Origin of the sequence: Bacillus sp. Cr_A10, from assembly GCF_029222665.1 — a bacterium.
Taxonomy (GTDB): Bacteria; Bacillota; Bacilli; order Bacillales_A; family Planococcaceae; genus Psychrobacillus.
The window spans coordinates 1-57,671 of the sequence record NZ_JARHXR010000011.1; the positions used below are offsets into that span (position 1 = coordinate 1).

Genomic DNA, 57,671 nt, shown 5'->3' on the forward strand with positions numbered 1-57,671 from the left:
ATACTAATTTAAAAAATTTAAGTGATAAAAACTTGCTCTATTAATGGCATGATGGTTTTCTGATTGAAAAGCGGATAATAGTTGATTGGAGTGGAAGGCGGCGACTTCAGCCGGAATAGCAAATGTTTTCTGCACCGAAAGCGAAGCGGCAGGTGCATGAGCGAAAAGACCCTGGACTGAGCGTAGTGAGGGAAGCTGCTGAAGCCATGCAGGCGGAAAGCGTCCGCCTGGAACCGAAATTAACGGGTCCAAAATAAAAATCGACTATATATAAATAAATTCGAATTTGTCTACAGACTGATTGGAGAGAAGTAACTAAGTTACTTCTCTCCAATTTTTTCATAATCCTGTTCTTACCTTTACTATAGTTATAGTGCTAATCACGATCTCACTAGTTATTGAAGGTGCTTCAACGCTTCCCGTTTACTTAACGGAGCAAGATGGGTATTTCCAACAAATTCCTGTACAATTTCTGGATTTGTTTTTGCATACTCTCTTAAGACCCAACCTATTGCTTTTTGAATAAAAAATTCTTTAGAATTACTATGCCGCTCAATCGTTGCAAACAAGAGTGCTTCGTTCGTTTCTTTTTTATATTTTAACTGATGCAAAATAGAAGCTCGGTTTGTCCATATATTGGGAGACTTAGCCCACTCCATCATCACGGTCTCACCCTCACTCCTATTGGATTTTACAATCCTTCCAACAATGTTAGGGCCAATGGAATCCACACTATCCCACCATGATTTATTTTCGATTAGTTTTTGACAAAAAGATAAATCTTTTGTAGTTAGCTTCTTTTGAAAATTGCTTAATAACTCAATAGCCACATAGTGATATTCACGCTCATCTTGCTGATAAAGTGACCATACTTCGTCCTGTAATGATTCTTCTGGTGGAAGCTCTAATTCATTTAGTAGGCTGCGGAAAATCACTCGACGTTCCGGTGTTTTTATACCCAAAAAAGGAAAATGATTTTTCATATATTTCGCCATCGGTAAAGCATTTTCTTCATTGCGATGAGGCTCCATATAACTCTTCACTAGCTCTGTTGTCCATTTATTTTTCATTTAAAATGAAATCCTTTAGTAGCTAGAAATTCTGCCATATGGGAGCGTCTAGGCTTTTCAAGAAATTCTGCCATAGAATTTGTCCAATTCGCTATCTTTTGATTGGATCCCCTACTAGCATAATATTCCTCCATCGTTTGATCGTATTCCTTTAGCAGTATTTCATATTTTGCACTATCATACACATTCTCATGGAGTATAGCTTCAACCGGAAGACGAGGTTTGACCTCATTTTGCTGATCTGGTAATCCTAGAGTAATTGCAAATAGTGGGAATACCCCTTCCGGTAAGTCAAATAATTGACTGATTTTTGTCGGTTCGTTTCGTACTCCACCAATATAACAGATCCCATATCCTTTTGACTCTGCTGCAATGACAAGGTTTTGTGCAAATAATGCTACATCCACTGTTCCGACAAGTACATTTTCTGTTGTATCTACTACAATCTCCGTATTATGTAATTTACCCGCTGCTTGAAGTCTATTAAAATCAGCACACAATAAAAACGCCGCTCCTGCAGTTTCAAATTGCTGTGGATTGCGAGATAATCTACCCAATTCTTCTTTCTTAACTTCATCTGTTATCCATATAACACTATACGCTTGAACAAAATGAGAACTAGCTGCATGCTGAGCAGTTTCGATAAGCTCATAAACCTCTTCTTTCGAAAGTGTATAGTCTTTATATTTTCTTACTGATGCATGACTGCGTAACAGTTTTTCTACCATTAGAATAAACCCCTTTCACTTAAACCTTTATGTATAGTATAGCTGAATCTAACATAAAAAAAACGAATTGGAAAGACTATCAAAGTCTTTCCAATTCGTTTATATTCAATTCTGTAACTGTTTATTTTCTTCTATGGTGAATGCTCTAGATCTTGTTAAAAAGCGCTTACCTTCTACTCCCTCTAATGAAAACATTCCGCCTCGGCCATCCACTACATCAATGATTAATTGTGTATGCTTCCAGTAATCGAATTGGTTTTTATGCATATAGAATGGCGTATCTCCAATATGTCCTAGTAATACATCTTGGTCTCCTACTATAAGATCCCCGTTTGGATAACACATCGGTGAAGAACCATCACAGCATCCTCCCGATTGGTGGAACATTAAAGGACCATGTTTGGCTTTCAATAAATTAATGAGTTCTAGTGCAGCGTCTGTAGCGATTACGCGTTCAACCATCTACACTCACCCTTTCTTATCAAAAGAATCCTAATTTGTTTTCATTGTAGCTTACAAGTAGATTCTTTGTTTGTTGGTAATGACTTAGCATCGTCAAATGATTTTCACGACCAATACCTGACATTTTATATCCACCAAATGCAGCATGCGCTGGATATTGGTGATAGCAGTTTGTCCAAACACGTCCTGCTTGAATTCCACGTCCGAATCGGTAAGCCGTGTTCATATCACGTGTCCAAATACCAGAACCTAATCCATATAATGTATCATTTGCGATTTCCAAAGCTTCCTCTTTTGTTTTAAATGTTGTTACGGATACAACAGGCCCAAAGATTTCCTCTTGGAATATGCGCATATTGTTCGTACCTTTAAATACAGTTGGTTTAATATAATATCCTTCTGCTAGTTCTCCATCTAGCGTATTACGTTCTCCACCAATTAAACATTCTGCTCCTTCTTGCTTTCCAATATCAAGATAGGACAAGATTTTTTCCATCTGCTCTGTTGAAGCTTGCGCTCCCATCATGACGGATGGATCTAGTGGATTCCCTGTTTTAATTGCTTCCACACGTGCAAGTACCCTTTCCATAAATTTATCATAAATAGATTCTTGGATAAGTGCTCGAGAAGGACATGTACATACTTCCCCTTGGTTTAAAGCAAATAGAACGAATCCTTCTACCGCTTTATCTAAAAACGCATCGTCCTGATCCATGATGTCTTCGAAGAATATGTTTGGTGATTTTCCCCCAAGCTCTAAAGTTACAGGGATTAAATTTTGAGAAGCATATTGCATAATTAAACGTCCAGTTGTTGTTTCTCCAGTAAACGCTATTTTACTTATACGCGGACTAGATGCCAGAGGTTTTCCAGCTTCTAAACCAAATCCATTCACAATATTTACAACACCAGGTGGTAATAAATCTCCAATTAGTTCGATAAGTACTAAAATAGATGCAGGTGTTTGTTCAGCAGGTTTTAAGACCACACAGTTGCCTGCCGCAAGTGCTGGTGCAAGCTTCCAAACAGCCATCAATAGCGGAAAGTTCCAAGGGATAATTTGTCCTACCACACCTAGAGGTTCATGGAAGTGATAAGCTACCGTATCGTTGTCAATTTGGCTTAACCCACCTTCTTGAGCACGGATTGCTCCTGCAAAATAACGAAAATGATCTATAGCTAGTGGTAAATCTGCGTTCAGTGTCTCACGAACAGCTTTTCCGTTATCCCATGTTTCTGCAACTGCAAGCATTTCTAAATTTTCTTCTATACGATTTGCAATTTTATTTAAAATATTAGATCGTTCAGCAACGGACGTTTTTCCCCATGCATCTTTTGCTGCATGAGCTGCATCCAAGGCAAACTCAATATCTTCTGAGGTTGAACGAGCAACTTGTGTAAATACTTTACCTGTTATTGGTGTAACATTTTCAAAATATTGACCTTTTACCGGGGGTGTCCACTCGCCATTAATATAGTTTTCATACTTGTCCTTAAATGAAACCTTCGAGCCTTCTGTATTCGGAAATGCATAAACCATTCTGTAATTCCTCCCCTTCTTGATTGTCCTCGCACTACACATATTATGCATAAATATTTTTTGTATGCGTTTTCAAAACTATTTAATAACTAATAGCTTCATATTTATTTTGACAGATAATATTAAATATTTCAATTATTTTAACTATTTACAATAAAATAGACTTGAGGTTTAAATAAGCCCTCAAGTCTATTTGACATCTATTTATTAGTCTCTCTTCTTACTATTGGTGCCACTTCTGTTGCGAGAAGTTCCAAACCTTTTGCTATCGTACTAAATGATTGACCCCCAATATCCATCTGGGCAATGAAACGTTTATGTCCAAATAGTTCATGTTGGATAAGAATTTTTTCAATCACTTGTTGTGAACTTCCTACAAACAATGCAGTTTCAGGACTCGCCATTTGCTCAAAGTCAGCTCGAGACATTCTCGTTCCTATACCTCTCTGCTTATTTACATAAGACCAATAATTAGAGTAATATGGATAAAATTCCTCCTTGGCCTGTTGTGTTTCTTTAGCAATATACGTATGGCCTGTTACTCCAACAGCTAAACTTTCACGCGCATGACCCGCATCTAATCCTGCTTGTAGATACAAGTCTACAAGTGGTTTAAAGTTGCGAGGATTTCCCCCGAGTATAGCAAGAGCCATACCTGTCCCAAGTCTCCCTGCTCTAACTGCACTTTCTGGGGTCCCGCCTACTCCTATCCAAATTGGAAGTTCCTCTTGTATTGGCCTAGGAGAAATCATGGCATTTGTTAGATTTGGACGGAATTTCCCTTGCCAGGTTACTATTTCTTCTCTAGTTAATTGCTGAAGTAATTTAATGTTTTCCTCAAATAAAGCATCATAGTCATTCAAATCATATCCAAAAAGCGGAAAAGACTCTACGAATGCTCCTCTTCCGGCTATAATCTCCGCTCTCCCATTTGAGATTTGATCTAAAGTTGCAAAGTCTTCAAATAAACGAACAGGATCCAATGTACTTAGCACAGAAGTTGCACTTGTTAACTTAATATTTTGTGTTGCTTGGGCAATCGCTGAAAGAATAACAGCTGGAGAGGATATTGCATAATCTAGTCGATGATGTTCTCCTACCCCAAATATATCAAGCCCTGCCTCATCAGCCATTTTTCCAAGTTCTAATATTTCTTTTAGTCGTTGTGATGTGCTTGTAGTTTCTCCAGTGAGCGGATTTGGACCAAGATCACCAAAGGTATAAATACCAATCTCCATCGTTTTACTCTGCTTCTGATACAACTGTAAAACGTTCGTTTACATGTTGAGGATTTTCTATTTCATCTACTACGGCTACAGCATAGTCTGCATAGCTAACATAACTTTCCCCTTTTGCATTTACAATGAAATTGTCTTTCCCTTTTTGGTAAGCACCTGTTCTTTTTCCTTCTGGATTAAAGAATGCAGCAGGGCTAACAAATGTCCATTGAATACCTTCTGATGCTTTTAGGTCTTCTAAGTTTTTTCCTTGGTTTGATGCCGTTGGAAGATATTCTTTAGGGAACTCAGGTGTATCCATCAATTTGAATGATTTAGCTTCATCTACAAACAAGCTTCCAGCTCCACCAACAACTACTAGTTTTGTTTCGGGTGCATTTTTTAATGCACTTATTAATGATTTTCCGGCCTCTACATGTACATGTTCTTGACCCGGAGGAGCACTAATTGCATTGACTACTACATCAAATTGATTCATGTCTTCTCCTGTTAATTCAAAAACATCTTTTTCTAATACGTTTGTATTTTTATCTTCTACTTTAGAAGCATTTCTTACAATTGCAGTTACTTCATGCCCTCTGTCAGCTGCTTCTTTATAAATTAAATTTCCTGCTTTTCCTGTTGCTCCAATTACGCCTATTTTCATTTATATTCCCTCCGAAGATATTATTTTTGTTGTAACCATAAAAGTTACAACTATATCAAAAAAATTGAATGATTATCCAATTTTTTGATTTAACACATTTACAAGCTCTTCCATTGTGACTTCTTTTAACACAGCTTCCATAGCATCTTGTGCACGAAAAAGAATTAATTCGAGTACACCTTGAATATTTGCTCCCACGGGACAATTCGGATTCGGGTTTTCATGCATTTGAAATAATTCTCCCTCATCTACCACGTCTACCGCTCGATACACATCTAATAACGTTATTTCCTGTAACGGTTTTTGAAGGGTTGCTCCACCTAGCCCACGGCGAATATCTATGAGTCCTGCATTTTTTAGCTTACCCATAACTCTTCGAATTACTACTGGATTTGTATTTACACTTTCTGCAATCCACTCTGAAGTACAAATAACATTACGATCATAATTTATGAGAGATAGTATATGAACGGCCACTGTAAATCGACTGCTTATTTTCATGTCTTTTCACCTTCCGATGTAACCATCATAATTACATCACTTTGTATTGTCAAGAAATATAATTATTATACCGTTTTCCTCTTTCACTATGTATAAATATTCTATAAAATAAAATATATATGCTATTTTCAGAAAAGAGGAGATTGAAATTGAGTGACATAGCTAAAAGTGCGAATACCGCCGTCAAGCCTGGCAAATTCCCACATAAAAGTACCCCTAAAAAGGTTTTGTTTGCACGGATGTTGACGATTGCTTTAGGAGCAATATTAATGTCCATTGGTTTGGAACTATTCTTAGTCCCTAACCAGATTTTAGACGGAGGCGTAGTAGGAGTATCCATCATCTTATCTCATCTTACAGGTGTTCGTTTAGGTATCTTTATATTTATTTTGAACATCCCTTTCTTTTTCCTAGGTTATAAACAAATTGGAAAAACCTTCGCATTGTCAACCTTGTTTGGTATTACGGTCTTATCCATTTGTACTTCTTATTTACATAATATTGATGCTATTACTTCTGATTTATTACTTTCTACTGTGTTTGGTGGAATTGTTTTAGGCATGGGTGTTGGTCTTGTCATTCGTAATGGAGGTTCTTTAGATGGCTCGGAAATACTAGCAATTTTATTTAATAAGGCGACCCCATTTTCTGTTGGTGAAATCATCATGATTATTAACTTAGTCATTTTCGCGATCGCTGGTTTTATTTTTACATGGGAACAGGCAATGTACTCATTTTTAGCTTACTTTATCGCATTTAAAACGATTGATATTGTGATTGAAGGATTAGATGAGTCTAAATCTGTCTATATCATCAGTGACCATATAGAGGATATCGGAGACGCAATAATGGATCGCTTAGGGCGTGGTGTAACCTATTTACATGGAGAAGGCGCATATACAGGAGACAATAAAAAGGTAATTTTCACTGTTGTTACGCGACTGGAAGAAGCCAAGCTAAAATCTATTGTAGAAGAATTTGATGAACATGCTTTTCTTGCATTAGGCAATGTTGCTGAAGTTCGCGGTGGAAGATTTAAGAAAAAAGATATTCACTAATAAAAGCACAAGCACCTATGAAGAGGAATACAGTCTAAGTTCGCGACATCGTGTCGCAACGACTGTATGACCCACTTCGTGTGGGCCTCCAAGCAAATGTTCTTCCCTCAATGAAGTCGCTCTTTGACTTCGTTAAGGGAAGGTTATTTGACCTCGAGGGGCTAGGTGCTGGAGCTAGACAGCATAAGAAAAGCACAAGCGCCTATGAAGAGGAATACAGTCTAAGTTCGCGACATCGTGGTGCTCCTGCGCAAAGCTCGTCGCAAAATAAAAGAACATTTCGCAACGACTGTATGACCCACTTCGTGTGGGCCTCCAAGCAAATGTTCTTCCCTCAATGAAGTCGCTCTTTGACTTCGTTAAGGGAAGGTTATTTGACCTCGAGGGGTTAGGTGCTGGAGCTAGACAGCATAAGAAAAGCACAAGCGCCTATGAGCGACATAGGAACGACTCATCCTGCGGAGGCTCATGGGCAAGCGCACATCCGCATTACCCTCTCCAAGTTGCTGAAACACATTTTATAGACTACTATAAAAATAAAACCGATTCCATTATCTTGGAATCGGTTTTTAACTTATACAATAGAATTTACTTTTTCTAGCATCGTTCCATTTTCCGCTAGGTTCGTATGGAATGAAAATGCTTTTTCCAATACATGAGGAGTTTGTCCGCCTCTTGTTAGTGCTTCCTCATAATAATTTCTTAATTGTTCTTTATACATTGGATGTACACAATTTTCAATTATTAACTTTGCACGTTCTCTAGGTGCTAGTCCTCGAAGATCCGCGTAGCCCTGCTCCGTCACTACTACATCCACATCATGCTCTGTATGATCGACATGGGATGCGAAAGGAACAACACTAGAAATATTGCCACCTTTTGCAGTAGATTTCGTAACAAAAATGGCTATACGTGCATTACGAGCAAAATCTCCAGAACCACCAATACCATTCATCATTTTTGTTCCAGAAACATGCGTAGAGTTTACGTTTCCGTAAATATCAAATTCAAGCGCCGTGTTAATAGCTATTAAACCGAGTCGACGAATGATTTCCGGATGGTTAGTAATTTCCTGTGGTCTCAACACAAGTTGGTTTCGATACTTTTCTAGATTTCCATAAACTTGCTCCATTTTTTCTGCTGACAGTGTGATCGAGCAAGCGGACGCGAAATTGACTTTTCCAGCATCCATTAACTCAAAAACGGAGTCTTGTAGTACTTCCGAATAAACTTGCAGATCCTCAAACTCAGAGTCAATCATTCCATGTAAAACGGCATTTGCAACAGAGCCTATTCCAGCTTGAATTGGTGCCAGTTTTTTTGTAAGTCTACCTACCTTAACCTCTTCACGCAAAAATTCCATTAAATGATTAGCCATTTCTTGTGTTTCTTGATCTGGTGGCACAATAGTAGAGGGTGAATCTTTATGGTTTGTGAACACAATTCCTTTAATTTTTGAAGAATCAAAAGGAATTCCAATTGTCCCAATTCGGTCCTCTGCTTTTTTAAGAGGAATTGGCTCTCTTTTTCCTTGCTCTGCTGGTTCATATAAATCATGTAGTCCTTCTAACAATTCGGAATGCTCCATGTTTATTTCCACAATAATATTTTTTGCTTGTGACACAAATGTTAAGGAGTTACCTACAGAGGTAGTCGGGATAATCATACCGTCGGCAGTGATTGAAACCGCTTCCACAATAGCAAAATCAATTGAAGGCAATACGCTTGAACGTATCATTTCTGCAGTATGAGATAAATGCTGATCAACAAATAAATGATTCGCATTATTAATATTTTTTCTCATCGTCGCATCTGCTTGGAACGGTAAACGCTTATTTATAATACCAGCTTCGGACAGTAATTTATCTAAATCAGAGCCTAACGATGCTCCCGTAAAAATATTTACTTTAAATTTTTCGTTTTTTCCTCGTTCTACTAAAGCAAATGGAACCGCTTTCGCATCACCTGCACGTGTAAATCCGCTTAACCCCAATGTCATCCCATCTTGAATCCATAATGCAGCTTCATCTGCTCCAACTACAAGACTATGTAAACTACTATCTTTAATTCGCTCAAGATTATTTACCACAAATTTCATCTCCTTCGAAAAAATACACTTAAATAAATCTTATCGTGTATTTGTCACAATTTCGAAAAAACTTGTTAAATTTTATTATTAGATGAATGAAACAGAAAATAACTATACCGAAACAGAACAATTTAAATTTTCATTTTATTTTTTCTTCTTTTTAATTTATTTCAAGCAAAAAAACGCTTGAATAATAGGACAACATCCCCTTATTCAAACGTTTTAATTTAGAATCCTAATAACTTTCGAAAGTAGCTCGAGTAGGATTGACTCACAGAAATTTTTTCTTCATTATCCATCGCTAGCACAAAAGTAGAATGTGTATCTGGATAAATTTCTTTTATATGATGTACATTTACAATAAAAGATCGATGACACCGAATGAACATTTCTCTCGGTAGCCTATATTCAAAGTCTTGCAGAGAACTAGTATGCGTTCCAGATAAATTTTTCGTTACAATGTACGTTTTACGATCTCTCGCCTCTAGATACAATAAATCTGAAAAAGGTATAGGAATCCAACCATCTGGCGTTTTTATCGTAATTACAGATTTTCCTTCTGTGAATGAAGGGTATATCGCTAAAACACAGCCTTCCAATTGCCCTTTAAACTCAAAAGGAACCGCCATTCCATGATAGGGTACACCAAAAACTTCGCGATCAATAAATTCGGAAGCTTTTTGCTTAGTATGTATAGCTTTATATGCAATTGTACCCTCCTTGACAGGGTCTCCTGGGGAAATTTTTAGATCGATTCTTTTGCTTGGTCGATAATATATATATTTCTCCGTATTAGAAACTGCTATAGAAATTTCATCAGAAAATAACTCCCCAATTACATCTAAAAGCGCCTTAATGGATAGATCTTTCATCCTACCCCCTCCTTCCTCATTACTTTACTGACAGACAACTATTTCACGAGAAAACTGCTGTTTCTTTGTTATACAACGGTCTGTTATTTGAAAGCCCACCGTTTTTAATCGTTCGTCCATGGACTCGATTGTGACGATGACTACCTTTTTTGCAATTCTTCTTGCATGCTTTAAAATCTCAAACTGCTCGTCCCATGATGCATGGGTATATAAATTATAGGGCAAATCAATAATAGCCACATCATAGGTTTCCGTAATATCTTCTATTGCCCCTTTTTGCACATCTCCGGTTAAACCAAAGTATGCGATATTTTCCCTGGAACCAACACAAACGAGAGGGTTTATATCTCTTCCAACAATATCGATACCCATAGATAGTGCTTCTACAAGAACCGTTCCAATTCCACAACAAGGATCAATTGCTCGAATACCTTCTGGGTGAGGAACTGCAATATTTGCAACAGCTCGAGCAACACGAGTGCTTAAAGCTGTAGAATATTCTTTTGGTTTTTTCATATGATGAAACCAGATAGGTTCACTTTTGAGATATAATCCAAAATACCAGCGTCCACCGAATGGGACGATTGCATACAACTGATCGGGATTATGAAGATCAAAGTCACCTTGCATCTCACTACCTATAACCCGTTCGATTTGAAGACGTTCTTTATTTTCAATTTTATCTTGCCCTTGGCGATCGTTAATTTTTAAAAATATTACTTTGTTTGTTTCTTCTTCCGAACCAAATGCAGAAGCTTGAGCAATGATTTCTTCTACTACATCACCATCTGCTAGTATATCTAATCTTCCCTTCATAAAAGGACTTCTATTCGGATCAATTTTTATATCACTTTTCAATATTTTTAACTCAGTATCTTTACCAAAAAAAGAGCGCATCTCCAAATGACATAGAGAGCGTTCTGCATCATTGTATGCATATGTATAAATGAATGCCGGTTGTCGGCCAATGTTCGTCAATTTATTCCCTCCAATGTTATTCCTATTATAACACGCATAATCTTATATGCTAAAACTGAATATCTATTCAATTGTAAAAGAAATATAATGACAGTAAGTTTCAGAATTTTATTGAAAATCGGGGGATGGGAAATGAAATTTGATGTGATAGTAATAGGAGCAGGATTAGCTGGCTTAGTTGCAACGGCAGAACTTGCCGATGCCGGAAAAAAGGTTTTACTTCTGGATCAAGAACCAGAAAACTCAATTGGAGGACAGGCTTGGTGGTCTTTCGGTGGGTTATTTTTAGTGAACTCACCAGAGCAAAAAAGACTTGGTATAAAAGATTCAGTTGAATTGGCTTGGCAAGATTGGCTCGGAACCGCTGGGTTTGATAGAGATGACGATGAAGACTTTTGGGCAAAGAAATGGGCAGAAGCTTATGTTCGCTTTGCAGCAGGCGAAAAAAGAGAATGGTTGCATAAACAAGGAGTTCGTTTTTTTCCTGTTGTCGGTTGGGCAGAACGCGGCGGATATCTTGCCGAAGGACATGGTAACTCAGTCCCTAGATTCCATATTGTTTGGGGAACAGGTCCAGGAATTGTAAAACCCTTTGAAACTCGCATACGATCAGCTATTACAAAAGGACTTGTAGAATATAAACCCCGTCATCAAGTAGATGAACTAATCATAGAAAACGGGCGAGTTATTGGAACACGTGGATTTGTACTTGTTCCAAGCAATGCAAACCGAGGGGAAGCAACTTCACGTGAGATAAAAGGAGATTTTGAATACTTTGCCCACGCAGTAATGGTAACAAGTGGTGGAATAGGTGCTAACCATGAATTAGTTCGTGAAAACTGGCCGGCGCGACTTGGTAACCCTCCTAAGAATATGATTTCAGGTGTACCAGAGCATGTAGATGGACGAATGATTGGTATTTCACAAAAGGCAGGTGGACGCCTTGTTAATAAAGACAGAATGTGGCATTACACGGAAGGCATCAAAAATTGGAATCCTATTTGGAAAGACCATGGAATACGAATTCTTCCAGGACCATCTTCTATTTGGATAGATGCAAAGGGACAACGTTTCCCAGCACCAAACTTCCCAGGCTTCGATACACTTGGAACATTAGAAGCTATTCAAAAAACAGGATTTGATTATTCTTGGTTTATCTTAACAGAAAAAATCATAGAAAAAGAATTTGCACTTTCTGGATCCGAACAGAACCCAGACTTAACCGGAAAAAGTATAAAAGAAGTGTTAAAAAGAGTTCTCCCTGGCCCGACTGCTCCAGTAAAAGCATTTATGGACAAGGGAGAAGATTTCGTCATTGCAAATAATTTAGCAGACCTTGTGAATGGTATGAATAAAATTACAAAAAGTAATCTATTAAACTTAGAAATAATTCAAAGACAAATTGAGGCACGAGATCGAGAAATAGAAAATAGATTTACGAAGGATCTTCAAATTACAGCTCTTAGAGGTGCCCGAAATTATATCGGAGATAAGTTAATACGCGTAGCTCCACCCCACAAAATTCTTGATCCGAAAAACGGGCCTTTAATTGCTGTTCGTTTGAATATAGTTACCCGCAAAACGCTTGGTGGTCTTCAAACAGATTTATCTGGTCGAGTTTTAACTGCTTCAGGAAACCCTCTCCCTGGTCTTTATGCAGCAGGTGAAGTTACTGGCTTTGGCGGTGGAGGAGTACATGGCTACCGGTCACTGGAAGGTACTTTTTTAGGTGGGTGTATTTTTACTGGTAGAGAAACTGGCCGTGCAATAGCGAAAGAACTTTATAGTAATTAGTTTCCAATAATTGGATTTTCTTTTCATTTGTAAACGCTATCACTTGATTGTATAATAAATCTGTAATTAAGATATTTTAACGTTAAAATAATTTTAGGAGGCAATACAAATGGCTAGATTAGAAGAAAAAGTTGCAATTATTACAGGTGCTGGATCTGGTATGGGTCGTGAAGAAGCATTATTATTCGCTAGTGAAGGCGCCAAAGTTGTAGCAACAGATATTAACGAAGCAGCAGTTCAAGAAGTAGTAGCAGAGATTAAGGAAGCTGGCGGTGAAGCAATTGCTGTAGCGCATAATGTCACTTCAGAGGAAGATTGGAATAAAGTTTACGAAGAAACGATTAATACATTTGGTAAATTAGATGTTCTAGTAAACAACGCTGGAATTAGCCAACGTCCTACTATGGAAGAGCTAACAATAGAACAATGGGATCAAATTATGAATATTAACGTAAAGAGCATATTTTTAGGCACTAAATTAGGTTTACCTCATTTCCGAGCTAATGGAGGCGGGTCTATCGTGAATATCTCATCAATCGCTGGTTTAAAAGGTAGCTCAGGGGCCGGTGCTTACACTTCTTCAAAAGGAGCAGTTCGCATGTTAACAAAAGCCTGTGCAGTTGACTATGGAAAAGACAATATCCGTGTAAACTCAGTCCACCCTGGCTTTATTGTAACTCCAATGAGTAAAGCGTATATGGAAGACGAAAAAATGAGTCAATGGTTCTTGTCACAAACCGCGCTTCCACGTGTTGGCCAATCTGTAGAAGTTGCAGAAGCTGTACTGTTCTTAGCGTCTGATGCATCTTCATACATCACTGGTGTTGAACTACCTGTTGATGGTGGTGTAACAGCGAAATAATTATTAATACAATATAAACTCTTAAAAAGAGTGCAACAGCCGATCCCTTTTTAACAAGGGATCGGCTGTTTCTAAAAGATTATAAATCAATTGAAAATCTTTCTTTTAGTGCGTTTTTACCTTTAGGCGTTACTTTTATCGCTCGAGTTTTAGGCAAACGTTGAATCCAATTTAAATCTAACAGTTTTTCTAAAAGAGCATTTCCTAATGCTCCAGCAAGATGGTGACGTCTTTCACTCCAATCTAAACATTTATGTGAAAATGAACGACGCTTATTCTTCACTTCTTCCAGATCAATTTGAAAAGCTGTAAAGAACTCCTTTCCCTTTTCTGTAACAGTGAAGCATTTCTCTTCCTCACAAAGAATTCCTTCTCTAATTAAAGCCTGAGTTAACTTTACACCTAATGCCCCTGCCAGATGATCATAACAAGTCCTTGCAGAACGTATTGCTTTATTCTGTAAATCTTGATTTAAGGACTTTACTTTAATTGGAGGAGCTATTGATAATAAGGATTCCATAACCCGAGCAACTTCCTGATTTTGAATTCCATAGTATCGATGTCTTCCATACTTTTCAACAGCGACCACGTTTGCATCGACCATTTTTTTTAAATGAAAACTCGCAGTTTGTGGTTTGACTCCAGCCATATAGGCTAATTCACTTGCAGGATGAAATCTACCATCTAATAATGCTGTTAAGATCGCTGCACGCGAAGCTTCACTTACAAGAGTTGCAACTATTGCTACATTAGGATCTGCATTCAATTTAATTTCCTCCTATGTAATCCATACTTCGATAATAATGGATATGTTTATATTTTACACTAAGTGAGAAAGAACTTTTTAATAGGAGGAAAATTTCAGATGAAAAAAACGATACAGATAACCCCAAAAACCGAAATTATTAAACCAAATATTTTATACTATGGAACACCTGTTATTTTACTAAATACGTGGAATGAGGATGAATCGGTAAATATAAGTCCTATTTCATCCTCATGGGTATTAGGAGATTGTATTGTTCTAGGAATCGGTCTTGGCGGAAAAGCGATTGAAAATTTAGAGCGACACCCTGAATGTGTGATCAATGTACCTAATCCTACATTATGGGAAAACGTCGAAAAATTAGCGCCTTTCACAGGTAAAAATCCTGTTCCAATTAATAAAAAAGAGAATGGATTTACATATGCTAAAGATAAATATAACGTTAGCGAGTTAACTCCTATTGATTCTTTATCGGTAAAACCATCCAGAATTATGGAATGTCCTTTGCAAATAGAAGCAAGTGTTAGAAACATTAGAATTCCTGATTATTCTCCTAACTTTGCAATCGTTGAGACACAAGCTATACATATTCATGCCCATAAAGAGATTATTATTGGAGAGAATCATATCGATCCAAATAAGTGGAGTCCACTTATTTATAATTTCCGTCACTATTTTGGACTAGGAAACGAACTTGGGAAAACCTTTCGATCTGAAACATAAAAATACTGCAATAATCGTGCATGTAAAAACCGATTTCTCTTAAAAGGGAAATCGGTTTTCGTTTTCTCTATAACTTTGTCTAGTTATAGAGAGCTAACATAATGCACCTTACTCAATAATTAAAACGACTTTCTAATGTTTTTATTATTTGATACAGCATTTGGTTGACGGGTGTTTCTATGTTAAAACGATGCCCAAGTTCCATCATCTTCTCTGAAAACATCGCTACTTCTGTAAATCTTCTAGCTTCTATATCTTGCAACATAGATGGCTTTCCTTCCTCACTTAAGGAGCTAATAATTGTATCGAAAAATACATCGATATCCCCTTCTTTTAATGAGATGTTTTGCAGTTGAGCTAGCTGAACAACTTCCATCATTGCTGCTTTCGCCAGCTCTCTTGCATAAGGTATCTTTTGAAACACTCCATAGGTAGCTCCTGTTACTGCTGAAGTTTGATTGATTCCCACATTAATCATGAATTTGTACCAAAGAACTTGCTCCATATTAGCTGGTATATCGTTTGGGATTTGTGCACGTTCAAAGCATTCTCTTATGGCTATTAACTTTTCTGAAATTGTTTCATTCTGTTTTTTACCAAAAGAGATTTTCCCAGGATTAGAACAGAAAATCGACGTTCCTTCTCTTGTTGCATCTATACCATTACTAATTGCGTATACAACCTTATCCTCTCCGTACACCTCTGCAATTTCTTCTTCACTTGTTATGCCATTTAGTAAGGACATAATAACTGTGTTTTTACCTACTTGATTGCGAATATCTTCAATAGCTCTCGGTAAATGGCTATACTTTACAGATACAATAATAAGATCGGCTTCCTCTGTTTTTTCGTTTGGGGTAATATAAGCAAATGGCAGCCTTTCCCCATTTACAAAAATTCCTTCTGATTCGTAACGAGATTTTCTGTCAGAATCGACCAATACACGAACATTTAGATCACTTACTCGCTGCAATAGATTGCCATAAACACTACCTATTGCTCCTAGTCCTATAATTGTTATATTTTTTATAACAGTCATAACTTTACTCCTTTCAGTTACTTAAATAATTGTATATTGCCTCCCCAATTTCAGAGAGGATTCTCTTGGACACCAAATCATCTTCCTCCTCCGATAAAACAGTAGCTATTAGTTTTCTTTCACCGACAAAAAAGATACCAACATCATGACGAGTACCAGGGATCCAACCTGTTTTATGAGCTAACTCCCAAGCAGTCATTCCATTATTAAAATTGGAATAAGGAGAAGGTAGCTTTTCTGGCAAACAATCTTTTATTTGTTGCTTTTTCATTATATTAATCATTTGTTCACTAGCTTTAGCACTTACTAATTCTCCTATAGCCATCTGTTTTAAGAGCTTAGCTATATCATTAGCGGAAATTTGATTAAAACCTTTTGGATTCGGATTGTTCATCATTAATTTATTGTAAAAAGTACTTTTCTCCATCCCTACTTCATTCATCGACTGCACAACACTATCAATTCCAACAAGGTCTATCAGTATATTCGTTGCTGTATTATCGCTTTGAATGATCATTAGCATCATTATATCTTGAATGGAAAGTGCTGTACCCGTCGTAAAGTGTTGAAGAATTCCGGAACCACCTACATAGTCTTCTTCTTTTAGAACAATTTGATCTGAAAGAGAAAATTCCCTACGTTCAACAGCGTTAAAAACTGCGGCCATTATAGGAACTTTTATAACACTTGCTGCGTAAAAGAGCTCATCTCCATTTAGTTCCCATTTTTCTCCTAAGCTCAAATCCTCTAAAACAATAGCCCATGTACCTTTTGACTGGTCAATCAAATCTTGGATTCTACTAACAAGTGTTTTCACTCTATCTCTCCTTATCCTATTTTCTCTTTTTATTATAGACTATTGTAGTCTAAAAATAGGATATATTTTGAATAGTTCATATATCAAAATAAAAACGCGCCGAATTAACACACTCGGCACGCTTTTGTCGTCATAACTCTTGATAATCCCTTTGATATTTCCCTCCATCTTTTACCTCTGAATGATACAAAGCTTTTAAAGCAAAACTTTTTTCTAAGTCATGCTCTTTCATGACCTCTTTCAAACGTTTTGAAAGCTCCGTACTATGTTTCACCAACTGCTCCATCTTTGATTTAGAATACTGCATAGTTGTTACCTCCTCACCCTACTTCAATTGTCCCTTCAGTATAGCACTATAAAAAAATTTCAGTACAAATTTTAGATGGCACCTTTTTTATTCAATTAACATAAAGTACTTTGACAAAATAAAAATCAAATGTTAACCTATTGAATAAAAGTTTCCTTAAGGAAAAATATTAGTTCGAATGAAAATATTAAATTTTTTTATTCTAAAAGTTTCCTTAAGGAAATAAAATGGAGTAAAGGAAAGAGGAGTGGTTATTTTGAAAAAGTGGATATTAATAATTTTTTCTGCTGTTTTATTTATTGCCGGATGCAGCAACAAAAGCAATGACAACATAGGAAATGAGCAAAAGCCCTTGGTCGTTACGACTACAGGACAAATTGCAGATGCTGTAAGGGAAATAGCAGGAGATCACGTCATAGTAAAGTCGTTGATGGGTCCTGGAGTCGACCCCCATCTTTACAAGGCAACACAAGGTGACTTACAAACCTTAGAAGAAGCCGACATCATTTTTTATAACGGTTTAGAACTAGAAGGGAAAATGAGCGATATTTTTGAAAAAATGAAAGAAGAAAAAACTGTTCATGCAATTGGAGATGCTATTCCGAAGAACCAAATTTTACGTAACGAACTACATCCTGAACTCTCTGACCCACATATTTGGTTCGATATTGAAGTTTGGCAACAAGCAGTTAAAGAGGTTACTAAAACTCTTGTCGCAGAAATACCCGATAACCAAGATGAATTTTTAAAAAATGAAGAAGTATACTTCCAAAAATTAAACGATTTATCTAAATGGTCTGACCAACGTATTAGTGAAATCCCTAAAGAACAACGAGTGCTTGTTACTGCCCATGATGCATTTAACTACTTTGGAAGAAGTCATGGAATGGAAGTAAGAGGTTTACAGGGCTTGAGCACTGATTCTGAATATGGCTTGAAGGATATTCAAAACATTGTAGATTTTCTTGTTGATCAAAATATTAAAGTCGTTTTTATCGAATCAAGTGTTTCTGACAAAGCAATGAAAGCAGTTATTGAAGGGGCAAAGGAAAAAGGTCACTCCATACAAATTGGTGGCGAGCTTTTCTCTGATGCAATGGGTGCTGAAGGAACCGAAGAAGGTACTTATATTGGAATGTACAAACATAATGTCAATACGATTGTCGATTCCCTAAAATAGGAGTGAGCAAAATGAACGCATTACAAGTAAATAATTTATCGGTAGCCTATGAAGAGAAAATTGTATTAAAAGATGTAAATTTAAAGATTCCAATTGGTCGACTAACTGGCATTATTGGACCAAATGGTGCTGGAAAATCAACACTTATCAAGGCTATATTAAACCAATTACCAAATAAAAAAGGTTCTGTTCATATTTTAGAACGTGCCCTAAATCCGAAGGAACTTATAGTTGGATATGTACCACAAAGAAATGCTGTTGACTGGGATTTTCCAACCACTGCATTAGACGTAGTGTTAATGGGGCGCTACGGACATATTGGTATGATCAGAAAACCCTCTTCAAAAGATAAGAGAATTGCGATCGACTGCCTAAAAAACGTTGGGATGGATCCATTTGCTGATAGATCAATCGGTCAACTATCCGGAGGACAGCAGCAACGTGTATTTTTAGCTCGTGCACTAGCCCAACAAGCGGATGTTTACTTTATGGATGAACCATTTGTAGGGGTTGATGCTGCAACAGAGCGAACAATAATAGCTATTTTAAAAGATTTAAAATCTCAAGGGAAATCCGTATTTGTTGTTCATCATGACCTGCAAACAGCTCCTGACTACTTTGACTGGATTGTTTTATTAAATCAAACACTTGTTGCATCAGGTCCAACAGAACAAACTTTTACAAAAGAGAATTTGCAGGATGCCTATGGTGGAAAATTGTTTTTTATGGATCAGAGAGGTGATTAAACAATGATAACCGGAAACTTACTTTGGGTACTTGCAGGAGCCATTTTACTTGGAATTGCAGCTGGTTTAAATGGAACCTTCGCCTTTCTTCAAAAACAAAGTTTAGTTGGTGATGCAGCAGCGCATGCGGCACTTCCTGGAATCGCTATCGCCTATTTGATTCTTCAACAAAAGGATTTACCTATTCTTATGTTAGGTGCCGCTATTACTTCTGCAATAGCTGTTTATACGATTCAATGGATTGTAAGTCAATCCAAGTTAAAAGCAGATGCTGCTATAGGGCTTGTACTATCTGTGTTTTTTGGTATTGGTATTGTGCTAATTACACTTGTAAATCAGAGCGGTGCCGGGAACCAAAGTGGATTGAATGATTTTATTTTTGGAAAGGCTGCAACGCTGGCAAAAAGTGATTTAATATGGTTGTCTGGAAGTGCCATGTTAATCATATTCATGTGCTTGTTATTCTTTAAAGAATGGAAGTTAATGATTTTTGATCCTGTGTTTGCAAAGGGTATCGGCTTGCCTGTTGAACGTTTACGAATTTTACTAACAGCACTCACTGTGCTAACTATTGTGACTGGTATACAAGCCGTTGGAGTCATTCTAATGGCAGCAATGCTCATTATACCTGCTGCCGCTGCTAGATTTTGGTCTAGTCATCTAGGAATTATCCTCGTGACAAGCGCTTTCTTTGGTGCTCTATCAGGTGCATTAGGAACATTGATCAGCTCTTTGCGAACAGGTTTATCGACTGGCCCAATCATTGTTTTAAGTGCTTCCCTTCTATTTTTAATTTCTTATTTTTTCGCACCAACAAGAGGACTACTCTCTAAATCCCGTAAAAAGAAAGCATTTAAACAACCTACAATAGCTCGGGAGGCGATGGAAAATGAATGAGTTTTGGGTGCTACTAACAGGAGCAATGGTTGGTATTACATGTGGATTAACGGGTGTTTTTTTAATCTTACGCAAAACTGCCATGATTGCAGACGCTATTAGCCACACAGTGTTATTTGGCATTGTGGTTGCATTTATGATCACTCAATCACTAAATGGATTTTGGATGCTGCTCGGTGCAGCCATTGCAGGTCTACTAACCACTTATCTCGTGCAAGTTCTACAATCTGGAGGATTACAAGAAGATGCTGCAATAGGGGTCGTATTTACATCTTTATTTGCATTAGGGGTTTTGTTTATAACCTTGTTTGCTGGAAACGTCCACTTAGATGTGGAACACGTATTAATGGGAGAAATTGCATTTGTTCCATGGGATACTTGGAGCATATTAGGTTTTACAATGCCTAAAGCTGTCTGGATGCTATCTATTGTACTTGTATTAAATGTATTATTTCTCGTACTTTTTTACAAAGAGATTAAACTTTCAACATTTGATCCAGTTTTCGCTTTGTCTATCGGCCTACCGATTATCGTCATGCATTATTCTTACATGACGCTCGTTTCCTTAACAACCGTAGCAGCTTTTGATAGCGTTGGGGCAGTTCTTGTTGTAGCAATGCTAATTGGACCTGCTGCGACTGCCTATTTGATAAGTAAAAGTGTTCGGTCCATGATTTTTTGGAGCATGACTTTTGGAGTTACCGCAGCAATAACAGGCTACTATCTTGCAAAATTATGGAACACATCTATTGCAGGAATGATGGCGGCAATGATAGGCATAATATTTATGCTTGTGTTCTTATTCATGCCACATGATGGAATTGTATGGAAAATGATTACCCGTTTGAAGCTGGATGCTTCTAAAAGTGTCTTATAAGAAAAAATCGCAACCGCGCCAATAAAGACCTGTTTCAAACGTTTCCAGAGTGCTTTAGACAGACTTTGGCTACATCATTACAGTGTGAATTTTTGGAGGGGAGGGTCGTGACTAGCGTCACGATCCCTCCCCTCTTTTTTGGTAATCCTGTGGCAGTCGTCTATCCGCCGCCCTCCTGCAAACTCTTGGAAACTTGGTACCACTGTTTTGAATAATTAAAGAGTGGATACTTTCCTATTCGAATTGTAAGCTCCCGAAGATGGAATTTCGGGAGCTTCTTGATACTCTATCAGTTAGATTCTTAATTATTTATAGCGTAACTGTCTCTTATAAGGGATGTCTCCAAGGTATGTGTCCCATGCACGCGCAAAGAATAAGAACTGTAAAGGTTAGGAAGCGACTCATCCTTCTTGTTCGGAGCGTGTGGCAAGCGCACATCCGTGTTCAATTAGTTGCAAATAACACAACGTGACCCTCAGCTCTTTCCTAAATCGTTTGCTATAATATAAGCATTCATTAGAAATGAACTGAGGTGACACTATGCATAAAACCATTGGAATTCTTGCACACGTGGATGCCGGGAAAACAACTTTTTCTGAGCAACTGCTTTATCATACGAAGACAATTAGACAAAGAGGCCGTGTCGATCATCAAGATTCCTTCCTCGACAGTCATTCTATAGAAAAAAATAGAGGAATTACTATTTTTGCAGATCAAGGTATCTTTTCCTATAATGATTCTACTTATTACATCATTGATACTCCAGGGCATGTCGACTTCTCCCCTGAAATGGAGCGGGCTATACAAGTAATGGACTATGCAATAATCTTGATTAGTGCAGTGGATGGAGTAGAAGGTCATACCGAAACAGTTTGGCAGCTACTTCGTAAACACCAAGTGCCTACCTTTTTCTTTGTAAACAAAACAGACTATGAAGGAACAGATTCGGCAAGTGTTTTAGAGGAGATACGCGCTAACTTATCTGGAGATGTTTGTAACTTAACAACTTTATTTGATGAAGAGTTAATAGAATTTATCGCAGAGCGCGATGAAGAGCTTTTAGATAAATACATGGACACTGGTTTCGAGCAAGAACTATGGTTAAACAAAATGAAAACAATGATTAAAGAAAATAAAATCTTTGCATGTGCTAGCGGTTCTGCATTAAAGGACATAGGGGTTTTCGAATTTTTGGATAAGCTCGATTTATTAACAGAGACTTCTTATAACTCGCTAAAAAATTTTGAGGCTAAAGTATATAAAATTCGCCATGATGAAAGTGGAAACAGAGTCACTTTCCTAAAACTATTAAGTGGAAAACTAAAAGTACGAGATGAAGTGAAATATGGGCAAAAAACAGAAAAGATAACTCAAATTAGAGTGTACAGTGGAAATAAGTTTCAAACGGTTGATCAAGCAACCGCTGGTGAACTAGTTGCTGTAACCGGATTAACAACCGCTTCGATTGGAGATGGAATTGGAGATAACCAGGAGAAAGTAACATTTGATATGGTTCCAACACTGAAATCCAAAGTTCTATTTGATTCGTCTATCCATGTCAAAGAGGTATTGCGTTCCTTTAAGTTATTAGACACAGAGGATCCCTCTTTACGAGTTTATTGGGATGAACACTTCCAGGAGATTCACGTACATGTTATGGGGGTAATTCAGCTGGAAGTACTCGAACAAATCGTCCAAGAACGCTTTCATTTTCAAGTTTCTTTTGGGGAACCTAGAATTCTTTACAAAGAAACTATTAACGCCCCAGTACGAGGTTATGGACACTTTGAGCCGTTAAAACATTACGCAGAGGTCCATCTATTAATCGAACCTACAACACGAAATAGAGGCGTTTCTTTTGATAATGTATGCCATGCAAATGATCTATCCATCGGTAATCAAAATCTTGTAAAACATCATCTACTGGAACGTCATCATCATGGGTTATTAACAGGTTCCGCATTAACGGACGTTAAAATAACTTTACTTACTGGCCGTGGACATAATGAACATACTCATGGCGGAGACTTCAGAGAAGCGACATACCGAGCACTTCGTCAAGGTTTAGAAAAAGCAGAAAATATCCTTCTTGAACCATTTTATGACTATAAAATAAAAGTCGATATGGATCTGATTGGTCGTGTATTGTCGGATATTCAACAAGCTCACGGGACTTTTGAATCCCCCGAGAATACTGGAGACAAAGTAATTATTAAAGGTCGAGTACCTGTGGCTACGTTCATGAATTATAGTACGACTATCGCTTCTTTTACACATGGGAAAGGAACGCTTAGCTTACTATTTGGGGGATATGATCGTTGTCATAATGCTGAAGAAGTAATTAATAGTATTGGTTATAATAAAGATGCAGATCCGGAATATACTTCGACTTCTATTTTCTGTGCGAAGGGGACAGGATATAAAGTGCCATGGTATGAAGCTGAACAAGCTATGCACTGTTTATAATTTATAACCTAAGGAGGAACTAACGATGATTGCAACTATTCAAAAGGAAAAAGAAATCTATACCGCACGTTATGATCGTCATTTCCACCATTCAGTAAAAGATGTTTGGTCTATGCTCACTAACAATGAGAAGTTACAAAAATGGTTCTTGGAACTAGAAGTAGTGGATTTACGTAAAGGTGGTTTGATTAAGTTTGATATGCAAGACGGTACCTATATCGACATGAAGATTTTAGATTATGAACAATTTAAGGTTTTAGCTTTTGAATGGGATGCGGATATCGCAAGATTTGAATTATCACCAGAATCAGAAGGATGCCATTTAGTTTTTACAGAAACACTCTCCTCCTTTACAGAGCAAACAATAAAAGATTTAGCAGGTTGGCATGTTTGTCTAGATGTCATTGAAGCCTTATTAGATGGTAATACAATCGACTCAAGAGAAAATGAATGGAAAGAATGGTATGTGAAATATAAAGAACTTCTAGGTGAACGGATAAAATAATTGTCTACCGTATTCCGAAGCTCACCGCTCGCTTTCCTGCAGTAGTCGAGCGGACGCTTCCTTTTACACCAGTATGAAAGAAATCCTCATTCTATTAAGGAACTTTTATTCAAATCGAAAAATAACAAATCGCTCGTTGCTATTTTGCTCGTATAATTCAGGAACCTTTATTTCTTTAAGAAGCTTAAACGGGGTTTGTGTTTCAAGATATTGTATGTATTCCGCAGTAGGATAATATAAAATAATATCTACTGCTCGAGGGGAATTTTCCACGGACAGAAGTATATTTCGAGTTACCTTTTGAAAAATTTGTATGGAAAAAGGATTGAAAAAATAAAAAAGATTTTCTTCCTTATCTACATTGTATTCCTCTGCTAGGATGTGTTCAAATCGGATGTAAGCTCTTGAATGCTTCGCCCGATCCATATACCGTGTTAAGTTTTCCATCGCCTCTTGATATAGTTGTCCACTCATCTCCACCCCAGTTGCGGACACATGAAGATGGTGGTGAACGTAAAAAGGAAAACGCCCTTTCCCACAGCCAAAATCTACAAATTTATCAGATGACTTACATGCATATTCATCAAAAAATGCCTCTAGAGCGACATATGGAGTTGCTTCATAACGATTATAATGAGCAGATTGATGCTGCCATTCACGAATTCCTTCTGTTTTTATGCGCAATAAACGATCATGATCCTGTTCCCTCATCTGCTATCTCCTTTCCTTGTTGACTACACATTAAGATGAAATACATAAACAAGCACATAGCCTAAAATAGATAATAAAATGGAACCTATGAGACCAGCAGCAAAAGGCCTTACTCCTAATTTTCTAAATGTTTTTATGTCTATATTCAACCCTAAACCTGCCATTGCCATTGCAATAAGTAGATAGGCCACTAAGACAAAAATGCTTGCAATTTGTTCTGGAAAAATCCCTAGAGTGTGAATGCCACTCATACCCAAAAATCCTATGATAAACCAAGGTATACTTGACATGGAAAACTTTCTTTTTGACTGATTCTTTTCACCTCTTTGTACGAAAAAACCTATACATAAAGCAATCGGGACTAAAAGTGCGACTCTCGTCAGTTTCACAATAACAGCTAAATCGACCGCATTATTACCACCCGGCTCTGCCGCAGCAATTACATGGGCAATCTCATGTAACGTACCTCCAGTAAACACTCCGTATCCTTTTGAAGTTAAGTCCATAATTGGATAAAGAAAAGTATACACCAATGTAAATAGCGTCCCAAGTATTGCAACTGTCGCAACCCCTATGGCAGTTTCATCGTCATTCGCTTTCACTTGTGGCGCGATCGCAACAACAGCAGCCGCTCCACAAATCGCAGTTCCACAGGCTGTTAGCAAACCTAGTTTCTTGTCGACTCCAAACAAACGCGATAATCCATACACTACAAATAAAGCAAATAGAATATTGATGAGTGCCAGGAAGAAGACATTAAATCCAGCATGATAAATATCTGCTAAGTTAAGTCGCATTCCTAAAAAAATTATACCCACCCGCAGTAATTTTTTACTTGAAAAGGAAATACCATGTTGGTACTGTTGCGATACTCCAATTGTAGCACTCCAAATCATCCCTATTATTATGGCTATTACTAATTGGCCCATAATCGATAGAAATGGGATGCTAGAAAATAATTTAGCTACCATTGCGATGATTAACGTAATACCAATTCCAATAAAAAATGCTTTATTAATTTTAATACTTTTTGCTTCTCTATCCATATTCATTAAACTCGCTTCCTCTCTTCCTGTATGTTTACTTTACGTAGTTTTTTATTATTAGTAAAATACATATACATAATAGATCGCATTAATATTTTTAATGATTGGGAGTGAGAAATTGTATTATGATGCCCTAAAAACATTTGTAACACTAGTGGAAGTTAAAAATTTCACAAAAGCAGCACAGCTCCTTCATATATCTCAGCCAAGCGTTAGCGTACATATAAAAAATTTAGAAACAGAGTTTAACACCGAGCTACTAATTCGTTCTCCAAAATTAATAAAAATTACTCCTTCAGGAGAGATCTTATATGAGCGTGCGAAACAAATACTCTCCATGTATGAGCAAACTCAAAAGGATATTTTAGACTATCAAGAGGACATTAAAGGAAAGCTTGTTATTGGTGCAAGTTTTACAATTGGCGAATATATTCTTCCCTCTATCCTTCTAGCGCTTCACTCAAAGTACCCAAACCTGGAGCTAGAAGTATTTATCGGAAACACAGAAGAAATTGTACAGTCTGTTCGACTACTTACTGCGGATATTGGTTTAATAGAAGGTCAAACAAATGAAAAGGAGTTACAAGTGGAAGCTTTTATGGAGGACGAGTTATTTATAATAGGTTCTTCAGAAAATGAGTTAGCTTCAAAGGATTCCGTGAGTATAGCTGACTTACAAAACCAAACTTGGTTTATGAGAGAGGAAGGTTCAGGAACACGTGAATATTTAAAACATGTCCTACGTTCCAATGGCTTAAAGGTAAAGTCCATTCTCACTATAAGTAGTAATCAAGGTATTAAAGAGACGATTATCCATAGTCGACAAGAAGGGTTGTCCCTCCTATCCATTCACGCAATAAAGAGAGATATACAACATCATCACCTTTCCATCATACCTCTTGACCAACGACCTTTTACACGAATGTTTTCTTGTATATGCTCTCCTGTCATGGAAAATAAACGACATGTTCTAGCGTTTAAAGAAACACTACTGGAAAATCGAAAAGGAGCACCATTCCATAAATAAAACTCAGACATGCAAGCACATCTGAGTTTTTAGGATTTAATTAGATTGCGCCTTACTTACAAATTCCTTGAAATCTGCAATACTTGGATTTGCCATATAATGGCCACCCTCCACTTGAATTGTTTGTCCTGTGATAAATTTTGACTCATCTGAAGCTAGAAACAATACTGTATACCCAATATCATTAGCTTCTCCATGGTATGGAAGTGCATTAAACTTTTCGAAAATATCTAATACAGCTTCTGGCATATTACTCTCAGCCGCTGGAGTTAAAATGAGACCAGGAGCTACTCCATTACACCGGATATTATTCTTCCCGTATTGTGCAGCTATATATTTTGTTAGATTTACAACAGCTGCCTTGGAAGCCCCATATGCAGAACGAACAGAGTCACCTGCAAATGCCGCCATAGAGGCTGTATTAATAATTGAGCCACCACCTGCTTTAACCATATGTGGAATAGCGAAACGGCAACCTAAAAGTACACTTTTTGTATTTACGTTCATTAGTCGATCCCATTCATCTAAATCGATATTAACTACATCTAAATCCTTTTGAAGATTGGTCAGACCAACATTATTGTATAAAACTGTTATAGTTCCATAATGTTCTACTGTAAAATCAACTGCTTCTTTAATAGAAACCTCTTTCGAAGCATCTAAAAAAATACCAACTGCTTCGCCACCTTGACTTTTAATATTCTCGGCTGCTTTTTTTGCACCCTCGACATTAAAATCGGCAATAACTACTTTAGCACCTTCTTTAGCTAATAATGTTGCTGCTGATAGACCAATACCGGATGCACCACCCGTTACTAACGCAACTTTGTCTTGTACACGCCCCATCATCGTCACTCCATTTCCGTTATAAAAGATTTATCTTAGTTTAGTAGTCCGCCGTCCAGCCTTATTTTTTGATCAGAAATATACCTTCTTTTACGCGTACAGATGCTATTCCTTTTCCTATCCCTGATATTCGACTTTTGGTTTATTTATTAATTACCCTCCTCCATTATTTTATTTTAACATTAAAATATTTATCATTATAACATTTTGTATTTAATATTTAAAATTAAATAGATGCTCTTGAACCCATTCATCGGTTTGGTTGACTTTAGATTCTACCTCTTCAAGTGGATATACTTTATAGGGATTTTCTTTTATAACTGCAGTAGCTATAAAGGAAGGATCCTCTAATTTCAGCACTTCTTTTCCGTTGATGGTTTTCTTCAATACACTAACCTTTGCAATTCCCCCAATATTTGTAAAATCAAAACTTTGAGCAGATAAGAAATTTCCTAAAGAATAAAAAACATGCGTAGTGTGCCCGTCTTTCGTAGCAATTTCTTCATATGGCTGAATAACATGAGGATGATGTCCGAAAATAATATCGGCTCCCGCTTCTGCCATGGCATGCGCAAGTTGCTTTTGCTGATCATTAGCTTCAAGTTCATACTCCGATCCCCAATGAATACTTACAATAACAAAGTCCACTTTATCTTTTAGAACTTGGATCTCTTTTATAATACGATCAGCATCTATTGTATTAACTAAATAATCTTTACCAGTTGGTGTATTGTAGCCATTCATACCATATGTATAATTGAGAAGACCAAAATGGATATTTTCTACTTCTAAAATACGGTCAGTCTGTAAATCCTCTATAGATTCATATGCACCCATATAGGGCATGCTGTATTTTTTCATATGACGTATAGCAGATAAAACACCTGCTTCCCCTTGATCTAGCGTATGATTATTGGCCATTGATATCATATCAACTCCCACCTCTTTCAAATCTCTAATAATATGTGTTGGACTTGAGAAATTAGGATAACCTGATAATCCAAACTCAGGACCTGCGGGAATCGATTCTTGATTAGCCAATAATAAATCTAGGGATTCCAATTCTTCTCTTACTGGCTCAAATGAAGGTAGAAAACTAGCGTAATTATATAAAGGAAGATGCAATAAAATATCTCCAATCATACCAATCTCCATTCTTTTTTCTTCATAATCCACGTAAAATGTCGAAAATTGTTTCCCGTGGAACTCTTCATCGAATGGTTCTGTAATTTGCATATTAAAATACGATAAGACCGAAACAAATAATAATAAAAATGAAACTAGAATTTTAATGTTCATCACCTCTCTTTCAATCATTTACTGTATTCATAATCGTTATACAAATCTTTTTATATATTTATTCGTGTATTCGATACATATGCTATTGAAGTTGAAATAGTTATGCCTATAATGAAAGTGAGTGATTACTCACTTTCAAATTTAAAGGGGGTTTATAAATGTCATCCACCATTCTTTTGAATCAAGTTAGTAAAAGTTTTGGAAAGAAAACAGTTTTAAATAAAGTAAGTATTTCCGTTCATTCTGGAGAAATATTTGGTTTAATCGGACCATCTGGTTCAGGAAAAACTACTTTAGTCAAAATGATTGTTGGTATGGACCAACCTACCAATGGGGAAATACATGTATTGGATACACCAGTTCCTCATTTATACCTATCCCAGAAAATTGGCTATATGGCTCAATCAGATGCTTTATACAATGACTTAACAGGTCGAGAAAACCTATCCTTTTTTGCATCTCTTTACAAATTGAACAAGAAAATTCAAAAGGAACGTATTGCTTACGCAGCCGATTTAGTTGGTCTTACTTCCCATTTATCTAAAAGAGTTCAGAATTATTCAGGTGGTATGAAGCGAAGATTATCTTTAGCCATTGCATTAATACACGATCCAGAACTATTAATATTAGATGAGCCGACCGTCGGAATCGATCCTAAGCTTAGAAAGTCCATTTGGGAGGAGATTAACCGTTTAAAAATGGAAGGTAAAACAATTTTAATAACTACACATGTGATGGATGAAGCAGAAAAATGCGACAAACTGGCCATGGTTAGAGATGGGGAAATAATTTCGAGTGGTTCTCCATTAGAACTTAAAAACCAATACCAAATTAGTAGTCTTGAAGAGGTATTTTTACTAGCTGGAGGTGAAAAAGATGAGAACAATCGCCTTAATTAAAAGAATTTGTATCCAAATGGTACGAGATAAACGAACACTCGCTTTGATGATGATTGCGCCTCTAGTCATTTTAACTTTGCTTCATTATTTACTATCTGCTGATACAACAGTTCCTCGCCTAGGAGTACATGGTGCAGAAGAAGCTTTAATAGAACAATTAAAAGGCAAAGAAATTGTAGTTATACCATATGAAAATCTAAAAAATACGGAACAAGTTATAAAAAAAGATCAATTAGATGGAGTTCTTCAAATAGAAGAGGATAAACTGAGTTTAACACTTACTAACGATGAGCCTTCTACATCGAAGGTGTTACAATCAAAAGTCATGCAAGCCATCTCCAGTGAAAATGCAAAGAAGCAAGCAACTAATTTAACCAAAGTGTTTGCAGATATTCAAGATAAACTGCCGAATGTTCAAGTGAACCAACTAAGTACCCCAGAAATCAATACTTATTATATTTACGGAAATAGCGAAACAACCTTTTTTGATCAGTTAAGTCCTATTCTTGTTGGCTTCTTTGTATTCTTTTTCGTCTTTCTCATTTCAGGAATAGGATTATTGCGGGAACGAACAACAGGCACGTTGGAGCGTTTATTAGCGACTCCAATCCAAAGAAGGGATATCGTTTTTGGTTATTTAATTGGTTACGGACTCTTTGCCATCATTCAAACCCTTATCGTTGTTTTTTATGCAGTAAAGGTTTTAGATATTTTAATCGTTGGTTCTCTTTGGAATGTTGTTCTCATTAATCTATCTCTTGCACTAGTTGCATTGTTACTTGGAATTCTCTTATCGGCTTTTGCAAACTCTGAGTTTCAAATGATGCAATTTATACCAATTGCGATCGTTCCACAAGTATTCTTCGCAGGCATTCTCCCTATAGAGGGAATGGCAGAATGGATGCAAATTATTGCGAAATTTATGCCGATGTACTATGGTGGAAATGCATTAGTAGACGTTATGTATAAGGGATTCGGAATAGATAGTATTAAAAATGAACTCTTTATTTTATTAGGGTTTGCACTGATTTTTGTTATTTTAAATATATTAGCCTTAAAGAAATATCGAAAAATCTAGATTGTTACTGGAAAGGAGTAAGCAATGGTAGAAGAAGAAATATTGTTACAACAACTATTTGATGAAGAAAAATTAACAGATAAGCAAAAAAAAATACTCCTTGCAGCAATAGATACATTCTCAGAAAAAGGGTATGCTGCTACCTCTACAAGTGAGATTGCCAAAAAGGCTGGAGTAGCGGAAGGAACCATTTTCCGACACTATAAAACGAAAAAAGAGTTGCTAGTATCCATTGTTACTCCTCTCATTTCTAAGGTATTTGGTCCATTTATTGTAAGAGATTTTCACAAAGTACTAGACCAGCCTTATGAAAATGCCGAGGACTTTATAAGAGCCACAATCGAAAACAGAAGAGAAGTATTTAAGAAGCTTCTTCCTGTTATTAAAATTATTATGCAAGAAATACCTTTTCAACCCGAACTTAGGGAACAATTTGTTAAACAGGTAGCTAAAAAAACATACGAGCGGATTTTGGTTGTCATTCAAAATTATCAAGATAAGGGTCAAATAATCGATATACCACCATCAAGCGTGGCTAGATTAGCCGTTAGCAGTATCTTTGGTTATTTGATTTCACGTTACATTCTTTTCCCAGAGAGTGAATGGGATGACGAACTTGAAACAGAACGCACTGTTCAGTTTATCTTACATGGAATAGGAAAAAAATAGACACAAAAAAAGAAAGCCTAATTGTGCTTTCAGACTTTTTGTCTGGGCCCCGTTGATTTCCGTTCGAGGCGGACGCGTTCCGCCGGCATGGCTTCAGATTAGTATTTATAGAAAAGAAAATCGTTGAAAAAGGCGACACTCCTGCGGGCATAGCGTTAGCCGAAGACCCCGCAGCGCAGCGAGGAGGCTAAGGCAACGCCCGCGGAAAGGGAGCCGTTCAACGATTTTCTTATTTATCGGACGACATTAATTGTAAAGTCAAATTCTATAGACTTTTTCAGTGCCCCCAGCCTAACGACGAAGCGGCTCGCCCGTGGAAAGAGAGCGGTAAGCTTCGGAAAACCTAGTCTTTCCTATATAAAAAATAAATTCACGTTTGTCTACAGTCTGAAAGCACGTTAATTGTGCTTTTCTTTTTTGTTTTTATACTTTTCTATTTCGTAAAAATACATATAAAAATCCACCAGCACTTAAAAATCGTAAACTAGAACTAATGTACATAGCTACTTCCATGCCTAGTTCATTCAAAAGCCAAATACCTATTTGTGGTGCAATGAATGCGACGAAAGCAAGCAGTACATTATAAGTTGTAATGCAATACGTACGATATTGTTCAGGTGATTGCTCCAACAATAAATTAAATAATATTAAAACAGTACCAGATAAGAAGAATCCGGATGTCGTTTGAATGAGCGTTAAATAATATAAGTTCGTAGATAGCATTGTTAAAAAAGGTGTAGTGGACATTCCAATAGCTGCCCATATAAAAACTTGCATATTCGAATACTTATCTGCCCACTTCTTCCATAAAGGAAATGTTAAAAACTGCATTAGCATACTACCAACTGAAAACATACTAATCCAAAAGATTGTTGCTCCTGCTACTCGGACATTGTAAATGTTGAATAATCCCCATGCCATTTGCCATGCAAAATTAAAAAAGAGAGCTGCAGCTAAAAACCAGACATAGTTCACATGTTTAAAAATGCTCCAGTCCATTGACTTCTTTTTAACTAGAACATCTGATGAAGGGATGATATCTTCTTCTTGTTTTAATAAGAAAAAAACTTCTAGCAAACCGAAACCAAAAGCTATCGCAAAAAGAATTTGATAGGCAGTAACGCTTTCGGAAGCATCCTTCATTAAAACACCAATAACTAAAGTTGATATAAGACCGACCATCGTTAACAGACGATTTCGATCACTAAAAAATTGTCCTCTTCTAGACTCATCAATCATTCCACTTATCAACGTTTGCCAACCTACGTTAGCTACAGTGTTCGGAACACTGATGAAAGCAATAATTCCCAAAAATGCCCATGCTTGTAGCGAATCAGAAGGCAAATAAACTACTAGTACAATAAGCAAAAACATTAATCGTGCCAGTAAAACAGACATCGCCACGAGTTTCTTTTGAGCACTTGCACGATTTAGTAGAATAGCTGCTGGTATAGTCATTAATAACGCTATTAATGGCGGCAACGAACTTATTAATCCCACCTGATAATTGGTTGCCCCTAATATGGTAATTGCAAAGATCGGAAAAAAGTTATTTGAAAAATTTAATGCAATAGTAGATGCCATTCCATGGTAAATACTTATTTTTTCATTATACGGTCTCAAATTTTGTCAGCCCATTCGATATATAATAAAGGATATGCTTGAATTATATACTTGCACGGGCAGAAAACAAGTACTTCGAGACACAAAATTTATTTAGATTTGGGTGAACCGTTTTTTAGCGTAAATATACGTTACGGCAAGAGCTGAAACGAGCACTGCTCCTTTAATAATATCAAAGGCATAATACGGTAAGTTTTGTATCGTTAATCCATTCAAGAGAATCCCGATAACCGCTGCTCCAAAAAACGTTCCGATAGCATTTGGTTTTCCAGCACCAAGGACAGAATATCCAACAAAGACAGCTGCTACAGCTTCCATTAAAAGTGGTGCACCCGCATCAATTTGACCTGAACCAACACGTGCTGTAAACAATATACCTGCCATCGAAGCAAAAACACCAGAAATTACATATGCAGCACATTTTACTTTACGGGTATTCACTCCTGACAATGTTGCAGCCTCAGCATTTCCACCCGTCATATACAAAACACGTCCCCAACGAGTATGGTTAAGTACAACATAAGCGATAATTACTAGGACAAGCATTATCCAAACTGGAACTGGTAATCCGAGCATTCTCCCTTGGCCAATCCAAAGAAATGCTTCAGTGAATTGCCCCGGTGCCGTCCCTCCAGAAGTAAGCGGCATATTATTGTATATCGAGTATCCTTCTGTATATGTACGGTGAAAGCCCGCCACTATATACATCATACTTAACGTTGCAAGTAAATCTGGAATTCCTAAAACTACAATAAGAAAACTGTTCAATAACCCAACCAACACTCCTATTACAATAGGTAAGATTAGTACGAGCCAAAGCGGCATCTCATACCACACCATTAACGAAGCAGTAATGACAGTAGATAGAGACATCGTAGAACCTACTGATAAATCGAAACCTCCTACTACTAGCGTAAAGGTAACTCCTAATGCTAAGAGCGTTACAATGGAAATGGAACGTAATATATCTGTGAAGTTTCCATATGTAAAAAAGGCACTGCTTATAATGCTAAAGTACAATATAATTATCAATAGCAAGGCAATTGCACCATATTTAAATAGAAATTGAATTCCTCTTTCTTTGACCTTACTCTTCTTTTCCACCGCTTGCATACAACAAAATCCTTTCTTGGGTCGCATCCTCACGTGAAAACTCCTTCACGATTTGACCGTTATACATAACTAGAAGTCGATCGGAAATACCAATTGCTTCTTGAATCTCACTCGAAAAATATAGACAACCTTTACCATTATTCGCCAGCTCACGAATTAAATTAAAAATGTCCTTTTTCGCTCCAATATCAACACCTTTAGTCGGCTCATCAAATAAATACACTTTAGAGTTGCGCGACATCCATTTTCCGATTACTACTTTTTGCTGATTTCCTCCACTTAAATGCACAAGTGGTGTTTCCGTATGATCCGTTTTAATTTTTAAGCGATTGATGATGTCCTTTGCAAAGTTGCGTTCAGCAGCTTTATCCATAAACAGAAGCCGTGAAAATTTCTTTAAATTCGGAAAGGAAGAATTCGTTTGTAACGACTCATGTACAAATAAGCCTTCTTTTCTGCGTTCCTCTGGAATTAGTGCCATTCCTGCTCGAATGGCGTCTGCTGGATGTTTCGCTTTTAACTCTTTGCCTGAAAGGTTCACACTACCTTTTACTAATGATCCCAAGCCAAATAAGGCTTTAGCTAGCTCCGTTTTTCCTGCTCCTACAAGGCCTACAATACCAACAATCTCCCCTTCAGAAACAGTAAAGGAAAGCTCCTTTAATTTCTGTCCATCCGATAATTCTGTAACCTGTAGGATTTTTTCTCCTAAAGTATGATTTGTATCTGCCTGTTCTAAATTAAAAGATACTCCTAGCATTGCTTCAATAATCTCATTCTGTTGAGCAGTTTCTGTGTTAAAAACTTTTACAAGCTTTCCATCTCGCATTACAGTGATTCGATCACTGATTTCAAATACTTCTGGAAGACGATGAGAGATAAATATACAGCCGACTCCTTGCGATTTCAGATGATCAATTACCGAAAAAAGCTTTTTGGATTCGTGGAGAGACAAAGGGGCAGTTGGTTCATCAAAAATAATTATCTTTGCCGAGCTTACAAGAGCTCGTGCAATTAATACTAATTGTTTTTCAGCTAATGTAAGTTTAAATGCCGGTTGATTGACAGCAATGTTTTCTACTTGCAAATGCTTCAGTGCTTTTTTAGCTTCCGTTTGTAGCTTGGATGTGGATAAAAACAAATTATTATTCGTAGCGATTTTATCTAGCATAATATTTTCTGCGACCGATAATTCCGAAACGATTGCTGTATCCACCTCTTGATAAACACAATAGATACCGTGTTCCTTTGCTGCTTTCGGGGAACGAAGCCGAACACTACTACCTTCTAAAACTATTTCACCGTCATCTTGCTCATATACGCCGGATAAAATTTTAATAAGCGTGCTTTTACCTGCTCCATTAACACCTAGCAATGCATGTACTTCCCCTTTTTCAAGATGAAATTCGGCCTCTTCTAGTGCCTTCACATTTCCAAATGATTTACGTATGGAAGTCATAGAAAGAAAAGGATTAGCCATGACGATCTCCTTTCTTAAGGCAATATACCAGTTGAATTTTAACTAGTGTCCTTGTTATTCCTAATGAATTGTATTTGAAGTGTTTTACGTTATAGAGCAAGACACTGATGTGCGCTTGCCGCACGCTACGTATAAGCCTCCGCAGGATGAATCGCTCATGCAGCTTGTAAGGCGTACATCCTAGAGAATCACCGTTTCTATTGTTAATAAAATGATTGTAGGATTTGTATTTAATCAAATCATTTAACAATCAACTTTACTGTCTATCAAAGAAGACTTTTGCATTCTCCCCATTCCAGTCGCATTGGTGTAGAAACACGGATGTGGCTTGCCGCTATCTGTATTAAGAACTATTTATTTTCAAACATAAAATGGATAATACTTTGACCTATCAAATAGAGTTCACTGGCATTCGCGCCTTGTCAGCCGCATGGACGTTCTGTATGAGATGCAGGATGCGCTAGGCTCATGATGACGACCGGCCCGAATGCTTCTAGAATAGCTATCTACCCTTTCATATCTTCCATACCAACAATGAGTTAAAGCCTTCTTAAAAAGAAGCTGCCCCCTTTTAGGGCAGCTACATTTGTATCATTATTGTTTTTCTAACTCTTTCAAAGCTTCTGTGTAACCTTGTTCGCTTGCTCCCCAACCTTCGATATATTCATGTAAGTCATTTGTCGTCACTGTTTCTTCCGGAAGCTTTTCAGCATCCACAAACACTGGTTCTAAGACAACTTTTTCTTCAGGAGTTTCACCATTTATTTTTTGATATAAATAACGCACTTGAATACGTCCTATATCCATTGGATCCACTGCCGCTGAGGCAACCCATGGGCTATTTTCTTTTTGTATCATTTGTAAATCTTCATCACTCATATCAATACTATAAACTTTAATATCTGTTCTTCCAGCTTGCTCAATAGCGCGTACTGCACCTTTTGCGAATTCATCCCAAGCTGCCCAAACTGCTGTGATTTCTCCTTCATTTGGGTATTGTTTTAGAATCGCTTCCATTTGCGATTGTGTGTCTAATGCCGTATTTTGTGTCGCTGCACCAAATGTTGCAATTTCTTTAATACCTGGATTTTCATTTAAGAATTGCTCGTAGGCAACTTGTCTTCTTTCCATAGGTGCAAAACCTGCTACCCAGATTTTCACTATATTCGCTTCACCATTAGCATCATTTTTTAATTTTTCTAATGTCATTTCAGCCATCTTTTGATCGCCTTGCTCTAAAACTGTAATTCCTTCTACTTCCACACCTGCATCAAAAGCGACAACTGGTATTCCTTTATCAACTGCATTTTGAACTCCTTGATTTAACGCTTCTTTTGTTCCATGATCAATCAGAATTCCATCTACACCTTGGTTTACAGCTGCATCTAGATTGGAAGCCATTTTTGCTAAATCGCCTTCCGACGTAAACACTGTTACAGTCCCACCAAATTTCTCTACTTGTTCTTTTACACCTTCAATGTATTGAGCAGAAAAAGTACCAAGATTTTGTTGCATAACCAATGCGATTTTTTTCCCTGATAGCGGATTATCGGATGCTTCCGAATCAGCAGGAGTAGTTGTTGCTTCTTTTGCATCCCCTTTTGGTTGACACCCTGTTAAGATAATTCCAATTACTAATAATACGGATAAAAGCCATGCTGTTTTTGATTTCATGCGAGTTCTCCCTTTTCTATATTTATTAAACTAGGAATATTTTTTGTATATTCCGGATATATAATTCCTTTTTCAGTAATAATGGCTGTAATGTATTCACCCGGTGTAACATCGAATGCAGGATTAAATACTTTTGTATTTTTCGGAGCTACTTGTTTCCCTGCAATATGCGTTATTTCTTCCGCTGGACGTTCTTCAATCGGGATCTCTTTTCCATTCTTAATGGTCAAATCAAAAGTGGAAGAAGGAGCTGCCACATAAAAAGGGATGTTAAACACTTTTGCTAATAATGCTAAGTTAAGTGTTCCGATTTTATTTGCCGTGTCGCCGTTTTCTGCTATCCGGTCTGCCCCTACAATAATTGCTTCGATTCCTTTTGCTCCGATTGTATGTGCAGCCATGCTGTCTGTTATAAGTGTTACATCCACTCCAGATTGCTGAAGCTCCCACGCAGTTAGCCTTGATCCTTGAAATACAGGTCTAGTTTCACAAGCATAAACTTCAAACTGTTTTCCCCGCTCACTCCCAAGATGGAATGGTGCTAATGCAGTACCATATTTTGCGGTTGCAATTGAACCTGCATTACAAATGGTCATAACTTTTGTTTGACCTTCAAGCAAGGACAACGCATATTCGCCAATATTTCTACAGGATGCTTCGTCTTCTCTATGAATTTTTATAGCTTCCTCTATCAAAAGTTCCTTCGCCTCTTGTACACTTGCTACATTTTCAACAGCACTTCTTAAACGTTCTAGAGCCCAAACTAAATTTACAGCTGTTGGTCTAGATTTAGCTAAATACAAGAAATCCCTGTTGAGTTGCAGATGAAATTCCTCTAATGTATTTGCTTCATACTTTTCGGCTGCTCTAGCCAATCCATATGCAGCGGTAATACCAATTGCTGGTGCACCCCTCACCTTCAGAGTGATAATAGCATCATATACATCTTCTAAAGTATCTAGTGTTAAATACTCAACTACGTGAGGTAATTTTTGCTGATCCAAAATCCGAAATTCTTTGTCGTTCAACTCTATCGATAATGGAATACTCATTTGCGAAACCCCTCTAATAATTCAAATACTTCATCAATTGAATGTATATCTTTGCGTTTTAATATAAGTGCTTCCCCTGTTTGTAAGGTCTGCTTTTTGAATTTAATCCGTTGTTCGTCATCTTCGATACTGTCCAAATCCTTCACATGTGCTAGCCCGATTGTACGACGAATTAATTCACATCCAGCAAAGCCTAATGTATCTCGGAAAATTTTATCCAAGACATATTCTTTATAGCCATCTGTGTCTTTATAGGAATCGACACTTTTTTTATCCCATAATTCCGAAAATTTAGTCGAAAAGACATCCCAAGTTTGTTTGATATGGGTGACAATAACTCCCCGCTCATCCTCTTCTCTTGTAACATTTTGCACGATTAGATTTGCTAAAAACAATCCAATATCAAAGCCAATAGGTCCATAAAAAGCAAACTCTGGGTCTATTACTTTCGTTTCGGTTTCACTAGCAAAGATGCTCCCTGTATGCAAATCTCCATGTAATAATGCTTCCGCTTCTGTCATGAAGCTATTCTTTAATTTTGCAACCTCTAGCTTTAAGCGCCCGTTATTCCAAATAGTTTCTACGTCTTCTTGCAACAATGCTTCAAAGTCATTTGTTTCATAGTCAAAAAACGGATCTGTAAAAATAAGATCTTCTGTGATTTTACAAAGTTCTGGATTGGAAAACTCTGAAACTAGTTTCTTTTTTTCAAAAGGGTGTAATGCAAAATCAGATGTATGAAATAGTGTTTGAGCTAAATATTCTCCAATATCTTTTGAAAGGTTTGGATATGATTCAAGTTTAATCAACCCTTCACGTGCAATTTTTAAGTGAGATAAATCCTCCATTACCGTAAGCGCAAGATCCTCATCAATTGCATATACGGTCGGAACAAGATTGGCTGCAAATTCAGCATGTTTTTTTAATGCATTTGCTTCAATCACTGCTCGTTTTAACGTTAGTGGCCAACTTTCTCCGACAACCTTTGCGTATGGTAAAGCCTGTTTAATAATAAGACTCTTATCACCGTTCAATTCCTTAATATGAAATACATAGTTAAGATTACCGTCACCTATCTCACGACACTCCAACTCTGTGTCTTGCGGGAAGAAGTTAAGTTCTTTTGCATATAAAATAGCACTTTCTTCTGTTAATGATTCATATTGTCTCTTTGTAGCTGTCGTCATTATTCTCTACCTTTCCGTTTCAAAATAAAAAGCCTCTTTCATAAGAAAGAGGCGTAGAATAAGAGATCTCTCGCCTCTTATCTTTCAGAAAGTTACCTTTCTGATGGAATTAGCACCGTGCCTTAGAAGATTTTCATCTCGGCGCAAAATGCGCCCCGTCTCACAACGGTATTACGGTCGGTTGCTGGGCTTCATCGGGCCATTACCCTCTGCCTGCTCTTGATAAGAGTGCTATTAATTAAAACGTTATACTATTTGAAAATCATCCTAGCATACTCAAAAAACACATGTCAATCATTTTTTAAAAACAAAAAAAATTCTAATAACTATATTGACAATCTTTATATTGCATGAAATAATCATTATTAATTTGACTAACTCAATTGAATAACTTTTTCTTATTTAGAGCAGGTGGAGGGACGAGCCCTATGATACCCGGCAACCGATCCATTATGGACACGGTGCTAATTCTTGCAGTCAGTAGACTGAGAGATAAGAAGTCGTTAATTTTTTAACCTCTTCTTATTTGGAAGAGGTTTTTTATATTTAGAAGGGGCAAGACGCTGCGACATTGACTAAGTTGAAATTTGTTATATAAAGGATTGTGATAATAAATGAGTGGAATTACTACTCTCTATCAGGTTTACGGTAAACCTGGAACTTTTGAAAAAAAAGCAGAAGGAATTGCGCTCGGTTTAACTATAGGATCCTGGACTGATTTGCCGTTACTAGAGCAAGAGCAATTAAAAAAGCATAAAGGAAATGTTATATCGATAACTGAATTTGAAAATAGTCACCATCCGCTAAAACGAGTTGAAATCAAAGCAGAGATTAAAATAAACTATCCTAGTGCTAATTTCTCTGCAGATTTACCTGCCATATTAACAACTGTTTTCGGCAAACTATCGCTTGACGGTGAAGTAAAGCTACTAGACTTGGAATTCTCATCAGACCTTTTAGATAATTTCCCAGGACCTAGATTCGGAATTGAAAGTATTCGTAAATTGCTAGGAGTGTATAATCGTCCACTTGTGATGAGTATTTTTAAAGGAGTAATTGGAAGAGATATCAATTACCTATCTGAACAGCTACGTAACCAAGCTCTAGGTGGAGTAGATTTAGTAAAAGATGATGAAATTCTCTTCGAAAACCCCCTTACTCCTTTTGAAAAAAGAATTATTACAGCTAAAGAAGTACTACGTCAGGTGTATGAGGAAACTGGACATCGAACACTTTATGCAGTTAACCTATCTGGGCGGACATCCGATTTAAAATCAAAAGCAAAAAAGGCAAAAGAGCTTGGGGCTGATGCTCTATTATTTAATGTTCATGCATATGGTCTAGATGTACTTCAAGAACTTGTGGAAGATGAAGATATTCAGTTGCCATTCATGGCCCATCCAGCCTATAGTGGTGCTTTTACTTCATCCCCATTTTATGGAGTTTCAACACCACTTTTACTTGGTAAATTGACTCGTTATGCAGGGGCAGATTTTTCATTATTCCCCTCACCATACGGAAGCGTCGCACTGGAGAAAACAGCTGCACTATCACTTGGGGAAGAATTGACGAAAGAAAGTGCAGTAAAACGAACTTTTCCAGTTCCTTCGGCTGGAATTCATCCTGGATTGGTTCCTTTGTTAATCGAAGACTTTGGCATAGACAGCATTATAAATGCAGGTGGTGGAGTGCATGGTCATCCTACTGGCGCTACAGGAGGAGGACTTGCCTTTAGGCAGGCCGTATCAGCAGTCCTTGATGGAATTCCGTATGCTGAAGCAGCAAAACAGTTTCCAGAACTAAAAGCAGCATTGGAACTATGGGGGTAAGCATTATGAGTAAGCTAGTAATCTATTGTGATTTTGATGGGACCATTACAAACCAAGACAATATTATATCCATTATGAAAAAATTTGCTCCCCCAGCATACTTGCCGATCAAAGAGAATATTTTAGGGCAAAAGCAATCTATCCGAGAAGGTGTTGCTCAAATGTTCTCTCTGTTACCTGTATCTATAAAAGATCAAATTATAAGCTACTTGCTTGATCAGGCAGAGATTAGAGAAGGATTCGCCGATTTTGTTTCTTATACAAGAAAGCACGATATCCCTCTCTATATTGTTAGTGGTGGAATTGATTTTTTTGTTCATCCAATGCTAGAAAAGTTTGGTCCTTTTTCGGGGGTTTATTGTAATGAAGCAGACTTCTCAGGAGAAAGAATACAAATCAATTTTCCGCATGTCTGCGATGATTTATGTACGAGCAAAGGTTGCGGATGCTGTAAGCCATCCATTATTCGAAAGCTCCAAGAAAAAGATTCGTTAAGTGTTGTAATTGGTGATTCTATTACTGACTTAGAAGCTGCAAAATTAGCAGATGTTGTCATAGCACGGGATTTTCTTATTGAAAAGTGCAAGGAATTGAATATTCCATATGAACCTTTCGAAAATTTTCGAGATGTCATGACTATTATTGAAACAAGGTTAGGTGTTCAAACATGATAACGCTCCGTGGTAGATGGGAAGAGTTAGCAGATATAAAAGACGAACTTGCTAAACGAGATTGGTTTATGGGAACTAGTGGAAATTTAGCAATTAAGGTGAATGATGAACCAGTAGAGTTTTTAGTTACAGCAAGCGGAAAAGATAAGAATAAGCGAACAAAAGAAGACTTTTTACATGTAAATATAAATGGAGAGCCAATAGAAGATACCATTTTAAAGCCGTCTGCAGAAACATTATTGCACTGTGCTATTTATTCTAAAACTTCTGCGGGCTGTAGTCTCCATGTTCACACAGTTGCTAATAACGTCATCTCCGAATTATACGGTGATCAGGGAAAAATAGATTTTCAAGGGCAAGAACTTATTAAAGCTTTCGATTTGTGGGAAGAAGATGCAATTCTTTCTATTCCTATCATTCCAAATCATGCCCATATTCCACTTCTCGCCGAAGAGTTTCAGACATATATAGATGGTGATAAAGGAGCTGTACTTATACGGAATCACGGTATTACTGTTTGGGGTAGGGATGGTTTCGAAGCAAAGAAGTTACTTGAAGCTTGTGAATTTTTATTTCAGTATCAGTTGACTTTACGTCAAATAAAATAAAAATAAGAGAGGAAGATTTAGATGGCTATCATTAAAATTCAAGGAACAAATGAAACAATTGAAGCACAAAATGAGGTTGCTGCATTTTTAGAGCAACAAGAAGTAATTTATGAGCATTGGGATATAGAAAAATTACCAGAGCAACTTCGTGAAAAGTATGATCTTAGCGATGCAGAAAAAGAAGAAATTTTAAATGCATTTAAAGCAGAAATAGATGATATATCAGAACGTCGTGGGTACAAAGCAGCTGATATCATTTCTTTATCTGACTCTAATCCAAACTTAGATGAACTATTAAAAAACTTTGAACGTAAACATCTTCATACAGATGATGAAGTTCGTTACATTGTTAGCGGTCACGGAGTATTTATTATTCAAGGAAAAGATGAAAATTTCTTTGAAGTCCATCTATCACCTGGAGATCTAATCTCAGTTCCGGAGAATATCACACATTACTTCACACTTGCTGAAGACCGTAAAGTAGTAGCAGCACGAATCTTTGTAACAACTGAAGGATGGGTACCAGTCTACCAAGACGAGGAAGTTGCACAAGGTTAATAAGAAGAACTGCATGCATGAGCATTCTAGATAGTTACTAAATAGAGATGTTTCATATTCAAAATTGCAAATTATAAAGTACATTCTATAAAAAGTTAAAAAAGCAAACACTGAATCCTGTATCGAATGCGTAGTGATCTTTTAAACAAATAGCCTATTATATAAACTCCTAAATTGCCTGTAACAAGCTATTTAGGAGTTTTATTGATTATTATTTAACTAGAAGTCCACCTTGTATTAAATAAGTTTGAATTCCTTCTGCAGCACGGTAAGAAAGTAGCTCCAATTGTTTCGGTAGGATTAAAGTTACTATTATGAATGTAGATGCTCCCACTACAAATACGTTCTCTGCTTCCCACATTTGTAGATAAGAGTTAACTGCTGAAGTAGCTGGATCTTCTTTTGTTTGTGCCTTCTCTTTGTATACAAGGAGAATACCAAGCGCTCCAACTAACACAATAAAATCTCCTAATTATCCAAAACTAATTTATTTACTTAGTTAAACATTAGTCACATATATATTATTTTTACTTAATGGTAGAATGCAGATTATTAACTATTGAAAATATTTCTGTACAAACTCACAATGGTGAAAGAAAATAAGTATATTTTTTTCCTGTCCAGCAAAGAACTATAATGGATAGACCAATACCAGATACAAGTAAAGCAAACCGTGGCAAAACGCTATTATTAAAAGTAAGAAACAATGCAAAATCTGCTACTAACATAAAACCAAGAAGACTTAATTTAATATTTTCAATTCTTCCAAATGATACTGAGCCAATTTTATTCATCCTTAATAAGAATATATATTAAACGAGCTTATCATTTAATACATTTTTTCTTAAACTGTACATAAATAGTTTCAAATTTATATTGGTTGTTTTAGAAAAAGTTTGTATATATAAAAACTTTTTTCCTATATTAATTGAAAAATAAAAGGTGCTTTTATTTACAAATTCGACTGTTGGAGTATAATGTGAGATGATACAAAACAACAGTTTCATGTAGTAACTATTATATTTTAGTAAACATGCTTTTCTATGCATATAAATATCTCACTTTATTTGAGAAAATGGGGTGGTACACACTAATGACACACGAACCAGAATTGACGCTTGTCGAACATTTAACAGAATTACGAAAAAGGCTCATTATTGTAGCCGTCACATTTATTCTATCTCTAGCCTTAGGATTTTGGATGGCCCCAAAGACATTAACATTTCTTAAGTCACAACCTACAGCTGCTCACGTGGAATGGAATGTATTTGGATATACAGATGGTTTAATGATTTATGTCAAATGTGCTCTAATACTATCTATATTAATAACGTTGCCAATTGCGATGCACCAAATCTGGTTATTCGTTAAACCAGGACTATTAGAGAAAGAAGCAAAAGGAACCATTTACTTTATCCCTGTCTCTTTTTTACTGTTTTTAGCTGGGATTAGTTTTAGTTATTTTATTTTATTTCCTTTGATGTTGAACTTCATGTCTAATATTAATGATTCAATTGGAGCCCTAGAAACATACGGGATGCAACAATATTTTACGTTCATGTTTAATTTGATTATTCCAGTTGGAATTGTTTTCGAGCTACCTGTGATTATATTGTTTTTAACAAAGCTGGGAATCATCACACCTAATCGACTACGTAAGATGAGAAAAGTTTCTTACTTTATACTTGTAGTAGTTGGAGTTTCTATTACACCTCCGGACTTCATTTCAGACTTTATCATCGTTGTACCGTTATTATTGTTATTCGAAATCAGTATCCTTGTTTCGAGCTGGGCATATAAAAAACAGTTAGCAAAAAGAGCTTTGGAAGAAGAGGCATTAGAAAATGAAGTCTAGGGCTTAATTTCTCCTAAGCGTGTTATACTAAAGATAAGTTTACTACTGCATACACATCGCCATTGGAATAAATGTAACATACTATAAGGAGGAACAATCCATGCCAAACATCGGCGTACCAGGTTTAATAATCATTCTAATCATCGCATTAATCGTCTTTGGACCATCTAAACTTCCTCAGTTAGGAAGAGCAGTAGGTCAAACGTTAAAAGAATTTAAAAACTCCACTAAAGACATCGTTGACGATGTTACAGAAGAATTTAAATTAGAAGAAAATACAGACGCTAAAAAGAAAATATAATGTGGCAAACCAGCTATTCTATGAATAGTTGGTTTTTTATTTCCTTTATTTCAAGAAGAAATAATTTACAAGTATAGTGTTTCAGATTATGTTAAGAAGTGATAGTAACGTATAAAGGGATGGATTAGAACATGGAATGTAATAATTGTACGGTAAAAGATTTGATGTTTACTTTTAAGGTCAAGGGGAACGACAATTTAGCAATGATGCCTAAGGTAATGGAGCATTTAAATCGACGAAAAATGTTAATAGAAGAAGAAATGGATCAAATCAAATTATACGAGACAGAAGTAAGAGATTTCATTGATTTCAGTATCGATCATATGAATACGAGTGATATTACATTTAAAGTTGCTAATCAGGATTGGAGACCATTATCAGAAGTTGAAACTATTTTAGAGATGCAATGGATTGACGAAGTTATAAAAAACGAACAGCTAATTTGTTATTATCAACCTATTGTCGATGCAAAAGAAGAGGTATTTGCATACGAAATACTCTCCAGGTTCCAAGATAAGAATGGCTCATTAATTTATCCTAATGAAATATTTTCTGCTGCGAGAGCAAGAGGCCGTCTGTATGCACTCGATCGTGTTTGCAGAATGACTGCTGTGAAATATGCTGCACCATTAAAGGAGAAAAAAGCATTTATTAATTTCATTCCTACCTCTATTTATTCCCCAGAGTTTTGTTTACGATCCACTACTGAATTAGCAAATGAGCTAGGAGTAAATCCGTCACAGCTAGTTTTTGAAGTTGTTGAATCTGAAAAAGTAGAAGATATAGATCATTTAAAGAGAATTCTAACTTATTATAAAGAAAAGGGTTTTCAATATGCACTAGATGATGTTGGAGAAGGGTATAGTACATTGGAAATGTTAGAAGATATTAAGCCAAAGTATATGAAGCTCGATATGAAATATGTTCAAGGTGTTGCAAATGATGCTATGAAACAAAAAGTAGCTTTGAAGTTTTTAGAAAAGGCACGCGAGTTGCAATCGGTTCCTTTGGCTGAAGGAGTCGAAGAAATAGACGATTTTAAATGGTTAAAAGAGATCGGCTATGAGTTATTTCAAGGATACTTCTTCGGCAAGCCAGCTCCTAAACCATTATAAATAGCAAAACCTCCATCCTTGTCAGTAAAGTAGCAAGAATGGAGGTTTTACATTATAGATTATTAAAAAATACCCGAATAACATCTGCCCCACCAATAAAAGTTCCGATTGATCCTACTAAATTAGTTAAAACAACTACTAGTAAAATTCGTGTAACCTTATTGCGCCAAAACCCTTTTATCGTAAAAACATCTTCCGAAAGATTTTCAAAATCCCCTACATTTGGGCGTCGGAAATAAGCCTGAACTATTCCCGAAACCCATCCCGACGCTATTAAGGGATGTAATGTAGTTATTGGAGCTGCAATAAAGGCAGAGAGTATAGCAAGCGGATGTCCAAAAGCAATTGCAGCACCGATGGCAGCAAAGCTTCCTGTCCATATTACCCAGCTCAAAGCCTGATCCAAGCCCGCAGTTGGATTTGCAAAAAAGGTGTAAACAACTATGGCTATTAAAAGCACCGGTATTACCCACCCAAGGATTTTAGGTACAATCGATTTCGGTGGTACTTGATTGAGTCTTTCCAAATCATGTTCTTTATAAATTTCTTTCGAGATACCTGGAACGTGAGCCGCACCTAATACCGCAACTACTTTATCCCCTGGAGCTTCTTTAATTTTTTGTGCCAAGTACTGATCCCTTTCATCAATTAAAGGAGTCTTAAGTTTTGGAAATGATTCTGTAAACTCTGCAAGAACTGCATTGAGCGTATCCTGTGATTTCATCTTTTCTAATTCTTCTTCTGAAATTGTTTCTCTACTAAAAATACTAAAGAATACGGAGGATAGCAGCTGTGCCTTACCAGACCATCCGAGATTATGCCAAATACGAGAAAACGTAGTTTGTATGTTCCGATCTGCAAGCACAAGATTAGCGCCAGTTTCTTTGGCAGACTCAATTCCTTGAATCATCTCTTGACCTGGTTTTATCTCAAATTGCTTTGCTAAACGGTTTTGAAAAGATGATATTGCTAGATTCATCAGAAGCAATGTCGCTTTCTTTTCTTTAATGACTTTAAAAATATCCGTTTCTTTCCATTTACTTCCGTCCATAACAGATTGATATCTTTGTTCATCTAACTCAATACAAACAGAATCTGGTTTCTCTGCTTCTATTACTTCTTTCACTTGCTCCGCACTTTGTTTGGAGACATGTGCTGTTCCAATCAAAATCAATTCTCTGCCATCTAAATTTATGCGAGTAATGTTTTCTTCTTTCACAAAATTCTTCCTTCATAGAATATATTTCTTCTGCGTATCCTCTATTTACGGATTACGAAAAGACTGTCTATTATTAATAATGGATTAGATTAAGATAAATATCAATTAAGTTTTACTGTTTAGAGAGGAAAATTTTTGGGTTGCGTGTCCTACAAGGTGAAACACATAAAAGATGGTATACTGTTTTTATCAAATAACTCGAAAAGGAGTAATGGCTACATGTATATTGTCACAAACAAAATTAAAACAAAACCAGGCTTTGCTGAAAAAATGGCACCTAATTTCACTAAACCAGGTGCATTACAACAAATGGAGGGTTTTGTAAAAGTAGAAGTAACAATTACACAAAACCTTACAGAATATGATGAGTTAAATGTAAATATGTATTGGGAAAACCTTGAGAATTTCGAGGCTTGGAAAAACAGTGATGCCTTCAAAGAATCGCACAAACGACCAAATTCCGAATCAAAATCTACTTCTCAAGAATCACCACTTCTAGGAAGTGAACTAGTTATTACAAAAGTTGCCTCTACAATTGAAGCCATCCCATCTAAATAATGATAATTAGTTCCTACTTAACTGTTCTATTACGGTTAAGTAGGAGCTTTTTTGTTAATTTATTATAATAAACGGATATTTTAAAGATGCGCGACCAACATAGAAATAAAAATTACATTTACATAGCTATTTTATAAAAGGTCTTTTCAACTCATTAATTCTCTGTTATATTAAATTAGTTACCTAAGATAACTATTATCGTGGGTAACTAATTTATTTTAGGAGTGTTAGATTATGACTACGTATCGTGAATTTTTTCGTCAATTTTCACTTTTGTACCGTCCTTTTGAGCATCATTTAAATTTACAACTGGCTAAACACGGCTTGTATCGAGCACAGTGGACCATCATATATTACTTATCCAATCAGTCTTCCGCTACACTTGTCGAACTTTCTAATTACCAAAATGTTGAAAAACCCACCGTCACAAGAACAATAAACCGTTTAGAAGAACTAGGAATTGTAGAACAAATGCCCAGTAAAGATAAACGCGAAAAAAGAATACAGTTGACCTTACTAGGCAAACAGGTATATGAAGAGGTTCGACTAACAGTAGATAAATATGAACAGCATATTTTAAAAGGAATTTCTGAGTCCGATCAACTTAATTCAATTCGTTTGATGGAAGAAATACGAAAAAATATTTTAACGAAAGGTGAACACGAATGAATCAATCAAGAGCCAAACTATGGACGAAAGATTTTATTGTCGTATCGTCCATTAACTTTTTATTAATATTAATTTTTTATTTGTTGATGGTCACAATAGCCGTTTATGCAGTAAGTGAATACGAGGCTTCTACTAGTGAAGCAGGTTTAATAACAGGAATTTTTATCATTGGAACTTTAATTGGTCGACTTTTCATTGGTCGTCCTATGGACGTGATTGGTCGGAAAAAAACATTATTTGTTGGTTTAGCTTTATTTACACTAACAACCTCTTTATATTATGTGAATTTCGGCTTAACTTTCTTACTAATCAATCGATTCCTTCATGGTTTAACTTTGGGAATAGCGAGTACGGCAGCCGGAACAATTGTTGCACAAATTATACCAATGTCTAGAAAAGGCGAAGGTATTGGTTATTTCAGTATGAGTTCTACGCTAGCAACTGCCATTGGACCTTTCATCGGAATTTATATGAGTCAACATACTAGTTTCCAAGTCATTTTCGGTTTCTGTCTAGCATTAGGAATCATAAGTCTCCTCACGACCTTCTTTCTATATGTACCTGCAACTGAAAAGGTTATCAAAAACGAAGAAACAAAAGGTTTTAAACTTTCCAATTTTGTGGAACCAAAGGCTTTACCCATCGCGTTCATTATTCTAACCGTCGCATTTTGTTACTCCGGTGTTCTATCCTTTATTAATTTTTATGCGATAAAAATAGAATTAGTGGAAACAGCTAGTTTCTTCTTTATCGTTTATGCTGTAGCAATCCTTATATCTAGACCAGTTACTGGCCGCCTACTAGATATTAAAGGTGCAAACTACATTATGTATCCTGCTTTTATCATTTTTGGCGTTGGTATGCTTCTACTCAGTGTAGCAAATAATAGCTTCACTTTTTTATTAGCTGGTGGACTAATTGGACTTGGTTTTGGTAATATGCAGTCTACCACTCAAGCAGTGGCTATAAAACTTACCCCACCCCACCGGATGGGCCTCGCAACATCTACATTTTTTATATTCTTGGATGCAGGTCTTGGTTTTGGACCATATCTTCTTGGTTTTATCATTCCTTTTACTGGATATAGCTTGCTATATGTTATTTTAGGAGCACTTGTTCTCCTTACTATTGTTCCATATTTTCTTCTTCATGGACGAAAAGAAAAAGCTAATTTAGCTACAGAGTAACAAAAAGAATAGGCTACCCTCTAATAAAACTTAGAGGATAGCCTATCTCTTATGTAATACTCAAAATTAACGCTAAATAACTTGAAAAGACAAATAGTATGCTTAAAAAGAACGTTATCAAAGCTGGTGCTTTTTTAAGAAAAGCGTAAATAGTTAAGCCTATTAAAAGTATAGATAATACAAATAGAGAAAAACCTGTAGCATTAAATGCTAGTTCTACATGCATTACCTGAAGGTTTTGACCTTGATAGAAATAACTGAACAGTCTAGATGGCCCCTCATTTTTAAACGTATTTTCACTAGGGGGTGATTGATTGCTAAGTGCTGCAGTGACAGAAAAAATGAGTAGAATAATTAGGCTCTCTATTTTTGACCAAGATCTAGGGTTAAAGTTTGGATATTTTATTAATTTCTTTTTAACGAATAAGCTATTGATAGCTGCATATACAATCAATGGAATAATGAATAAATGTTTAATAAGCAGAAGTTGTCCGTATGAGAGCATCCAGGTATCTGTATACGTTTCAAAATCCATTACGAACGTCATTAACCCTATTCCCGAAGCAATCGTAATACTAAAACATACGATTGCTACTGGTGAAAACCATTTTAAAAACTTCAACCAGTTTGAAAATCCTTTTGAAAACCAACTAACTACAAGTAGAATACCCACCCAAACCGTTACCGCTGTAAAATGACTTGTATGAATGATAAACCCTTTTATGTACCCCACAGAGCTTGCATGACTTGACCACCCAAACCCTAAAATTAAAAGGAAAGTGAAAGCAAGTCCTCCGTATGCATATAACTGATTCTTTTGATCATCAAACCAAAGAAGAAATATAAATAACATATTAGCTACGATGAATGTAAAAAACCAAGCTTTTCCTATTTCAAATGTATTTAAGACCATTTGAAGTGTTCCTACAAAATTTTCTTCCTGATCTAATTGCAAGACAAGCAGCAAAATAGGAATAAACGAAAAAAGTGCAATTCCAACAGTAGCGATAATTTGAACCCTTCTTTGTACAAGAATCTCAGGTTTAAAAGAACTTGGTACAAGAGAAATAAGAAAACTACCTATCAAAATGGAGAAACAAAGGTATAATAGTACCTCACTAACAACAGTCATAAGCATCTATTATTTCTTTCTACGTAACCAGAAGAAGACCCCACCAATGATAACAATCAATGCGACAACAATAATAGGAATTGTACTAGATGAAGATTGACTTTCTTCTGTTTGCTCAACTTGGTCTGTATTAGGTGCTGCTATAGTCTCTGCTTGTTCTACTTCCTCGTTCTCTGTTGTTTCCGCTGCAGCAATTTCTACAGTGAAAGGAACAGTTCCTTCAATTGGATGCCCATCTGCTCCAACGATATTCCAAGCGATTTCATAACTATCAGTCTCTAAAGGTATCGCTAAAGTTCCAATCATTTGATTTTCATTTACTGAAATATTTTCAACTGGAATTGACTCACCATTAGAATTCATTAATTCAAAGGTGCTACTTTGTTCTATTTTCCCTTCAAAAATGAGGGAAATCTCATTTAGTTCTTCTGTTACAACTTGCCCACTTTCAGGATTGGAACTCTCTAATCCTGTATGTGCCCAAGCTGAATTTGCAAAAGCAAACATGAAAATAAATGATACTAAAATTATTTTTTTCATGATAATCCTCCTTATTATATCTTTAACCTAGTATAGCTACTCTTTGTGAGGAAAGTATGAAATTACTTTCAACAAAAAAAGAGGTACATTAACAACCTCCTCATTTTTTAAAGGAACTATTCATTCTATTTTATTGGCAATGATAATTATACATTTTCTTTACGTTATCTTGCAGCGAGCAGTCCTGTACTATTTAACAACACTAAGTTTTAACTAAGTCCTATATGCGTCACTCTATAAGTGTCTATTTTTAATCCCATACATTATGACGAGCTAAAACATTAGCCATTTAATAAAGGAAAATAAAAAAGGCTTCCCTTCTCATGTTGAAGGGAAACCAAATAATAATCAAGTATAATAATAAAATTGTCCTAAAAGGATATACATTTCTTATTTTAATGTACGCTTTAAAAACTCTCTCGTTCGTTCTTGTGTTGGATTATTAAAAATTTGTTCAGGGCTTCCTTCTTCTGCAATAACCCCTTTATCCATAAATACAACTCGATCGGAAACTTCTTTTGCAAATTCCATTTCATGCGTTACGATTAACATAGTAAGCCCTGTTTCGGCTAGTTCCTTCATTACTTTCAGAACTTCTCCCACCATCTCTGGATCCAGAGCGGAGGTTGGTTCATCAAACAGCATAACATCTGGTTCCATCGATAAAGCTCGAGCGATTGCAACACGTTGTTTTTGGCCACCTGATAATTGACTTGGTTTTGCATTCACATATTGGTCCATACCAACCACTTTCAAATATTTGAGTGCTTTTTTCTCTGCTTCTTCTTTAGACCGTTTTAACACTTTTACTTGCCCAACAACACAGTTACTTAATACATTATGATTATTAAATAAGTTAAATTGTTGGAAAACCATTCCTAGCTTTGTTCGGTAAGCATGGATATCATGTTTATCATCTAATATATTTTCACCATGATAAATAATCTGTCCACCGCTTGGTTTTTCTAATAGATTTACGCAACGGAGAAGTGTGGATTTACCAGATCCAGAAGAACCTATGATGCATACAACTTCTCCCTTGCTCACGGAAAAGTCTATATCTCTTAATACTTCATGGTTACCAAAGGATTTATTTAAATGTTGTATTTCAATTACTTTTTCCATATTATCCACTCCTTCCTTTTTATAATCCCGCATTGTTTTTTGGTAGTGTGACTTGTGTTGGTTGACCAATCATACTGTAATTTTCAGGACCATCTAATCTTCTTTCAACATAACGTAAAATGATTGTCACCGTAAACGTCATAACGAAGTACAAAATACACGCAACAAAAAACGGCTCAAAATATTTGAAGCTGATTCCCGCAACGGTTTTTGTTTGGAAGTATAGTTCTGTTACACCTATTACATTCAGTACTGACGTATCTTTAATATTTATAATAAATTGGTTTCCTGTAGCTGGTAAAATATTTCGTACTACCTGTGGTAATACTACATGAAGCATCGTTTGTATATGATTCATACCGATTGCTTGTGCTGATTCAAATTGTCCTTTATCAATGGAAATGACACCACCACGAACAATCTCGGCCATGTATGCCCCCGTATTAATAGATACGATAAAAATAGCTGCAGCAGTTCTGTCCATATCCACACCAAAAGCTAAAGCAGACCCATAATAGATAACCATCGCTTGTACAATCATCGGTGTACCACGGAAAAATTCAATATACATCGTTAGAATTGCATTTACTATCTTCAAGAAAATTCGTTTTGCTTTTCGTTCTGGCATAGGGATTGTTCGAATAACTCCTGCCAGCAAACCAATAATGGCTCCAAAGATTGTACCAATGATAGAGATTAAGAGCGTCATCCCTGCTCCACGTAGGAACATCGGCCAGTTATTGGTAACCATTGATATTATATACTCAATGCTCATACTTATCCTCCTCAAAAATTAAACCGACTGCAAAGAGATGCAGCCGGTATCACTTCATCTTTATTCAGAAGCGGGTTGATTTTTAATGGCAGTATCCATAATGTTTTGACGATCTTCTTCTGAAATACCCGCCAATATATCATTAATTTGTTTTGTTAAGTCACTGCCCTTTTTAAGTCCAACTGCAACTGCTGTTTCTTCCTCATCCGCAACAAATCCATCGGTAAATTCAACCATCGCAAAGTTTTCGTTCGCTGATGAAGCACTTATTCCTTCTGGACGCTCAGAAACATAACCATCTAGCATTCCAGATTCTAGTGCTACACGCATTGCAGGGAAGTTATCCATTGCTGGTTGTTTTTCTACACCTTTAATTTGATCTATTACGCCATAATGTGAAGTATTTAATTGTCCTGACACTTTTGCCCCACTAAAATCTTGAATAGAAGTAGCTCCCTCATAAGGTCCACCTTTTTTAACTACCATTACAAAGTTAGAAGTGTAATAGTTTTCAGAGAAGTCGATTGTTTCTTTACGTTCAGCTGTCGGTGACATCCCTGCAATAATTGCATCGATTTTACCTGACTCTAAGGATGGAACTAGTCCGTCCCATTCTGTTTTCACAATAACTAACTCTTTTCCTAATCCTTCAGCAATTTTTTTGGCAATTTCTACATCGTATCCACCTGCATATTCTGCATTGCCGTCAATTTTTACACCGCCGTTTGAATCATCTAATTGAGTCCAGTTGAATGGAGCATATCCTGCTTCCATACCAACTGTAAAAGTGTTGTCGTCACCTTTAGAAGATGATGATTCTGTATTTTCTGTATTACTTGACCCACATGCTGCTAAAAGCATCATGATAGACACGAACATTACTAAAACTATTAGTTTGTTTTTCATTCTATTTCTCTCCTTTTATATATGATTATGTTTTTAACTACTAAAAAAGGACAACTTACATAAAAAAAGACCTGAGATGAACTCAGGTCGCAATATGTATAGTTGCCCTAAATCCTCTACTTTTCCCAAATGAGATAGCACACCACTATAAACCGGGATGTTTATAGCGGACAGTCCTGTAGTTATTCACTACAGACCCAGCAAGTAATACCGAGAACTATTACAAACTTCGGCGACATTTCCTTCTCCCTAGAATCATGGCTTCTCAAACTCCACTAAGGACTGTTAAATATCGCGCCTCTACCCCACTACATAAGTGAGGTCGTATTTAATTATTGTCCATAGTCTACAATAAGAAATACTATCTGTCAATCATTCTAGAAGTAATAACAAGTTTCTGAATTGAAAATAATCTTTTAACAGTAAATACATTTTTTCAAACGCTAAAGGAAATAATAAACTCTAGCTAACTAATCTCAATCGTTATTTTTAAAAAACGTTGGCATTACTGTTATAATAGGTTATGGATGAAGTGGTAGACGAATTTATCAAACAAATGGAAGTGAGTTGTTTTATGAATTAATACAAAAAAGGAGTTGATATTATGGGATCTGTCAAAGTCGCAGATCACAAAGTGTCAGAAGAAATGAAAGATGATTTTTCATTAGATCGAGTGCCTCGAGACCAAAGGAAGATGGGTTGGTTTAGTATTACCAATATCACATTTGGTATCGCAACGGCAATTTTTTATTTTCAAATGGGAAGCGTTATGGCACTTCAATTCGGGGCTATAAATGCTATCATATCCTCCATATATGCGATAATCGTTGCCGGTATACTCGGAACGTTCATAGCTTATCTATCAGCCAAATCCGGGATGAACGTTAACTTATTATCAAGAGGCGGAGGTTTTGGTTACATAGGTGCATCGTTAACCTCATTCATTTATGCAACAAACTTTATCATGTACTGTGCCTTTGAAGGCCTGATTTTAGTTTCCGCAGTTCACACCTTCTTCCCCGCCCTACCTGAATGGGCACTAATCATTTTCTTCGGATCTATTGTTATTCCATTAAATTGGTTTGGTATTAAACAACTAGATAAATTACAAAAATGGTCTTTACCGATTTTCGGTATTTTTTTATTGTGTGCCATCATAATGCCTTTCTTCACTCCAACGGTTTATGAAGGAGCATTTTGGACGTATATGCCAGAAGGAGTACAGGTGGGTGGCCAAGCTTTACTACTTTGTATAGGAATGCAACACGGAATAATGGGTCTGACAGCATTACTCTCTTCAGACTACGCACGTTTTCTTAAACCAAAAGATTTAAAAATTGGATCTTTTGCAATTGGTTTTATTCCACAAATTTTCTGTTTTGGAGTTATGGGTGGTCTTGGTATATGGTTCGGTGTTCGTCTAGGTGAACCAAATCCAGGTGTTTATATCGTTCTACTCTTAGGTTTAGGTGGCGTATTATTCACTATGTTAACTCAGCTTAGAATTAACGTTACTAATATATACAGTAGTTCCCTATCACTTTCTAACTTCTTCGAGAACGTATTTAGATTTACACCAGGCAGACGATTTTGGGTTGTTGTCTCAGGTATTTGTGCAATAGGTTTGATGTTAGGTGGTATTGTGGATCATTTAGATACAGCCATGACATTCCAAGGAGTCTTTTTACTCGCTTGGGCATCGATTCTAGTTACGGATGCCATGATCGTGAAAAAACTATTAAAAATTGGGCCAGGTTATTACGAGGCTCGACACGAATATTTATATAAATGGAATCCTGTTGGAGTAGTATCTTTACTTATCTCAAGTGGTTTAGGTACGATAGCCGCACTAGGTTATATGGGATCATTTCTGGAAAGTACTGCGGCATTCTTCGCAGCACTTCTAGCAGCTATTCTCACCGTGATTTTAGCCATTTTTACAAAAGGTAAATATTATAGCAAAAAGCTTCCTAATGACATTCCTAAGGAAGATTATATTGCATAATAGTTAAAAGATTTTTTCTACCCGCAACTATTAACCATTCAATCAGCTTACCCTTCATTTATTAACTTCCAGATAGCCTTTTAATTCGTTTTTTATACTATATTCTCGCTTCTCTCAGGAGGTAGAGTTTATAGTAGGCTGGTTGCCTAATTGGTTTTACTCTACTTTTACCCTCAAAACTATTTATCCAACAACTCATAGGGTTATTTTGTTTATACAATATTACTAATGCACCTTGTAGTTCTACAGGGTGCATTTTTAATTAATTGATATTATTAACCCAGGACTCTTTACTTCCACAAAACCATATATATAAAGTGAAATATTTTTTACGATAATGATTTCTTTTTAGAGGGGGAATGCGATGAAAAAGATGTGGTTATTAGGGTTTGGTTTTTTTAGCATTAGTATAGGATGGTCTTTATATAATGCGTTTGTTCCCTTTTTTCTGAACGACTTTCTTTCAAGTACTGCATTAATTGGTTTTCTCATGACAATTGATAATTATTTTGCTCTTTTCTTACAGCCATATATAGGAAACAAAAGTGATCGCACACATTCACGCTTTGGTAGACGGATGCCATATCTATTAATTGGTATACCGTTAGCAGCTTTGTTTTATGCACTTATTCCCTTCCACACAAGTTTGACCACATTAGTGATTTTTATGGTAGGAATGAATATATCCATGGCGATATTCCGTTCCCCTACTATTGCGTTAATGCCAGATATTACTCCTGAGGCTAAACGCAC

General features: G+C 36.5%; 57 protein-coding genes, 1 pseudogene and 3 riboswitches (1 of these 61 running past the window's edge). Of the genes and pseudogenes, 26 read left to right on the forward strand and 32 right to left on the reverse strand.

Annotated features, from left to right (window positions below):
* Nucleotides 1-395 precede the first annotated feature (395 nt).
* The 7 genes from P2Q73_RS13135 to P2Q73_RS13165 form a co-directional block, all read right to left on the reverse strand.
* Nucleotides 396-1,070 carry a DNA alkylation repair protein gene (locus tag P2Q73_RS13135; protein WP_275787945.1) on the reverse strand — a complete coding sequence of 225 codons (675 nt, stop codon included), beginning with the start codon at nt 1,068-1,070 and terminating at the stop codon, nt 396-398.
* Nucleotides 1,067-1,798: an NADPH-dependent oxidoreductase gene (locus P2Q73_RS13140; RefSeq protein ID WP_053591246.1), complete on the reverse strand. Its 732-nt coding sequence runs from the start codon at nt 1,796-1,798 to the stop codon at nt 1,067-1,069. Before P2Q73_RS13140 ends, P2Q73_RS13135 begins: the two co-directional genes overlap by 4 nt.
* A 105-nt stretch (nt 1,799-1,903) precedes the next feature.
* The gene (locus P2Q73_RS13145) at nt 1,904-2,260 is read right to left on the reverse strand and encodes a DUF779 domain-containing protein (RefSeq protein ID WP_275787947.1); all 357 of its coding nucleotides are present in this window, start codon (nt 2,258-2,260) and stop codon (nt 1,904-1,906) included.
* A gap of 19 nt (nt 2,261-2,279) precedes the next feature.
* On the reverse strand, nt 2,280-3,800 hold the full coding sequence (gene adh / locus P2Q73_RS13150; RefSeq protein WP_056831285.1) for an aldehyde dehydrogenase: 1,521 nt from the start codon (nt 3,798-3,800) through the stop codon (nt 2,280-2,282).
* A gap of 200 nt (nt 3,801-4,000) precedes the next feature.
* Complete coding sequence (locus P2Q73_RS13155; RefSeq protein WP_275787950.1) at nt 4,001-5,038, reverse strand: LLM class flavin-dependent oxidoreductase; 1,038 nt, start codon at nt 5,036-5,038, stop codon at nt 4,001-4,003.
* Between the two features lie 4 nt (nt 5,039-5,042).
* Complete coding sequence (locus P2Q73_RS13160) at nt 5,043-5,684, reverse strand: NAD(P)-dependent oxidoreductase (RefSeq protein ID WP_275787953.1); 642 nt, start codon at nt 5,682-5,684, stop codon at nt 5,043-5,045.
* Nucleotides 5,685-5,756: 72 nt separating this feature from the next.
* Complete coding sequence (locus tag P2Q73_RS13165; RefSeq protein ID WP_053591241.1) at nt 5,757-6,185, reverse strand: Rrf2 family transcriptional regulator; 429 nt, start codon at nt 6,183-6,185, stop codon at nt 5,757-5,759.
* A 239-nt stretch (nt 6,186-6,424) separates the two neighbouring features.
* Between P2Q73_RS13165 and P2Q73_RS13170 the strand changes: the two genes are divergently transcribed.
* Nucleotides 6,425-7,243, forward strand: a complete 819-nt coding sequence (locus P2Q73_RS13170) for a YitT family protein (RefSeq protein ID WP_231687585.1) — start codon at nt 6,425-6,427, stop codon at nt 7,241-7,243.
* A 574-nt stretch (nt 7,244-7,817) separates the two neighbouring features.
* On the opposite strand, the gene P2Q73_RS13175 is transcribed toward P2Q73_RS13170, so the two are convergent.
* The 3 genes from P2Q73_RS13175 to P2Q73_RS13185 form a co-directional block, all read right to left on the reverse strand.
* Nucleotides 7,818-9,332, reverse strand: coding sequence for an acetyl-CoA hydrolase/transferase family protein (locus P2Q73_RS13175; RefSeq protein WP_275787956.1), 1,515 nt, complete (start codon nt 9,330-9,332; stop codon nt 7,818-7,820).
* A gap of 227 nt (nt 9,333-9,559) precedes the next feature.
* Complete coding sequence (locus P2Q73_RS13180; RefSeq protein ID WP_275787959.1) at nt 9,560-10,204, reverse strand: LytTR family DNA-binding domain-containing protein; 645 nt, start codon at nt 10,202-10,204, stop codon at nt 9,560-9,562.
* A gap of 24 nt (nt 10,205-10,228) precedes the next feature.
* On the reverse strand, nt 10,229-11,182 hold the full coding sequence (locus tag P2Q73_RS13185; protein WP_275787961.1) for a TRM11 family SAM-dependent methyltransferase: 954 nt from the start codon (nt 11,180-11,182) through the stop codon (nt 10,229-10,231).
* Between the two features lie 132 nt (nt 11,183-11,314).
* Between P2Q73_RS13185 and P2Q73_RS13190 the strand changes: the two genes are divergently transcribed.
* Both P2Q73_RS13190 and P2Q73_RS13195 read left to right on the forward strand, forming a co-directional pair.
* The gene (locus P2Q73_RS13190; RefSeq protein WP_275787964.1) at nt 11,315-12,976 is read left to right on the forward strand and encodes an FAD-binding dehydrogenase; all 1,662 of its coding nucleotides are present in this window, start codon (nt 11,315-11,317) and stop codon (nt 12,974-12,976) included.
* 109 nt (nt 12,977-13,085) lie between these two features.
* Entirely contained in the window at nt 13,086-13,838 is a 753-nt protein-coding gene (locus P2Q73_RS13195; RefSeq protein WP_056831299.1) for an SDR family NAD(P)-dependent oxidoreductase, read from the forward strand.
* Between the two features lie 79 nt (nt 13,839-13,917).
* On the opposite strand, the gene P2Q73_RS13200 is transcribed toward P2Q73_RS13195, so the two are convergent.
* Complete coding sequence (locus tag P2Q73_RS13200) at nt 13,918-14,604, reverse strand: ArsR/SmtB family transcription factor (protein WP_275787967.1); 687 nt, start codon at nt 14,602-14,604, stop codon at nt 13,918-13,920.
* A gap of 99 nt (nt 14,605-14,703) precedes the next feature.
* Between P2Q73_RS13200 and P2Q73_RS13205 the strand changes: the two genes are divergently transcribed.
* On the forward strand, nt 14,704-15,327 hold the full coding sequence (locus P2Q73_RS13205) for a flavin reductase family protein (protein ID WP_275787970.1): 624 nt from the start codon (nt 14,704-14,706) through the stop codon (nt 15,325-15,327).
* Nucleotides 15,328-15,439: 112 nt separating this feature from the next.
* Here the strand turns inward: P2Q73_RS13205 and P2Q73_RS13210 are convergent, their stop codons facing one another.
* From P2Q73_RS13210 to P2Q73_RS13220, 3 genes are all read right to left on the reverse strand, one after another.
* A complete protein-coding gene (locus tag P2Q73_RS13210) occupies nt 15,440-16,366 on the reverse strand; it encodes a ketopantoate reductase family protein (protein WP_275787973.1) in 927 nt (308 codons plus the stop codon).
* Between the two features lie 13 nt (nt 16,367-16,379).
* Entirely contained in the window at nt 16,380-17,183 is an 804-nt protein-coding gene (locus P2Q73_RS13215) for a serine hydrolase (protein ID WP_056831307.1), read from the reverse strand.
* A gap of 130 nt (nt 17,184-17,313) precedes the next feature.
* Nucleotides 17,314-17,490 carry a hypothetical protein gene (locus P2Q73_RS13220; protein ID WP_172794371.1) on the reverse strand — a complete coding sequence of 59 codons (177 nt, stop codon included), beginning with the start codon at nt 17,488-17,490 and terminating at the stop codon, nt 17,314-17,316.
* Between the two features lie 256 nt (nt 17,491-17,746).
* On the opposite strand from P2Q73_RS13220, the gene P2Q73_RS13225 reads away from it, so the two are divergent.
* The 6 genes from P2Q73_RS13225 (at nt 17,747) to P2Q73_RS13250 (ending at nt 24,161) form a co-directional block, all read left to right on the forward strand.
* On the forward strand, nt 17,747-18,670 hold the full coding sequence (locus P2Q73_RS13225; RefSeq protein ID WP_275787977.1) for a metal ABC transporter solute-binding protein, Zn/Mn family: 924 nt from the start codon (nt 17,747-17,749) through the stop codon (nt 18,668-18,670).
* A gap of 11 nt (nt 18,671-18,681) precedes the next feature.
* On the forward strand, nt 18,682-19,416 hold the full coding sequence (locus P2Q73_RS13230; RefSeq protein ID WP_275787980.1) for a metal ABC transporter ATP-binding protein: 735 nt from the start codon (nt 18,682-18,684) through the stop codon (nt 19,414-19,416).
* 3 nt (nt 19,417-19,419) lie between these two features.
* Nucleotides 19,420-20,313: a metal ABC transporter permease gene (locus P2Q73_RS13235; protein ID WP_056831311.1), complete on the forward strand. Its 894-nt coding sequence runs from the start codon at nt 19,420-19,422 to the stop codon at nt 20,311-20,313.
* Nucleotides 20,306-21,190 (forward strand): metal ABC transporter permease, encoded by an 885-nt coding sequence (locus P2Q73_RS13240; RefSeq protein ID WP_056831313.1) that lies wholly within the window; start codon nt 20,306-20,308, stop codon nt 21,188-21,190. Before P2Q73_RS13235 ends, P2Q73_RS13240 begins: the two co-directional genes overlap by 8 nt.
* A gap of 540 nt (nt 21,191-21,730) precedes the next feature.
* Nucleotides 21,731-23,656, forward strand: coding sequence for a GTP-binding protein (locus P2Q73_RS13245; RefSeq protein WP_275787985.1), 1,926 nt, complete (start codon nt 21,731-21,733; stop codon nt 23,654-23,656).
* Nucleotides 23,657-23,681: 25 nt separating this feature from the next.
* On the forward strand, nt 23,682-24,161 hold the full coding sequence (locus P2Q73_RS13250; RefSeq protein WP_275787989.1) for an SRPBCC family protein: 480 nt from the start codon (nt 23,682-23,684) through the stop codon (nt 24,159-24,161).
* A gap of 105 nt (nt 24,162-24,266) precedes the next feature.
* Here P2Q73_RS13250 and P2Q73_RS13255 read toward each other — a convergent pair whose 3' ends face one another.
* Both P2Q73_RS13255 and P2Q73_RS13260 read right to left on the reverse strand, forming a co-directional pair.
* On the reverse strand, nt 24,267-24,872 hold the full coding sequence (locus P2Q73_RS13255) for a class I SAM-dependent methyltransferase (protein WP_275787991.1): 606 nt from the start codon (nt 24,870-24,872) through the stop codon (nt 24,267-24,269).
* 23 nt (nt 24,873-24,895) lie between these two features.
* Nucleotides 24,896-25,918, reverse strand: a complete 1,023-nt coding sequence (locus tag P2Q73_RS13260; protein WP_275788183.1) for a YeiH family protein — start codon at nt 25,916-25,918, stop codon at nt 24,896-24,898.
* A gap of 118 nt (nt 25,919-26,036) precedes the next feature.
* Here P2Q73_RS13260 and P2Q73_RS13265 point away from each other — a divergent pair, with 118 nt between their 5' ends.
* Nucleotides 26,037-26,945 (forward strand): LysR family transcriptional regulator, encoded by a 909-nt coding sequence (locus P2Q73_RS13265; protein WP_056831319.1) that lies wholly within the window; start codon nt 26,037-26,039, stop codon nt 26,943-26,945.
* A gap of 36 nt (nt 26,946-26,981) precedes the next feature.
* On the opposite strand, the gene P2Q73_RS13270 is transcribed toward P2Q73_RS13265, so the two are convergent.
* Both P2Q73_RS13270 and P2Q73_RS13275 read right to left on the reverse strand, forming a co-directional pair.
* Entirely contained in the window at nt 26,982-27,791 is an 810-nt protein-coding gene (locus P2Q73_RS13270) for an SDR family NAD(P)-dependent oxidoreductase (RefSeq protein ID WP_275787994.1), read from the reverse strand.
* A 213-nt stretch (nt 27,792-28,004) separates the two neighbouring features.
* Entirely contained in the window at nt 28,005-29,090 is a 1,086-nt protein-coding gene (locus tag P2Q73_RS13275) for a CapA family protein (RefSeq protein WP_275787997.1), read from the reverse strand.
* A gap of 158 nt (nt 29,091-29,248) precedes the next feature.
* Here P2Q73_RS13275 and P2Q73_RS13280 point away from each other — a divergent pair, with 158 nt between their 5' ends.
* Genes P2Q73_RS13280 through P2Q73_RS13290 form a run of 3 tightly spaced genes read left to right on the forward strand, consistent with a single transcriptional unit; the run spans nt 29,249 to nt 31,736 of the window.
* A complete protein-coding gene (locus P2Q73_RS13280; RefSeq protein WP_056831322.1) occupies nt 29,249-29,989 on the forward strand; it encodes an ABC transporter ATP-binding protein in 741 nt (246 codons plus the stop codon).
* Entirely contained in the window at nt 29,967-31,067 is a 1,101-nt protein-coding gene (locus P2Q73_RS13285) for an ABC transporter permease (protein ID WP_056831323.1), read from the forward strand. Before P2Q73_RS13280 ends, P2Q73_RS13285 begins: the two co-directional genes overlap by 23 nt.
* 24 nt (nt 31,068-31,091) lie before the next feature.
* A complete protein-coding gene (locus tag P2Q73_RS13290) occupies nt 31,092-31,736 on the forward strand; it encodes a TetR/AcrR family transcriptional regulator (RefSeq protein ID WP_275788003.1) in 645 nt (214 codons plus the stop codon).
* Between the two features lie 423 nt (nt 31,737-32,159).
* Here P2Q73_RS13290 and P2Q73_RS13295 read toward each other — a convergent pair whose 3' ends face one another.
* From P2Q73_RS13295 to mtnK, 6 genes are all read right to left on the reverse strand, one after another.
* Nucleotides 32,160-33,359, reverse strand: a complete 1,200-nt coding sequence (locus P2Q73_RS13295; RefSeq protein ID WP_056831326.1) for an MFS transporter — start codon at nt 33,357-33,359, stop codon at nt 32,160-32,162.
* Between the two features lie 93 nt (nt 33,360-33,452).
* Nucleotides 33,453-34,472 (reverse strand): ABC transporter permease, encoded by a 1,020-nt coding sequence (locus P2Q73_RS13300; RefSeq protein WP_275788006.1) that lies wholly within the window; start codon nt 34,470-34,472, stop codon nt 33,453-33,455.
* Complete coding sequence (locus P2Q73_RS13305; protein WP_275788009.1) at nt 34,447-35,952, reverse strand: sugar ABC transporter ATP-binding protein; 1,506 nt, start codon at nt 35,950-35,952, stop codon at nt 34,447-34,449. Before P2Q73_RS13305 ends, P2Q73_RS13300 begins: the two co-directional genes overlap by 26 nt.
* A gap of 594 nt (nt 35,953-36,546) precedes the next feature.
* Nucleotides 36,547-37,626 (reverse strand): sugar ABC transporter substrate-binding protein, encoded by a 1,080-nt coding sequence (locus P2Q73_RS13310; RefSeq protein WP_053591215.1) that lies wholly within the window; start codon nt 37,624-37,626, stop codon nt 36,547-36,549.
* The gene (mtnA, locus tag P2Q73_RS13315; protein WP_056831337.1) at nt 37,623-38,678 is read right to left on the reverse strand and encodes an S-methyl-5-thioribose-1-phosphate isomerase; all 1,056 of its coding nucleotides are present in this window, start codon (nt 38,676-38,678) and stop codon (nt 37,623-37,625) included. The genes P2Q73_RS13310 and mtnA overlap by 4 nt, the downstream gene beginning before the upstream one ends.
* Nucleotides 38,675-39,865 carry an S-methyl-5-thioribose kinase gene (gene mtnK, locus P2Q73_RS13320; protein WP_053591213.1) on the reverse strand — a complete coding sequence of 397 codons (1,191 nt, stop codon included), beginning with the start codon at nt 39,863-39,865 and terminating at the stop codon, nt 38,675-38,677. The genes mtnA and mtnK overlap by 4 nt, the downstream gene beginning before the upstream one ends.
* 74 nt (nt 39,866-39,939) lie before the next feature.
* A riboswitch (SAM riboswitch) is annotated at nt 39,940-40,094 on the reverse strand.
* A 166-nt stretch (nt 40,095-40,260) separates the two neighbouring features.
* A riboswitch (SAM riboswitch) is annotated at nt 40,261-40,364 on the forward strand.
* A gap of 115 nt (nt 40,365-40,479) precedes the next feature.
* Here mtnK and mtnW point away from each other — a divergent pair.
* From mtnW to P2Q73_RS13340, 4 genes are read left to right on the forward strand one after another with little or no spacing between them, the layout of a single operon-like run.
* The gene (gene mtnW, locus P2Q73_RS13325) at nt 40,480-41,694 is read left to right on the forward strand and encodes a 2,3-diketo-5-methylthiopentyl-1-phosphate enolase (RefSeq protein ID WP_275788015.1); all 1,215 of its coding nucleotides are present in this window, start codon (nt 40,480-40,482) and stop codon (nt 41,692-41,694) included.
* Between the two features lie 5 nt (nt 41,695-41,699).
* Nucleotides 41,700-42,365 (forward strand): 2-hydroxy-3-keto-5-methylthiopentenyl-1-phosphate phosphatase, encoded by a 666-nt coding sequence (locus P2Q73_RS13330; protein ID WP_056831341.1) that lies wholly within the window; start codon nt 41,700-41,702, stop codon nt 42,363-42,365.
* Nucleotides 42,362-42,973 carry a methylthioribulose 1-phosphate dehydratase gene (locus P2Q73_RS13335; RefSeq protein WP_053591210.1) on the forward strand — a complete coding sequence of 204 codons (612 nt, stop codon included), beginning with the start codon at nt 42,362-42,364 and terminating at the stop codon, nt 42,971-42,973. The genes P2Q73_RS13330 and P2Q73_RS13335 overlap by 4 nt, the downstream gene beginning before the upstream one ends.
* Before the next feature lie 21 nt (nt 42,974-42,994).
* Entirely contained in the window at nt 42,995-43,531 is a 537-nt protein-coding gene (locus P2Q73_RS13340) for a 1,2-dihydroxy-3-keto-5-methylthiopentene dioxygenase (protein WP_056831342.1), read from the forward strand.
* Between the two features lie 211 nt (nt 43,532-43,742).
* Here P2Q73_RS13340 and P2Q73_RS13345 read toward each other — a convergent pair.
* Nucleotides 43,743-43,928: pseudogene (locus P2Q73_RS13345) on the reverse strand (GMC family oxidoreductase); the annotation flags it as partial.
* Between the two features lie 184 nt (nt 43,929-44,112).
* On the reverse strand, nt 44,113-44,325 hold the full coding sequence (locus P2Q73_RS13350; protein WP_275788022.1) for a hypothetical protein: 213 nt from the start codon (nt 44,323-44,325) through the stop codon (nt 44,113-44,115).
* Between the two features lie 299 nt (nt 44,326-44,624).
* On the opposite strand from P2Q73_RS13350, the gene tatC reads away from it, so the two are divergent.
* From tatC to P2Q73_RS13365, 3 genes are all read left to right on the forward strand, one after another.
* Nucleotides 44,625-45,386: a twin-arginine translocase subunit TatC gene (gene tatC, locus P2Q73_RS13355; protein ID WP_275788025.1), complete on the forward strand. Its 762-nt coding sequence runs from the start codon at nt 44,625-44,627 to the stop codon at nt 45,384-45,386.
* Between the two features lie 100 nt (nt 45,387-45,486).
* The gene (gene tatA, locus P2Q73_RS13360) at nt 45,487-45,687 is read left to right on the forward strand and encodes a twin-arginine translocase TatA/TatE family subunit (RefSeq protein ID WP_053591206.1); all 201 of its coding nucleotides are present in this window, start codon (nt 45,487-45,489) and stop codon (nt 45,685-45,687) included.
* A gap of 131 nt (nt 45,688-45,818) precedes the next feature.
* The gene (locus tag P2Q73_RS13365) at nt 45,819-46,802 is read left to right on the forward strand and encodes an EAL domain-containing protein (RefSeq protein WP_275788028.1); all 984 of its coding nucleotides are present in this window, start codon (nt 45,819-45,821) and stop codon (nt 46,800-46,802) included.
* A gap of 52 nt (nt 46,803-46,854) precedes the next feature.
* On the opposite strand, the gene P2Q73_RS13370 is transcribed toward P2Q73_RS13365, so the two are convergent.
* A complete protein-coding gene (locus P2Q73_RS13370) occupies nt 46,855-48,021 on the reverse strand; it encodes a TraB/GumN family protein (protein WP_056831344.1) in 1,167 nt (388 codons plus the stop codon).
* Nucleotides 48,022-48,240: 219 nt separating this feature from the next.
* Here P2Q73_RS13370 and P2Q73_RS13375 point away from each other — a divergent pair, with 219 nt between their 5' ends.
* The 3 genes from P2Q73_RS13375 (at nt 48,241) to P2Q73_RS13385 (ending at nt 50,435) form a co-directional block, all read left to right on the forward strand.
* Entirely contained in the window at nt 48,241-48,579 is a 339-nt protein-coding gene (locus P2Q73_RS13375) for a heme oxygenase (protein ID WP_053591204.1), read from the forward strand.
* 234 nt (nt 48,580-48,813) lie between these two features.
* On the forward strand, nt 48,814-49,248 hold the full coding sequence (locus P2Q73_RS13380; RefSeq protein WP_053591203.1) for a MarR family winged helix-turn-helix transcriptional regulator: 435 nt from the start codon (nt 48,814-48,816) through the stop codon (nt 49,246-49,248).
* Nucleotides 49,245-50,435, forward strand: coding sequence for an MFS transporter (locus tag P2Q73_RS13385; protein ID WP_275788036.1), 1,191 nt, complete (start codon nt 49,245-49,247; stop codon nt 50,433-50,435). Before P2Q73_RS13380 ends, P2Q73_RS13385 begins: the two co-directional genes overlap by 4 nt.
* Before the next feature lie 49 nt (nt 50,436-50,484).
* Here the strand turns inward: P2Q73_RS13385 and P2Q73_RS13390 are convergent, their stop codons facing one another.
* The 5 genes from P2Q73_RS13390 to P2Q73_RS13410 all read right to left on the reverse strand — a co-directional run bounded on the left by P2Q73_RS13390 (nt 50,485) and on the right by P2Q73_RS13410 (nt 54,913).
* A complete protein-coding gene (locus tag P2Q73_RS13390) occupies nt 50,485-51,573 on the reverse strand; it encodes a copper resistance D family protein (protein WP_275788039.1) in 1,089 nt (362 codons plus the stop codon).
* Nucleotides 51,574-51,576: 3 nt separating this feature from the next.
* Nucleotides 51,577-52,107, reverse strand: coding sequence for a copper resistance CopC family protein (locus tag P2Q73_RS13395; protein ID WP_275788040.1), 531 nt, complete (start codon nt 52,105-52,107; stop codon nt 51,577-51,579).
* Between the two features lie 390 nt (nt 52,108-52,497).
* Entirely contained in the window at nt 52,498-53,232 is a 735-nt protein-coding gene (locus tag P2Q73_RS13400) for an amino acid ABC transporter ATP-binding protein (protein WP_053591197.1), read from the reverse strand.
* Between the two features lie 19 nt (nt 53,233-53,251).
* On the reverse strand, nt 53,252-54,007 hold the full coding sequence (locus tag P2Q73_RS13405) for an amino acid ABC transporter permease (RefSeq protein WP_053591196.1): 756 nt from the start codon (nt 54,005-54,007) through the stop codon (nt 53,252-53,254).
* A 60-nt stretch (nt 54,008-54,067) separates the two neighbouring features.
* On the reverse strand, nt 54,068-54,913 hold the full coding sequence (locus tag P2Q73_RS13410; RefSeq protein WP_056831356.1) for a transporter substrate-binding domain-containing protein: 846 nt from the start codon (nt 54,911-54,913) through the stop codon (nt 54,068-54,070).
* Nucleotides 54,914-55,040: 127 nt separating this feature from the next.
* A riboswitch (Lysine riboswitch) is annotated at nt 55,041-55,224 on the reverse strand.
* A 293-nt stretch (nt 55,225-55,517) separates the two neighbouring features.
* Here P2Q73_RS13410 and P2Q73_RS13415 point away from each other — a divergent pair.
* A complete protein-coding gene (locus tag P2Q73_RS13415) occupies nt 55,518-56,918 on the forward strand; it encodes a purine-cytosine permease family protein (RefSeq protein WP_275788045.1) in 1,401 nt (466 codons plus the stop codon).
* A gap of 364 nt (nt 56,919-57,282) precedes the next feature.
* On the forward strand, nt 57,283-57,671 hold the start of the coding sequence (locus tag P2Q73_RS13420) for an SLC45 family MFS transporter (RefSeq protein WP_275788047.1). Its footprint extends 787 nt past the window's final position; the window shows 389 of its 1,176 coding nt (coding positions 1-389); the start codon lies at nt 57,283-57,285; its stop codon lies beyond the right edge, outside the window.

Bases quoted from the DNA above. Each gene is read 5' to 3' on its own strand.
- P2Q73_RS13205 (WP_275787970.1), top strand. From the start codon at position 14,704: ATGAAAAAAACGATACAGATAACCCCAAAAACCGAAATTATTAAACCA.
- mtnW (WP_275788015.1), top strand. From the start codon at position 40,480: ATGAGTGGAATTACTACTCTCTATCAGGTTTACGGTAAACCTGGAACT.
- P2Q73_RS13195 (WP_056831299.1), top strand. From the start codon at position 13,086: ATGGCTAGATTAGAAGAAAAAGTTGCAATTATTACAGGTGCTGGATCT.
- P2Q73_RS13375 (WP_053591204.1), top strand. From the start codon at position 48,241: ATGTATATTGTCACAAACAAAATTAAAACAAAACCAGGCTTTGCTGAA.
- mtnK (WP_053591213.1), bottom strand. From the start codon at position 39,865: ATGACGACAGCTACAAAGAGACAATATGAATCATTAACAGAAGAAAGT.
- P2Q73_RS13245 (WP_275787985.1), top strand. From the start codon at position 21,731: ATGCATAAAACCATTGGAATTCTTGCACACGTGGATGCCGGGAAAACA.
- P2Q73_RS13270 (WP_275787994.1), bottom strand. From the start codon at position 27,791: ATGGGGCGTGTACAAGACAAAGTTGCGTTAGTAACGGGTGGTGCATCC.
- P2Q73_RS13380 (WP_053591203.1), top strand. From the start codon at position 48,814: ATGACTACGTATCGTGAATTTTTTCGTCAATTTTCACTTTTGTACCGT.
- P2Q73_RS13285 (WP_056831323.1), top strand. From the start codon at position 29,967: ATGAGAACAATCGCCTTAATTAAAAGAATTTGTATCCAAATGGTACGA.
- P2Q73_RS13145 (WP_275787947.1), bottom strand. From the start codon at position 2,260: ATGGTTGAACGCGTAATCGCTACAGACGCTGCACTAGAACTCATTAAT.
- P2Q73_RS13305 (WP_275788009.1), bottom strand. From the start codon at position 35,952: ATGGCTAATCCTTTTCTTTCTATGACTTCCATACGTAAATCATTTGGA.
- tatA (WP_053591206.1), top strand. From the start codon at position 45,487: ATGCCAAACATCGGCGTACCAGGTTTAATAATCATTCTAATCATCGCA.
- P2Q73_RS13400 (WP_053591197.1), bottom strand. From the start codon at position 53,232: ATGGAAAAAGTAATTGAAATACAACATTTAAATAAATCCTTTGGTAAC.
- tatC (WP_275788025.1), top strand. From the start codon at position 44,625: ATGACACACGAACCAGAATTGACGCTTGTCGAACATTTAACAGAATTA.
- P2Q73_RS13190 (WP_275787964.1), top strand. From the start codon at position 11,315: ATGAAATTTGATGTGATAGTAATAGGAGCAGGATTAGCTGGCTTAGTT.
- P2Q73_RS13230 (WP_275787980.1), top strand. From the start codon at position 18,682: ATGAACGCATTACAAGTAAATAATTTATCGGTAGCCTATGAAGAGAAA.
- P2Q73_RS13165 (WP_053591241.1), bottom strand. From the start codon at position 6,185: ATGAAAATAAGCAGTCGATTTACAGTGGCCGTTCATATACTATCTCTC.
- P2Q73_RS13410 (WP_056831356.1), bottom strand. From the start codon at position 54,913: ATGAAAAACAAACTAATAGTTTTAGTAATGTTCGTGTCTATCATGATG.
- P2Q73_RS13335 (WP_053591210.1), top strand. From the start codon at position 42,362: ATGATAACGCTCCGTGGTAGATGGGAAGAGTTAGCAGATATAAAAGAC.
- P2Q73_RS13235 (WP_056831311.1), top strand. From the start codon at position 19,420: ATGATAACCGGAAACTTACTTTGGGTACTTGCAGGAGCCATTTTACTT.
- mtnA (WP_056831337.1), bottom strand. From the start codon at position 38,678: ATGAGTATTCCATTATCGATAGAGTTGAACGACAAAGAATTTCGGATT.
- P2Q73_RS13300 (WP_275788006.1), bottom strand. From the start codon at position 34,472: ATGCAAGCGGTGGAAAAGAAGAGTAAGGTCAAAGAAAGAGGAATTCAA.
- P2Q73_RS13405 (WP_053591196.1), bottom strand. From the start codon at position 54,007: ATGAGCATTGAGTATATAATATCAATGGTTACCAATAACTGGCCGATG.
- adh (WP_056831285.1), bottom strand. From the start codon at position 3,800: ATGGTTTATGCATTTCCGAATACAGAAGGCTCGAAGGTTTCATTTAAG.
- P2Q73_RS13180 (WP_275787959.1), bottom strand. From the start codon at position 10,204: ATGAAAGATCTATCCATTAAGGCGCTTTTAGATGTAATTGGGGAGTTA.
- P2Q73_RS13210 (WP_275787973.1), bottom strand. From the start codon at position 16,366: ATGACTGTTATAAAAAATATAACAATTATAGGACTAGGAGCAATAGGT.
- P2Q73_RS13260 (WP_275788183.1), bottom strand. From the start codon at position 25,918: ATGGATAGAGAAGCAAAAAGTATTAAAATTAATAAAGCATTTTTTATT.
- P2Q73_RS13390 (WP_275788039.1), bottom strand. From the start codon at position 51,573: ATGCTTATGACTGTTGTTAGTGAGGTACTATTATACCTTTGTTTCTCC.
- P2Q73_RS13310 (WP_053591215.1), bottom strand. From the start codon at position 37,626: ATGAAATCAAAAACAGCATGGCTTTTATCCGTATTATTAGTAATTGGA.
- P2Q73_RS13415 (WP_275788045.1), top strand. From the start codon at position 55,518: ATGGGATCTGTCAAAGTCGCAGATCACAAAGTGTCAGAAGAAATGAAA.
- P2Q73_RS13365 (WP_275788028.1), top strand. From the start codon at position 45,819: ATGGAATGTAATAATTGTACGGTAAAAGATTTGATGTTTACTTTTAAG.
- P2Q73_RS13350 (WP_275788022.1), bottom strand. From the start codon at position 44,325: ATGAATAAAATTGGCTCAGTATCATTTGGAAGAATTGAAAATATTAAA.
- P2Q73_RS13280 (WP_056831322.1), top strand. From the start codon at position 29,249: ATGTCATCCACCATTCTTTTGAATCAAGTTAGTAAAAGTTTTGGAAAG.
- P2Q73_RS13275 (WP_275787997.1), bottom strand. From the start codon at position 29,090: ATGAACATTAAAATTCTAGTTTCATTTTTATTATTATTTGTTTCGGTC.
- P2Q73_RS13140 (WP_053591246.1), bottom strand. From the start codon at position 1,798: ATGGTAGAAAAACTGTTACGCAGTCATGCATCAGTAAGAAAATATAAA.
- P2Q73_RS13255 (WP_275787991.1), bottom strand. From the start codon at position 24,872: ATGAGGGAACAGGATCATGATCGTTTATTGCGCATAAAAACAGAAGGA.
- P2Q73_RS13340 (WP_056831342.1), top strand. From the start codon at position 42,995: ATGGCTATCATTAAAATTCAAGGAACAAATGAAACAATTGAAGCACAA.
- P2Q73_RS13160 (WP_275787953.1), bottom strand. From the start codon at position 5,684: ATGAAAATAGGCGTAATTGGAGCAACAGGAAAAGCAGGAAATTTAATT.
- P2Q73_RS13385 (WP_275788036.1), top strand. From the start codon at position 49,245: ATGAATCAATCAAGAGCCAAACTATGGACGAAAGATTTTATTGTCGTA.
- P2Q73_RS13155 (WP_275787950.1), bottom strand. From the start codon at position 5,038: ATGGAGATTGGTATTTATACCTTTGGTGATCTTGGTCCAAATCCGCTC.
- P2Q73_RS13395 (WP_275788040.1), bottom strand. From the start codon at position 52,107: ATGAAAAAAATAATTTTAGTATCATTTATTTTCATGTTTGCTTTTGCA.
- P2Q73_RS13290 (WP_275788003.1), top strand. From the start codon at position 31,092: ATGGTAGAAGAAGAAATATTGTTACAACAACTATTTGATGAAGAAAAA.
- P2Q73_RS13240 (WP_056831313.1), top strand. From the start codon at position 20,306: ATGAATGAGTTTTGGGTGCTACTAACAGGAGCAATGGTTGGTATTACA.
- P2Q73_RS13330 (WP_056831341.1), top strand. From the start codon at position 41,700: ATGAGTAAGCTAGTAATCTATTGTGATTTTGATGGGACCATTACAAAC.
- P2Q73_RS13170 (WP_231687585.1), top strand. From the start codon at position 6,425: ATGTTGACGATTGCTTTAGGAGCAATATTAATGTCCATTGGTTTGGAA.
- P2Q73_RS13220 (WP_172794371.1), bottom strand. From the start codon at position 17,490: ATGCAGTATTCTAAATCAAAGATGGAGCAGTTGGTGAAACATAGTACG.
- P2Q73_RS13250 (WP_275787989.1), top strand. From the start codon at position 23,682: ATGATTGCAACTATTCAAAAGGAAAAAGAAATCTATACCGCACGTTAT.
- P2Q73_RS13135 (WP_275787945.1), bottom strand. From the start codon at position 1,070: ATGAAAAATAAATGGACAACAGAGCTAGTGAAGAGTTATATGGAGCCT.